51 protein-coding genes, 1 tRNA gene and 1 pseudogene (1 of these 53 running past the window's edge) are annotated in these 56,101 nt (G+C 34.7%); 31 read left to right on the top strand and 22 right to left on the bottom strand.

Annotation, left to right across the window (positions count from 1 at the left end; genetic code table 11):
• Nucleotides 1-48: 48 nt before the first annotated feature.
• Nucleotides 49-588 (bottom strand): hypothetical protein, encoded by a 540-nt coding sequence (locus tag DCO46_RS04320; RefSeq protein WP_116751345.1) that lies wholly within the window; start codon nucleotides 586-588, stop codon nucleotides 49-51.
• An 89-nt stretch (nucleotides 589-677) separates the two neighbouring features.
• Here DCO46_RS04320 and DCO46_RS04315 point away from each other — a divergent pair, with 89 nt between their 5' ends.
• The 5 genes and pseudogenes from DCO46_RS04315 to DCO46_RS04295 all read left to right on the top strand — a co-directional run bounded on the left by DCO46_RS04315 (nucleotide 678) and on the right by DCO46_RS04295 (nucleotide 3,405).
• Nucleotides 678-929, top strand: a complete 252-nt coding sequence (locus DCO46_RS04315; protein ID WP_116751344.1) for a hypothetical protein — start codon at nucleotides 678-680, stop codon at nucleotides 927-929.
• 338 nt (nucleotides 930-1,267) lie between these two features.
• Nucleotides 1,268-1,708, top strand: a complete 441-nt coding sequence (locus tag DCO46_RS04310) for a KTSC domain-containing protein (RefSeq protein ID WP_017495548.1) — start codon at nucleotides 1,268-1,270, stop codon at nucleotides 1,706-1,708.
• Between the two features lie 261 nt (nucleotides 1,709-1,969).
• The gene (locus DCO46_RS04305) at nucleotides 1,970-2,731 is read left to right on the top strand and encodes a DUF4369 domain-containing protein (protein ID WP_116751343.1); all 762 of its coding nucleotides are present in this window, start codon (nucleotides 1,970-1,972) and stop codon (nucleotides 2,729-2,731) included.
• 18 nt (nucleotides 2,732-2,749) lie between these two features.
• A pseudogene (locus tag DCO46_RS23415) lies at nucleotides 2,750-3,136 on the top strand (peroxiredoxin family protein); the annotation flags it as partial.
• Nucleotides 3,137-3,324: 188 nt separating this feature from the next.
• A tRNA-Tyr gene (locus DCO46_RS04295) sits at nucleotides 3,325-3,405 on the top strand.
• 234 nt (nucleotides 3,406-3,639) lie between these two features.
• Here DCO46_RS04295 and DCO46_RS04290 read toward each other — a convergent pair.
• The 5 genes from DCO46_RS04290 to DCO46_RS04270 form a co-directional block, all read right to left on the bottom strand.
• Complete coding sequence (locus DCO46_RS04290) at nucleotides 3,640-3,993, bottom strand: nuclear transport factor 2 family protein (protein ID WP_116751342.1); 354 nt, start codon at nucleotides 3,991-3,993, stop codon at nucleotides 3,640-3,642.
• 64 nt (nucleotides 3,994-4,057) lie between these two features.
• Nucleotides 4,058-4,627 carry a Crp/Fnr family transcriptional regulator gene (locus DCO46_RS04285; protein ID WP_116751341.1) on the bottom strand — a complete coding sequence of 190 codons (570 nt, stop codon included), beginning with the start codon at nucleotides 4,625-4,627 and terminating at the stop codon, nucleotides 4,058-4,060.
• 648 nt (nucleotides 4,628-5,275) lie between these two features.
• The gene (locus tag DCO46_RS04280; RefSeq protein ID WP_124019542.1) at nucleotides 5,276-6,316 is read right to left on the bottom strand and encodes a hypothetical protein; all 1,041 of its coding nucleotides are present in this window, start codon (nucleotides 6,314-6,316) and stop codon (nucleotides 5,276-5,278) included.
• Nucleotides 6,317-6,456: 140 nt separating this feature from the next.
• A complete protein-coding gene (locus tag DCO46_RS04275) occupies nucleotides 6,457-7,332 on the bottom strand; it encodes a class I SAM-dependent methyltransferase (RefSeq protein WP_165828830.1) in 876 nt (291 codons plus the stop codon).
• A gap of 4 nt (nucleotides 7,333-7,336) precedes the next feature.
• Entirely contained in the window at nucleotides 7,337-8,815 is a 1,479-nt protein-coding gene (locus DCO46_RS04270) for an MFS transporter (protein ID WP_116751354.1), read from the bottom strand.
• A gap of 168 nt (nucleotides 8,816-8,983) precedes the next feature.
• Between DCO46_RS04270 and DCO46_RS04265 the strand changes: the two genes are divergently transcribed.
• A complete protein-coding gene (locus tag DCO46_RS04265) occupies nucleotides 8,984-9,325 on the top strand; it encodes a winged helix-turn-helix transcriptional regulator (RefSeq protein WP_116751353.1) in 342 nt (113 codons plus the stop codon).
• Between the two features lie 323 nt (nucleotides 9,326-9,648).
• Here the strand turns inward: DCO46_RS04265 and DCO46_RS04260 are convergent, their stop codons facing one another.
• Nucleotides 9,649-10,629, bottom strand: coding sequence for a helix-turn-helix transcriptional regulator (locus DCO46_RS04260; protein ID WP_116751338.1), 981 nt, complete (start codon nucleotides 10,627-10,629; stop codon nucleotides 9,649-9,651).
• Nucleotides 10,630-10,959: 330 nt separating this feature from the next.
• Here DCO46_RS04260 and DCO46_RS04255 point away from each other — a divergent pair, with 330 nt between their 5' ends.
• The 7 genes from DCO46_RS04255 (at nucleotide 10,960) to DCO46_RS04225 (ending at nucleotide 15,772) form a co-directional block, all read left to right on the top strand.
• On the top strand, nucleotides 10,960-11,925 hold the full coding sequence (locus DCO46_RS04255; RefSeq protein ID WP_116751337.1) for an IPT/TIG domain-containing protein: 966 nt from the start codon (nucleotides 10,960-10,962) through the stop codon (nucleotides 11,923-11,925).
• Between the two features lie 159 nt (nucleotides 11,926-12,084).
• Complete coding sequence (locus DCO46_RS04250; RefSeq protein WP_116751336.1) at nucleotides 12,085-12,693, top strand: DapH/DapD/GlmU-related protein; 609 nt, start codon at nucleotides 12,085-12,087, stop codon at nucleotides 12,691-12,693.
• 16 nt (nucleotides 12,694-12,709) lie between these two features.
• The gene (locus tag DCO46_RS04245) at nucleotides 12,710-13,225 is read left to right on the top strand and encodes a tetratricopeptide repeat protein (RefSeq protein ID WP_116751335.1); all 516 of its coding nucleotides are present in this window, start codon (nucleotides 12,710-12,712) and stop codon (nucleotides 13,223-13,225) included.
• A 119-nt stretch (nucleotides 13,226-13,344) separates the two neighbouring features.
• Nucleotides 13,345-14,196: a sialate O-acetylesterase gene (locus DCO46_RS04240; RefSeq protein WP_116751334.1), complete on the top strand. Its 852-nt coding sequence runs from the start codon at nucleotides 13,345-13,347 to the stop codon at nucleotides 14,194-14,196.
• A gap of 52 nt (nucleotides 14,197-14,248) precedes the next feature.
• Nucleotides 14,249-14,623 carry a cupin domain-containing protein gene (locus DCO46_RS04235; protein ID WP_116751333.1) on the top strand — a complete coding sequence of 125 codons (375 nt, stop codon included), beginning with the start codon at nucleotides 14,249-14,251 and terminating at the stop codon, nucleotides 14,621-14,623.
• Nucleotides 14,624-14,750: 127 nt separating this feature from the next.
• Nucleotides 14,751-15,329 carry a TIGR00730 family Rossman fold protein gene (locus DCO46_RS04230; protein WP_116751332.1) on the top strand — a complete coding sequence of 193 codons (579 nt, stop codon included), beginning with the start codon at nucleotides 14,751-14,753 and terminating at the stop codon, nucleotides 15,327-15,329.
• An 11-nt stretch (nucleotides 15,330-15,340) separates the two neighbouring features.
• Nucleotides 15,341-15,772 (top strand): NUDIX hydrolase, encoded by a 432-nt coding sequence (locus DCO46_RS04225; RefSeq protein ID WP_116751331.1) that lies wholly within the window; start codon nucleotides 15,341-15,343, stop codon nucleotides 15,770-15,772.
• A gap of 230 nt (nucleotides 15,773-16,002) precedes the next feature.
• On the opposite strand, the gene DCO46_RS04220 is transcribed toward DCO46_RS04225, so the two are convergent.
• The gene (locus DCO46_RS04220; RefSeq protein ID WP_116751330.1) at nucleotides 16,003-16,368 is read right to left on the bottom strand and encodes a DoxX family protein; all 366 of its coding nucleotides are present in this window, start codon (nucleotides 16,366-16,368) and stop codon (nucleotides 16,003-16,005) included.
• A 92-nt stretch (nucleotides 16,369-16,460) separates the two neighbouring features.
• On the opposite strand from DCO46_RS04220, the gene DCO46_RS04215 reads away from it, so the two are divergent.
• The gene (locus tag DCO46_RS04215) at nucleotides 16,461-16,805 is read left to right on the top strand and encodes a winged helix-turn-helix transcriptional regulator (RefSeq protein WP_116751329.1); all 345 of its coding nucleotides are present in this window, start codon (nucleotides 16,461-16,463) and stop codon (nucleotides 16,803-16,805) included.
• 352 nt (nucleotides 16,806-17,157) lie between these two features.
• On the opposite strand, the gene DCO46_RS04205 is transcribed toward DCO46_RS04215, so the two are convergent.
• Nucleotides 17,158-17,712, bottom strand: a complete 555-nt coding sequence (locus DCO46_RS04205; protein ID WP_116751327.1) for a hypothetical protein — start codon at nucleotides 17,710-17,712, stop codon at nucleotides 17,158-17,160.
• A gap of 374 nt (nucleotides 17,713-18,086) precedes the next feature.
• Here DCO46_RS04205 and DCO46_RS04200 point away from each other — a divergent pair, with 374 nt between their 5' ends.
• The 13 genes from DCO46_RS04200 to DCO46_RS04140 all read left to right on the top strand — a co-directional run bounded on the left by DCO46_RS04200 (nucleotide 18,087) and on the right by DCO46_RS04140 (nucleotide 40,663).
• Nucleotides 18,087-20,081 carry a GAF domain-containing hybrid sensor histidine kinase/response regulator gene (locus DCO46_RS04200; protein ID WP_116751326.1) on the top strand — a complete coding sequence of 665 codons (1,995 nt, stop codon included), beginning with the start codon at nucleotides 18,087-18,089 and terminating at the stop codon, nucleotides 20,079-20,081.
• 60 nt (nucleotides 20,082-20,141) lie between these two features.
• Nucleotides 20,142-21,125, top strand: a complete 984-nt coding sequence (locus DCO46_RS04195) for an SDR family NAD(P)-dependent oxidoreductase (protein WP_116751325.1) — start codon at nucleotides 20,142-20,144, stop codon at nucleotides 21,123-21,125.
• Between the two features lie 217 nt (nucleotides 21,126-21,342).
• Nucleotides 21,343-21,564, top strand: a complete 222-nt coding sequence (locus DCO46_RS04190) for a hypothetical protein (protein ID WP_116751324.1) — start codon at nucleotides 21,343-21,345, stop codon at nucleotides 21,562-21,564.
• An 89-nt stretch (nucleotides 21,565-21,653) separates the two neighbouring features.
• Complete coding sequence (locus tag DCO46_RS04185) at nucleotides 21,654-21,941, top strand: hypothetical protein (protein ID WP_116751323.1); 288 nt, start codon at nucleotides 21,654-21,656, stop codon at nucleotides 21,939-21,941.
• Nucleotides 21,942-22,253: 312 nt separating this feature from the next.
• Nucleotides 22,254-23,966: an FAD/NAD(P)-binding protein gene (locus DCO46_RS04180; RefSeq protein WP_116751322.1), complete on the top strand. Its 1,713-nt coding sequence runs from the start codon at nucleotides 22,254-22,256 to the stop codon at nucleotides 23,964-23,966.
• 212 nt (nucleotides 23,967-24,178) lie between these two features.
• A complete protein-coding gene (locus DCO46_RS04175) occupies nucleotides 24,179-24,364 on the top strand; it encodes a hypothetical protein (protein ID WP_116751321.1) in 186 nt (61 codons plus the stop codon).
• A gap of 582 nt (nucleotides 24,365-24,946) precedes the next feature.
• The gene (gene bglX, locus DCO46_RS04170) at nucleotides 24,947-27,238 is read left to right on the top strand and encodes a beta-glucosidase BglX (protein ID WP_116751352.1); all 2,292 of its coding nucleotides are present in this window, start codon (nucleotides 24,947-24,949) and stop codon (nucleotides 27,236-27,238) included.
• A 532-nt stretch (nucleotides 27,239-27,770) separates the two neighbouring features.
• Complete coding sequence (locus tag DCO46_RS04165) at nucleotides 27,771-31,922, top strand: two-component regulator propeller domain-containing protein (protein ID WP_116751320.1); 4,152 nt, start codon at nucleotides 27,771-27,773, stop codon at nucleotides 31,920-31,922.
• Nucleotides 31,923-32,405: 483 nt separating this feature from the next.
• A complete protein-coding gene (locus DCO46_RS04160) occupies nucleotides 32,406-35,465 on the top strand; it encodes a SusC/RagA family TonB-linked outer membrane protein (RefSeq protein WP_243416251.1) in 3,060 nt (1,019 codons plus the stop codon).
• A gap of 61 nt (nucleotides 35,466-35,526) precedes the next feature.
• A complete protein-coding gene (locus DCO46_RS04155) occupies nucleotides 35,527-37,050 on the top strand; it encodes a RagB/SusD family nutrient uptake outer membrane protein (protein WP_116751318.1) in 1,524 nt (507 codons plus the stop codon).
• 6 nt (nucleotides 37,051-37,056) lie between these two features.
• Nucleotides 37,057-38,160, top strand: coding sequence for a hypothetical protein (locus DCO46_RS04150; RefSeq protein WP_116751317.1), 1,104 nt, complete (start codon nucleotides 37,057-37,059; stop codon nucleotides 38,158-38,160).
• A 127-nt stretch (nucleotides 38,161-38,287) separates the two neighbouring features.
• Entirely contained in the window at nucleotides 38,288-39,679 is a 1,392-nt protein-coding gene (locus DCO46_RS04145; RefSeq protein WP_116751316.1) for an endo-1,4-beta-xylanase, read from the top strand.
• 57 nt (nucleotides 39,680-39,736) lie between these two features.
• Nucleotides 39,737-40,663, top strand: coding sequence for a family 16 glycosylhydrolase (locus tag DCO46_RS04140; protein WP_116751315.1), 927 nt, complete (start codon nucleotides 39,737-39,739; stop codon nucleotides 40,661-40,663).
• 232 nt (nucleotides 40,664-40,895) lie between these two features.
• On the opposite strand, the gene DCO46_RS04135 is transcribed toward DCO46_RS04140, so the two are convergent.
• The gene (locus DCO46_RS04135) at nucleotides 40,896-41,828 is read right to left on the bottom strand and encodes a helix-turn-helix domain-containing protein (RefSeq protein WP_116751314.1); all 933 of its coding nucleotides are present in this window, start codon (nucleotides 41,826-41,828) and stop codon (nucleotides 40,896-40,898) included.
• Nucleotides 41,829-41,904: 76 nt separating this feature from the next.
• The gene (locus tag DCO46_RS04130) at nucleotides 41,905-42,744 is read right to left on the bottom strand and encodes an SDR family NAD(P)-dependent oxidoreductase (RefSeq protein WP_116751313.1); all 840 of its coding nucleotides are present in this window, start codon (nucleotides 42,742-42,744) and stop codon (nucleotides 41,905-41,907) included.
• Between the two features lie 474 nt (nucleotides 42,745-43,218).
• Here DCO46_RS04130 and DCO46_RS04125 point away from each other — a divergent pair, with 474 nt between their 5' ends.
• Nucleotides 43,219-45,945 carry an alpha-L-rhamnosidase gene (locus DCO46_RS04125; protein WP_116751312.1) on the top strand — a complete coding sequence of 909 codons (2,727 nt, stop codon included), beginning with the start codon at nucleotides 43,219-43,221 and terminating at the stop codon, nucleotides 45,943-45,945.
• 118 nt (nucleotides 45,946-46,063) lie between these two features.
• On the opposite strand, the gene DCO46_RS04120 is transcribed toward DCO46_RS04125, so the two are convergent.
• Nucleotides 46,064-46,723, bottom strand: a complete 660-nt coding sequence (locus DCO46_RS04120) for an NAD(P)-dependent oxidoreductase (protein ID WP_116751311.1) — start codon at nucleotides 46,721-46,723, stop codon at nucleotides 46,064-46,066.
• A gap of 109 nt (nucleotides 46,724-46,832) precedes the next feature.
• Here DCO46_RS04120 and DCO46_RS04115 point away from each other — a divergent pair, with 109 nt between their 5' ends.
• The gene (locus tag DCO46_RS04115) at nucleotides 46,833-47,195 is read left to right on the top strand and encodes a winged helix-turn-helix transcriptional regulator (RefSeq protein WP_116751310.1); all 363 of its coding nucleotides are present in this window, start codon (nucleotides 46,833-46,835) and stop codon (nucleotides 47,193-47,195) included.
• Nucleotides 47,196-47,204: 9 nt separating this feature from the next.
• Here the strand turns inward: DCO46_RS04115 and DCO46_RS04110 are convergent, their stop codons facing one another.
• The 8 genes from DCO46_RS04110 to DCO46_RS04075 form a co-directional block, all read right to left on the bottom strand.
• Nucleotides 47,205-47,903 (bottom strand): DUF1826 domain-containing protein, encoded by a 699-nt coding sequence (locus DCO46_RS04110; RefSeq protein WP_116751309.1) that lies wholly within the window; start codon nucleotides 47,901-47,903, stop codon nucleotides 47,205-47,207.
• A gap of 215 nt (nucleotides 47,904-48,118) precedes the next feature.
• Nucleotides 48,119-49,048 carry a DUF5996 family protein gene (locus tag DCO46_RS04105; RefSeq protein ID WP_116751308.1) on the bottom strand — a complete coding sequence of 310 codons (930 nt, stop codon included), beginning with the start codon at nucleotides 49,046-49,048 and terminating at the stop codon, nucleotides 48,119-48,121.
• Between the two features lie 32 nt (nucleotides 49,049-49,080).
• Nucleotides 49,081-49,980, bottom strand: coding sequence for an alpha/beta hydrolase (locus DCO46_RS04100; RefSeq protein WP_116751307.1), 900 nt, complete (start codon nucleotides 49,978-49,980; stop codon nucleotides 49,081-49,083).
• 88 nt (nucleotides 49,981-50,068) lie between these two features.
• Nucleotides 50,069-51,079, bottom strand: coding sequence for a bestrophin family protein (locus DCO46_RS04095; protein WP_116751306.1), 1,011 nt, complete (start codon nucleotides 51,077-51,079; stop codon nucleotides 50,069-50,071).
• A gap of 85 nt (nucleotides 51,080-51,164) precedes the next feature.
• Nucleotides 51,165-51,521: a YciI family protein gene (locus tag DCO46_RS04090; protein WP_116751305.1), complete on the bottom strand. Its 357-nt coding sequence runs from the start codon at nucleotides 51,519-51,521 to the stop codon at nucleotides 51,165-51,167.
• 37 nt (nucleotides 51,522-51,558) lie between these two features.
• Nucleotides 51,559-51,747 carry a hypothetical protein gene (locus DCO46_RS04085; protein WP_116751304.1) on the bottom strand — a complete coding sequence of 63 codons (189 nt, stop codon included), beginning with the start codon at nucleotides 51,745-51,747 and terminating at the stop codon, nucleotides 51,559-51,561.
• Nucleotides 51,748-51,814: 67 nt separating this feature from the next.
• Nucleotides 51,815-52,696 (bottom strand): pirin family protein, encoded by an 882-nt coding sequence (locus tag DCO46_RS04080; RefSeq protein WP_116751303.1) that lies wholly within the window; start codon nucleotides 52,694-52,696, stop codon nucleotides 51,815-51,817.
• A gap of 198 nt (nucleotides 52,697-52,894) precedes the next feature.
• The gene (locus DCO46_RS04075; RefSeq protein ID WP_116751302.1) at nucleotides 52,895-53,650 is read right to left on the bottom strand and encodes an SDR family oxidoreductase; all 756 of its coding nucleotides are present in this window, start codon (nucleotides 53,648-53,650) and stop codon (nucleotides 52,895-52,897) included.
• A gap of 282 nt (nucleotides 53,651-53,932) precedes the next feature.
• Here DCO46_RS04075 and DCO46_RS23325 point away from each other — a divergent pair, with 282 nt between their 5' ends.
• Nucleotides 53,933-54,043: a helix-turn-helix domain-containing protein gene (locus DCO46_RS23325; protein WP_116751301.1), complete on the top strand. Its 111-nt coding sequence runs from the start codon at nucleotides 53,933-53,935 to the stop codon at nucleotides 54,041-54,043.
• A 2-nt stretch (nucleotides 54,044-54,045) separates the two neighbouring features.
• On the opposite strand, the gene DCO46_RS04065 is transcribed toward DCO46_RS23325, so the two are convergent.
• Nucleotides 54,046-54,384, bottom strand: coding sequence for a nuclear transport factor 2 family protein (locus DCO46_RS04065; RefSeq protein ID WP_116751300.1), 339 nt, complete (start codon nucleotides 54,382-54,384; stop codon nucleotides 54,046-54,048).
• 2 nt (nucleotides 54,385-54,386) lie between these two features.
• A complete protein-coding gene (locus DCO46_RS04060) occupies nucleotides 54,387-54,938 on the bottom strand; it encodes a DNA-3-methyladenine glycosylase I (protein WP_116751299.1) in 552 nt (183 codons plus the stop codon).
• A 487-nt stretch (nucleotides 54,939-55,425) separates the two neighbouring features.
• Between DCO46_RS04060 and DCO46_RS04055 the strand changes: the two genes are divergently transcribed.
• A protein-coding gene (locus DCO46_RS04055; protein ID WP_116751298.1) for a polysaccharide lyase crosses the window boundary here: on the top strand, nucleotides 55,426-56,101 show its 5' portion. The gene runs 92 nt beyond the window's last position; only the first 676 of its 768 coding nucleotides appear in the window; it begins with the start codon at nucleotides 55,426-55,428; the stop codon falls past the right edge of the window.

Genomic DNA, 56,101 nt, shown 5'->3' with positions numbered 1-56,101 from the left:
GCAGCTTGTCGTTATGCTTTTTGATATTCCTTTCATTATTTCTTCCCATTATATTTCTCTTTTAATTTCGTCCAATGTCTTTTCGCTATAAATCAGTTCAGAAATTATCTTCTTTCTCAAAACATCGATATCATCATCAAAATATTTTGCCCAGGAAGTTAATTGCTGCAGGTTTCTGATTTGTTTAATGCGCTTTGTAGTTTCAAAACTGGTTCTTAAAATTGCTTTTCCATCATAAAGCGGATTATTTTTGTGCTGATAATTTACTGTATTTTTAGTATAATCGGCTTCAATATAATATAACTTTTCTTCCGCATTATCCGGATGAAACTCGCTCCAGGCTGCAAAACCAATTTTAGTTTTCGATTCCGTTTCAGGTTCACGCGCTACCAGGCGCCATTTGCTGTTTGCCAGTCTTCCCCAGTGATTCGAAACCCTGTACATTCCTTCTTCTGTATAATAATAGGAACTGCCGGCTTTGCTTTCAAATTGTTTCTTCAAACCTTGTATTTCATTTGGCAGTACTTCATTAAATATACAAAATGTATTTTTAAAAGAATTTGGATGTGGTTTAAAGTTTTTCTGCATCCTGCAAATATAATGAGATTGTCCTGATCTCCCTAAAGGAAACAATATATTGCGTAACTTTGCCGCATTAATATCTAAAAACATAAAACATGTCTAATGATTCACACGGAAAAATGCTGCAAAAAGGAGTTTATACCGGTATTATAGAAAAAGATGAAAACAACAATTATTTTTGTGGCGAATATCTTTTAGATTATAAAATCGCACATTCTAACTTTACTGTGGGAGACTGGATTACGATAAAATCAGTAATAGAAAACCCAAGCGATATTAGTTACGATAAATATCCAAAAAAATCCAAAAACTTTGATAAGGCTAATAATAAGCCTGAGAATAAATAAAATTTAGTTTCAGGTTTTCTTTGTTTGAAGTTTCAGGTTTTGAAATGAGATAAAAAGTTGACCGCCAAGAGCACAAATATTTTACGTAAAGTTCTCAAAGTTAAATCAATACATAACTTTGAGAACTTTTTGTTTTTATGACATTACCTGGTATAAAACTTTTCTTGCCTTTCTATTATTTTTTTTATCCTCTTACTTCTAACATTTTACATATTTTCATAATATTTTTTCCTTCAAAAGTAAAAAGTTAAAAAAAAGTGTACCTTTGCAAAAAATTTGTCGTTTTGAAGCTAAAAATATCCATTTCAAACTAATAGACAAGAAGTTACCTTTTATTTATGAAAAAAATAGTTGAATACCGTAAGTTACTAAATGTAGACAAAACTGCAGAATTAAAAGATTTAAAAACAATTTATCGTAATGCGATGAAAGAATCTCATCCGGATAAATTTCAGGGTGATGATGCTGGTTTAAAAGCTGCAGAAGAGAAAAGTAAAGCTATTATTGAAGCGTATCACTTTTTGGTAAGTATTAATCCTGAAACGATTAAACTTAATCTACCTGAATATACTGAAACGATTAGTACTTGTTCAATTACAGATTATAAATTTGTTGAAGGCCGTTTAATCATTGATTTCTCTAACGGAAGTGTTTACGAATACATCAGTGTTCCTAAAGCTACTTATGTGAAAATGGTAAATGCAGATTCTCCTGGAAGATTTGCAAAAAGACACATTCTTAACTCTTTTACCTGGAGAAAGAAAACAAATCAGGAATAGATTTACCTCGTAAAATATCTATATAAGCATCCTCACAAAAGGGTGCTTTTTTTATGCTTATAAATTAAAATTTTATGCTTATACATTCTATATAATAAAAATATTAAAAGTTTTAAGTTAGATTTCGCAAACAAATACACTGAAAACATGAGAATTAAGCATAAAAAAACTATAACAAAATTTTAGGCAACAAAATTCTTTATAATTTATTTTTTTAGATACTTTTGTTGCACAAATCAATTAACTAATTAATTTTTTATAATGAAAAAAATATTTTTTTTACTAACTGCTTCTGTAGCGATAATTTCATGCAGCAAAGTTAAAGATGGAGAGTACTTAATTACCGGAACTGCAAAAGGTATCGAAAACGGAAAAACTATCGTTCTACAAGGACAGGATCCTGCAACAAAAATGCCACTTGCTCTTGATACTGTAAAAGTTCAGGACGGGAAATTTGAAATAAAAGGAAAAGTAACTGAACCAGCTTTTCACACATTAATTCTACAAGGTGCTAACGGACCTATTCCGTTTATCTTAGAAACTGGAGAAATTACTATCGCTATTGATAAAGACAGTATCCACAAAACTAAAATCTCAGGAACTTACAATAATGATGAGTACACAACATTTAATGCTGAACTTACAAAAACTCAAAAGAGATTAGTAGATTTCCAAAAGAAAAATACTCAGAAAATGCAAACTGCTCAACAAACTCAGGATACTGCAACTATCAACGGTTTAATGAAAGAGTTTATGGCAATCCAGACTGAAGTACAGGCAGATTCTAAAAAGAAATATTTAGCTTACGCTGAAAGCCACCCAAAATCTTATATTTCTGCTTTGATCATTCAGGGAATGTTAGGAGATCCTTCTACAGATGTAAAAAAAGCTGAAGCTTTATACAACTCATTAGATGAGTCTTTAAAAAACACTACTCCTGGAAAAGAAATCAAAACTAAACTAGGTCAGGCAAAAATGCCGTCAGTTGGTGCAACAGCTCCTCCTGTAGGCAGCGCTAAATGAAGAGCAGATTTTTCTGCGCCTAATCCTCAGGGAAAAGTAGTTTCTCTTAAGGAAAGCTTAGGTAAAGTTACTATTGTTGATTTTTGGGCTTCATGGTGCGGACCATGCAGAAAAGAAAATCCAAACGTTGTAGCTATTTACAAAGAACTACATTCAAAAGGATTAAACATCATTGGTGTTTCTTTAGATAAAGAAGAAGGTGCCTGGAAAGAAGCCATTGCAAAAGATGGGTTAACATGGACACACGTTTCGAATTTAAAATACTGGGACGAACCAATTGCAAAGCAATACGGAGTTGAATCTATTCCTGCAACTTTTATTCTTGATGCATCAGGAAAAGTAGTTGCTCAGGACTTAAGAGGACCAGAATTGAAAGCTAAGATCGTAGAATTACTAGCAAAATAATCCTACTTTTTAAAATAAAATAAAAAATCTCCCTAGTGGAGATTTTTTTATTTTATTCAATTCCAATCAATTAAAAAATAACTTAAAAATAACTTAAAATTAAGTTTGATTTTTCTTTGCAAACATGGAAAACGTTACTATATTTGCAACCGCTTAGAACAACAAAGCGCAACAATACAAAGCTTCGAGGGGAGATACTCAAGCGGCCAACGAGGGCAGACTGTAAATCTGCTGTGTGAACTTCGCAGGTTCGAATCCTGCTCTCCCCACTAAAAAGGTAACAGAAACGAAAGTTTTTAAATCTTTTCAAAAACGTAGTAAAACCTGCAAATCTTAGGATTCGCAGGTTTTTTGCTTTTATAATGATTTTCAAATTTTTTAAAACCGCCCAAAATCTCTATGGCAAAATCGTGGCACTTCCAACGACCACATAAGCAGCAATTTCAATTAGGTGCTGTTAGGGGTCATTTATCTTTTTAGATTAGTTTAAACCTAATTATTATTTAATCAAGTTCAATGTCCATTCTTGAAAGTAAATTATCTTTAACTGTAAAAATATGTTTAATTATTCCGTCAAATAAAATTTCTCCTTGTAAATCTTTCACTAATTGATGAAGTTTAACTTCATATTTTTGTTTAGATATTTCAATAATACTAATTGGCTCAACAATTGCATTAATTTCAGTCCATTGTCTCGTCCAATATTCTCTTATTTCTTTATGACCATTTACGTAACCTCCTTCAAAAGCTTTTGGCCACTCTACATTTTCGTGAAATGTTGATAATGCAGTTGAAATGTCTCTTGAATTAAAAGCTAAATATGCTTTTTTAATTAAGTTGTGAATTTGATTTTCCATTTTATTTTTTTTAAGGTTATTTAGCAAAACTAAAATGTAATCAAACTATATTTTGTGATTTACATCACTTTTTTGAATATAACCTGCTTAATGTTTCTCGTGATACCCCAAGATAAGATGCAAGTAATGTTTTAGAAATTTTATTATGTAAGTCTGGTTGATTTTTCAACATCATTTCATATCGCTGTTGAATGTTTGTTGTGAGAAAAGACAATAAGCGTTGTTGTGTTGTTATAAATCCTAACGTTGATTTTTGGTGGAAAAAACTTTGCATTTTAGGGAATTCGCTACATAACTTATTATAGTTTGTCAGCGAAAGGCAAAAAAGATGTGTGTTTTTGACACACTTTAAATACATTGTTGCTTTTGATTTGGTAAAATAAGCTGTAAAATCACTCTCCCAACGATTCTCGGTAACAATAGAAAAAATAAATTCTTTGCCTAAATCATTTACAAATACCAATTTTAAAATTCCATTTACTACAAAATAACAATTTTCAACATAATCTTCTTCTACAAAAACATATTCATTTTTAGCAAATGATTTTTCAGTAAAATGTGATTTAATTATTTCAAATTCATCATCATTAAGATTAACTATGGTTTCAAATTGTTTTCTTAATATTTCGAACATTTTGATCTATATAAAAAAGTTTGTGAGGTTTATTTGTTACGCTTTTTTCTGTTTCTACGGCACAATGATCTCTATTGACCAAATATGTTTTGTATCATCTATGTAAAAGCATAACATAGAATTACTAAAACCAAGATTATGCAATTACAGGATGCATTAATACAACCAAAGATATTCATTGGTTTAAATATTCACAAAAAAAGCTGTACCGTTTCCATTGAAACTGATTTGTTTTCACAGAACGTACTCGATGACTGTTGTTGCCCAGGATTCCTGCTGGCCGTATTTAAATTTTACAGGTCCCTTAAAATTCTTCTTGGTAATGATCTACCTAATATATCACTTTTCTAAAGCTATGAAATATCCGAGATATTTGTTTTAAATATACATAACGTTCCATTTGCAAAACAAAATTAAAGGAGCAAATAAAAATATTTGCTCCTTTAAGTGCTTATAAAAGTCACAAAAAATCATAGATTGGACTTAGGTATCTTTTTAAAATCTTATTCTATGTCATTTGCGTAGGCATATAAAATTTGATGATTGATAACTTAATTTACCCTTCTTAATTAGCACATTATTTAAGGTATAAAAACAAAGGCAAGTTATACTTACTCCATTTAAATTTTAAACAGGGAAGATAGAACTTTAATCACAGAAATAATTAACTGTTTTTTCAAAAGGATTATTATAGTCACTGGTTGTGATCAACGGTACTCCAAATTGTGTTGGCACAGAACTATAAACCTTCGTGGCAAGAGTTCCTTTTTGTACTGTCGGGTATCCTTCTTTATCATAAGTATAAGAATAATCAATACTTGTTTCTGCCTGAAGATTACTTAGATCTGAGTTGATTCTAACATCTTTTAACATATTCTTATTGGCACTTGTTTCCAGGAAGTAAAAAATTTGATCGCTATTTTCTCTAGGAAGATATTGAAGCTCTCTACTCCCTGCAACATTTGCGATAAAGCACAATCCTGAAAGCCCTTCAAAAAATGGTTTTATTTTTGTTTCTTTATCCTGATAATAGGTATAGATAAATTCAAGATTGTGATATTTATCTGTATTTGGGAGGTACAAGTTTGATATGTTTTTTTTAAATAAATTTCCGTTGGCATATTCGTAAGTGGTTGTTACCACATTATCCTTACCACTATTATCAGTATGACTTGTTATTTTTATTAATAGGCCTTTTGTATCATATTCTGCAGTAGTGTAAGTTGTTATTACTCCTTCTGGATTATACTCTGATTGTTTAATTAATACTCCATTTACATTATAGTCCAATAAATAATACTTCTCCAGTTTGTCTCCGATAGTTTTTGAAATTTTACTCGGTTTTCCTTGTGCAGAATAATCAATGGTATAGGTTGTTTTTATTGGATCTTCCAAAGGTGCTTTTATGTTTTTGATCTTGGTAAGCAACTTTACAGGTTTATTTTGTGAATTGTATACAAAATCGAAAACTGTAGTTCCGATAACTAAATGCAAAGGATAATCTTTACAGGATGTTTCATTTACAACATCCTGATCAGAACTATCCTTACTGTCATTGCTACAAGAAGAAGAAAATATTGTCAATAATAGTACAGAAACAAAAAAGGCAAAGAAGCGAAGATTTATAATTTTCTTTTTTTTAATTGCAGGTGATGATTTAGCAGTAAGGATTTCATTGTTTTTTTTCATGTGTTTTTTTTTTAAAATTAGTATTAAATTGTTGTTGTTTTTTAACAAAACAAACCTACTATGAATTAGAGTTAAGTAGTGTTAAGTTTGGTTAAATAATGTTAAGCGTTATAAGGGTAAATTAAATTAGCACTTTTTAACTAAAGCGGTTTTCTGCATACTGTTACAATAAAATCAAAAGAACCTTTTTTAGATGTGCCGGCATATTCAGAAATTTCGAACGTATCTTCAATACCATATTGTCCAAACTCATTATTTATAGACTCTTGATCATAAAAGAAAACCTGCACTCCCCGAGTATTTTCAAAAGTGTCCGGCGCAATCTGCTTTCCATTACCATAATTGGACGCTTTTTTAGATATTACCGAAAAATACAAATATCCTCCTGGCTTTAGATGATTATAACAAACATTGAGCATTTCACTGCGCTGTACTGCATTGAGCAGATAAAGAAGCCCATGACAAAAAATTGCGTCATAGCAAACAGAATTAAAAGGTATTTCGGTTACAGATCCTTGAATAATTTCTACTTCTCCTTTGTAATTCTGCTTTGCAATACTAATAGCCTCTTCTGATATTTCAATACCTGTAACATTCATCCCGTTATCTGTAAAAATCTGTGCATTCCGTCCATATCCAAATCCCGGAATAAGTACTTTTTTAACGTTATTGGCAATAAACAATTCATTTGCCAATACGGCAGCCTGAGCCGGTTCAAAGCCCCAAACTGCTTGATTGGACCTGAAACAATTATCCCATTGTTCCTGCATCTCTTTTGAAGAGTTATTTTTCGAAGGACACAGCTTATCAGGAATAATTTTACAGGAAATTCCTAACTGTACTAATATCTCAATAATCTTTATACTATCAACAAACTCTGCTTCCACTCTTATTATACGATCATTGTCATCAAGGTCGAAATTAATTAAAGAGCCGACAAATTCTTTTCTTAATTTCTCAATTACAGAATTCGCGAGTTTTTGATCTGTTATATTAGTTTTAAAAATTTCAATCATAATTTTATTTGATTTTAATGTGCAAAGTATCATGTTCAGTCTTCATATCTCCTTTTTTAGGTCCGCGAACCATTACATAAAAAAACAAAAATGCCATAATAACCGAACCTATCCACATAGACTGCTGCCAGCCATAGACAAAAGCCGAACGTGCAGCTTCTATAAGTGTCTGAGATTTCGGTCCAGCATTGGCAGCCACTGTTAATGCTGTATACAAACCCTCACTAGCGCTATTAGCAATATCTACAGGAAACACATAGAGTTGTGGTTCAATAGCGGCACTATATCCGGCTGTGACTACAGATCCGAGTAATGCTACTCCAATAGCTGTTCCGAGTTCTCTTGTAATGTCATTTAATGCCGATGCTACACCCTGCCTTTCTAATGGAAGTGACGAAGTAATTGCTTCTGTTGAAGGAGTCATAGTAAGCCCCATACCAAATCCTATCACTAAAAGTCCTGGCAGAATAGACAAGTATCCGCCTTCGACTGAAACCAAAGCTGCCATAAGTCCAGCCCCAAAACTGCCTAAAGCAATCCCTACTGCCATAGTAAACCTGGTTCCAATCTTCAAGGATATACGAGGAGCAATTCCAGAAGCTGTCATCATAAGTAAAGCCATGGGCATCATCGCGAGTGTTGCACGAAGTCCTGACCATCCTAACACACCTTGGAAATACGGAAACAATACAATAAAAATTCCCGCCTGAACACCAAAAAGCGTTAAAAGTGTAATAGATCCGCTTGAGAGACTTTGCTTTCTAAATAAACGAATATCAAGTAGCGGTAAAGGATGACGCATTTCCCAAAAAACAAACCCTACGAGAGATGTGAATCCGACAAAGAGCATAATTAACAGCAATGGTTCACTCCAACCCTTAGAAGGAACTTCATGAAGAGCATAGATAAAACTAAAAATACTTATTACAGAAAGCAGGGCCCCTGTAATATCATAACGATGATTGTATTTCTCTTTAGAATTAGGCAGATAAAAACTGGTTAATATAATAGAAACAACACCTAAAACTACGGGCAGTAAAAATAATAATCTCCAACTGGCAAAATCTACCAATAGTGCTGATAAATACATTCCCAGAATGCCGCCGCCGCCGGCAACACCCGTCCAGATTCCGATTGCATTTGAACGTTCCTCAACTGGAAATCCAGAGGTAATTACTGCAAGGGTTACAGGCATTATTAAAGCCGCACCCACACCACTTAAAAATCGGGCTAGAATCATCATCTCTACAGATACTGCTAATCCAGATATAACGCTTGCAACAATAAAAATTGTAAGACCGGCAAGAAGTGCAGGTTTACGACCCTTGCGATCTCCCAGTGCTCCTAGAGGGAGAAGCAAAGCCGCAAGGGCTAAAGTATAAATATTTATCATCCATAATACTGTATTTTGTGAAGTATTAAAATCTACAGCAAGTTTTGACTGAGCAACATTCAAACCGCTTACTGAGGCTATAACTGCCATCAGAGACAGACAAATTGTAATTAAAATAATTTTTCGTTGTTTTCTTTCAATTGATATCATTACATTTCTTTTTTACAGCTCAAAATTACCTACATTTACTTTCCAAAAGACAGTACTTCCCTTTTGGAAAGTGCTTTCCAAAGGGGAAGTGAACTAAAATATAATTGTATGATACCACAGGAAAAAGATTGTTCAAAAGCTATGCTTTCCATAAAGGATGCCCTCGAAGCAGTGAGCGGAAACTGGAAACTGCTTATCCTTTATTCTCTTTGTTCAGGTCCAAAACGTTTCAATGAGTTAAAGAAAGAAGTAATTTCTATTACAGATAAAACTCTTGCAAGAGAATTAAAAAATCTTCAAACCGATAAGCTTATCAGACGCCAAGTCCATGATAATACGTCTGTGTTGATTGAGTATGAAATAACTGATCATGGAAGATCGCTGAACAAAGTATTATACGAATTGTGGAGCTGGGGTCTTTCACATCGCAAAGAGGTAATTGGCCGATGATAGCCTTTCAAACAATTACCTTCAAATACCTGATAATGAGAAGTCATTTTGCCAATGTTCACAAAATTGTCACATAAACTGATGGTTCGATATATCCATACTTCATTTAAAAACATTTCAATGTTTGAAATCCTAAACCTGTTTATGTGTTCATGAAGCTTAATTAAAACAGATTAAACTAAATACTTTATTTTTAATGTTTGTGAAAAGTATTTAAAATGTTGAAATTTTACAATACAATATTCCATTAAAAACAATCATTTTAGTATTTAGAGGTTAAACATATTAAGAATTCGATTAAGGCATCTAAGGACTCTTGTAAGCTATTTCCTTGTGGTAGCATATTTTTTAGGCTTTACTCCAATATGTCTTTCAAACATTCGGGTAAAATGGCTCATGTTAGAAAAACCCATACGGTATCCTACTTCAGATACAGATATATGTTCTTCCCTTATCATATCTGCTGCCTGGCGCATTCTGTAAGATTGATAATAATTGTAAATACTGTTTCCAAAAACCTGTTTAAACAGAACCTGTAACTTTGATTTACTCATACCCGAAAATAAAACGATATCTTCAAGCTTGGGTGGTTCATCTATGTTTTCAAGTATCTTGTTCCGTACACGATAGATAGTCTTTATATCAACATTATTTATTGCCCCAATAGAAATTTGGTCCCGTTTTAATAGTTCCACCAAAAGCAGATACATCAACTGTTCTGCTTTTGACCTGAAATAAAGTCTATGGAGCGGTTCTATAATATTTGCATTAACAATCTCAGCAGCAAGATCTTGAATCTGCGGCGAGATAATTTCTTCAAATAAAAAAGACTCTGATCCTGCTACAAGGGTTTGTATCAAATAATTATTTCCGCTGTCGTTGATGAGTTCTTTCAAATAATCTGAATAGACCGCAATAACTATAGAGGTGTTTTTAACGTGGGCCGGAATTATAATCTCTGCGCCCAGCCCTACACTGCTGATCATGGCAGAGGGCAAACTTCCTGTAGCCGTTAAAAGTCCGGAAGGGTCCCTTAGGCTATCGTACTTGCTTTTAAAAATATTATGAAAGGCGATAAGAATAAGGTTTTTATCATTTTCTAAATTATTACGTGTTAATTTCCACTCCAACTTAAATTCAAAATTACGAATGAAGATGTGCATTTTATGGTTGATTTTTATACGACGAATATATCCCGTACCAATATGGGGTGGAATATGTAAAACATCATTTTGAAGCTCAACATCAATTGATCTGGCAAGGAGATTAATAAGTGCTCCTTCTTCATTATTGCTAAAATCCATTATTTAAAATATCATTAATTCAACAAACATAACTATAATATCAACGTGATTTAAATTTGCCCAATAAATTCATAAATGGTCCGTATGACCATAATTAGCAACGAATTAAAAGCCTACAACGATTACCATTTACGACTATTAAATAACCATATCCTGATATTTTTTTTCTAAGTGATGCTCTAATTTTGGCACCGATAATCATTTATTTCCGGAAAATTGATTGATTAAGAAATTATCTAAATAAAGAAACTTAGGATCATTAAAAGTTAATTCATAGTAAAAATTAACTCATTTTATTCGGTTTACACAAATCTACTTAAAATACAATTTATGAAAAATAAAATTGCCTTTGCTGCATTAATTATGTTTGCAATATCTATTATAGGATGTAGTGATGATAATACCTCCTCTCCTCCACCTCCTGACCTGGTTACACCGCAGCCTCCTGAAGTAGTTGACCCTTTACCGGGAACTCCCGGGACAGGAACTCCTGCTCCCTCTACATTTACCGGATTTTATCCCAAAAATGCATTTTTAGGGGATACTATTACCATTACAGGAACTAACATTGAGGCAAACCGTGCCAATCTTCAGTTAAAATTTGGCAATGTAGAAACTACAATTGTAAGCGCTACTCCAACAACTGCGAAAGTCATTGTACCTAATGACCTTAACGAAGCTGAAGTTAAAATTGTCTATACTTCAGGAAATACTTCAATTACTTCTTCTGATAGTTTTCATTTAAATGCACCGGTTATCAACTCGATTTCATATACCAAAGGCTTTGCAGGACAGTTTATAAATATCTACGGTAAAGGGTTTAGAAATTCATTTCATATTGACCAGATCTCGTTTAACGGTATTGTAATACAGGCCAGCCTGACCAATGTTGGAAACAAAGAACTTTTCCTTTCTGTACCAAAAGATACTCCTAAAGGCAGTTATCCTATCTCAGTCACAATCGCAGGAATGACGGTTAAAGCACCAAGCTTATTCGAGGTAGTAGTGCCTACTATAACTTCTATGACCCCTACAGCAGGGAGCAAGGATACAACCATAACAATTAAAGGAACAAACCTGAAAGATATTTACGGAATTGGGATTTCAACCTTGGTAAGTTTTAAGGATGCAGAAACCAATCAGGGAAGTACTGCCGGAATGGTAATATCAAGTGAAGAAAACGAAATAAAGGTAAAAGCTCCTAAATTACAAAGTGGTCATACCTATAAAGTAACTGTATTAGTTGTAAAAGGTGCTGTAACTGCCAATGAAGTTTTTAAATATACAGAAAATTAGCACTATAAAATAGATGACAATCATTTCCTGAATTATATAAAGACTACTTGGGATTTAGACCCTTAGTAGTCTTTATGTATTTTAAAAAATATATCTACTAAATATCAGGCCAAAAAAAGTAAAACATTAATTGCATCAGGTATTAAAATTAACAGGAGTATGATAACAATTAAAAAGTTTGTTGAAAATATTAATTATTATTTTCCTGATCACTCCCATAATAGTCCATGGGAACTGGTGGAACAACTTGGCGGTATACTTTTGAAAGTTATTGCAGGACTTTCATATGAATATCATATTGAAGGTAATATTGCCATACATAAAAAAGCGGTCGTAGAAAAAAATGTTTCTTTTAAAGGAATTATCATTATTTCTGAAAATTGTTTTGTGGGCGCGAATTCTTATTTACGCGGCCCAATACTACTAGGTAAAAATGTAACAATAGGTCCGGGCGCTGAAATAAAACAGTCTTTCATTAGTGATAACTCCATTGTTGCACATTTCAACTACATCGGAAACAGTATTATCGGCCAGAATATCAATTTTGAAGCAGGATCGATTTGTGCCAATCATTATAATGAAAGAGAAAACAAACAAATTTCAGTAAAATATAAAGATGTGGTATACCTAACCAATTCTGAGAAATTTGGATCATTAATAGGTGACCACAGTAAAATTGGCGCTAATGCCGTTTTATCTCCAGGAACTATTTTGGTTAAAAATACAATCGTTAAAAGGCTGGAACTTATTCAGCAACTAAAGGAATAAACAAATAAGATTCACAATGAAAACAATACTTTATCTTCTGGTTATTTTAGCAGGGCAAATTTTATATGCCCAAAATAGTGAAAATACTTCTGCTAAAAATACAAGCTCAATTGTAAATAATGAATTAAAAATAAAAAGGAAAAATGCCGGTAATGCTGCCAAAGCAAATGATTTAATGACGGCAATCAATATTTACAAAGAAATTATTGTTTCAGGAAATGGGACTGCAATGGACTATAATAGCCTTGCATGGAATTATCTTTTAACAAAACAATATTCAAAGGCAATGGAGTCTCTGAATATTGCAAATAGTCTGAATGACAAGGACCTATATATAAAAGGAAATTTTGCTCACGCTTATTTACTAATGGGAGAAGTTGAAAAAGCTAAAGAAATTTACATAAAATACAAGGGACGACAAATTGATGAATCCATGAGCTGGGCACAAATGATAGACATAGATTTTCAGGAATTTAAATTGAAAGGTATAAATTCTGTATACTTTGAAACGATACTGGACTCGCTGAAATAATAATTATGGCAAACAATATTTATTAATATTGTACCGAAACAATAATATTAATTAATTCATAATCAAATACAGAACATAAATAATCACCTTTTTGATTGAAAATTGTAAAATACAGAAAAATGCTATATTCTTTCCTAATGATTGGTCAGTCGAATATGGCGGGCCGAGGATATTTAAACAATGTTAAGCAAATTTATAACGATAACATCAAAACACTCGTTAACGGTCGTTGGCAAACAATGTTTGAACCAATAAATTTTGACAGACCAACATCCGGTATAGGATTGGCTGCTTCTTTTGCAGCATCGTGGTGTCTTAAAAATAACGATAAGCAGATAGGATTTATTCCATGTGCGGACGGTGGTACAAGTCTTGATGATTGGGCTGTTGACGGAATACTTTTTGAAAATGCTTTATATCATGCCAAAATCGCCCAAAAGTCAAGTGTATTAACCGGGATTTTATGGCATCAAGGGGAAAATGACAGCTTTAACAATCGGTCTGATGTTTACTATGATAAACTTAGTCTTATAATTGATGCTTTCAGACAAAAATTAAACTTACTGGATATACCTTTAATCGCAGGCGGATTGGGAGATTATCTGAGTAGTGGCAGATATGGTCAATATTTTACAGAATATAACCTCGTTAACCAAGCCTTGCGAAAAATTGCCAAGGAAAAACATAATTGCTTTTTTGTTACAGCAGACGGACTTACCGCAAATGCAGACGGCCTTCATTTCGATGCAGTTTCGCAGCGTAAATTTGGCCTCCGTTATTTCGAGGCATTTGATCGTAAAAAGAGCGTTTTAAGTCCTCTTCACGGTGAGAGTGAAAAAGTGACGATTCTTGAGAACAGACCTCTTACAAAGACAGAAAATATAGCACTCTTAGAAATTAACTTTGGAGCCGGAAAATTATCAAGTATCGAGTTTGAGCATCAGTTGGCATTAATAAATAGCCCATCGTGATCCAAATTAAAGTTCATTCAAAGTAAAAATTAACCCATTAAATTAAAAAACTATGCAAGAAATTAAATCTATCAATATAATGGAAAAATTTTCATTATTTGAAAAGCAATGGACTCCACATATTATAGGAGAATTGAACGGACAATATGTAAAACTATGCAAACTTAAAGATGACTTTGTATGGCACAGCCATGACAATGAAGATGAACTTTTTATGGTGTTTAAAGGAACATTATTAATGGACTTTAGAGACGGAAAAACTGTAGAAGTCAAAGAGGGAGAAATTTTAATTGTTCCAAAGGGTGTTGAGCATAGGCCACATACAAACGGGGAAATTGTATTTAACCTTCTTTTTGAACCAAAAGCAACATTACACACTGGGAATATTGAAAATGAAAAGACTGTCAAAGAATTGGAATGGATTTAATTCTTCAATTTATAAGTTAGAGAAACAACTTTACCTTATTGTAAAATACTGATGTCTTTCTATTCAAATAATTCAGATTCAATCATTTTTGTTTTTTTGTAGAAAAACATATTTAAATTAAATATAAATGAAAGCAATAACAGTATTTTGCGGATCAAGTTTCGGAAGTTTAAAAATATATGAAGATCAAGCGTACTTACTTGGGCAAAAATTAGCACAAAGAAACATAAAATTAATTTATGGAGGTGCAAATGTAGGCCTCATGGGAGCTGTTGCAAATGGTGCAGTTAAAAACAGAGGTACAGTTATTGGAGTTTTACCAAATTTCTTAAAAGAAAAAGAAATTGCTCATGAGCACTTGAATGAATTAATAATAGTAGAAACTATGCATGAACGAAAAACCAAAATGAATGAACTATCCGACGGAGTTATTACTATGCCGGGAGGTTTTGGTACATTAGAAGAATTTTTCGAAATGCTTACTTGGGCACAACTTGGTTTACACAAAAAACCATTAGCTATTTTAAATATCGACGGGTTTTATGATGACCTTTTACATTTAGTTCAGAATATGGTCGATAACGGTTTTTTAAAAGAGGTGAACCAACAAATGATTATCGTAAGCGACAATATAGATGAGCTGCTAAACAGGATGGTATTGTACAAATCGCCATTTGAAGAGAAATGGGTCACTAAAAAACCATAATATAAATCCCTATGAAACACAGTACATCAGTAACTTTACCAACTGTTGGATTGTTGCTTATTAATAATAATAAACTGCTTTTAGCATTCAGCAAAAATAAAAATGCCTGGTATCTTCCGGGAGGCAAAATTGATTTTGGTGAAACACCAATGCAATCTTTGATCAGAGAAATAAGAGAAGAATTAAATATCACACTTGAGCCATCTCTAATCACATATTATTGTCATATTCAAGTACCCGCTTTTAAAGAAGAAGGTAATATAATAATGGAACAGGACTGCTATCTGTATAAGCTTGACCAGGAGATTACTCCAAATAATGAAATTGAAGCGGTAAAATACTTTGATTTAAAAACTTATTTAAAAGAACCGGAACAAGTTGTAGGTGTATTAAAAGTTTTTAATAAACTTAATAATGACAAACTATTATTTAATTCACAGTGATAATTACAACACTCTTTTAGAGTTGTTTGCACATTTTACAATACAAGCATAAAATATAACTTACAAGTTGTTAGCTTTTAGCTATCATTACTATGTTCAATTCTTCGAAAAAACATAATTAAAACTAAGAAAACCATTTATATAATTAAATGGTTTTCTTAGTTTTTACAACCAGCCGGATTGAATTAAATATTTAATGTTTCCAATAATGTTTAATCTTAAAGGTCTCTTTATACAAAAAGCCTTTGTCTAAGCTCAGGAAAACGTATAAATGCAGTTATCCAAATTAGCACCTGTACCGATACCGCTAGAATTACTGGCTGCTGGTGCGTTAAGTGGGTGGCTATAGCTCCACCTAAATATGCCGCCAATAATAAAGTACCTATTACGCCGGTACGAGGAATAATAAAAAGTAGTAACGATGCAATTTCAATGATTCCGATAATTAGATAAGTTTTACCATCAATTCCTATGGCGGCAGCCTGAGTCAGAGTTTCTTCACTCTGCATAAATTTTAAAGAGGCACTTAGCCCAAATAGTAATGCAATAATAATTGTTAATACCCAACCTGCAATCTTAATCGTTTTCTGTGTCATAATTCATGTTTTATTTTTCACAAATCTATTACGAAATACTATACATTTGTTATCTGTTACAAAAAGAATAGTACTTACAAAAAGAATAGTATATGGAGGCACAAGAGGGAAGTTGCTTTAAATCTAAATTAGCTATACGTGACACACTTGATGTAGTGGGAGGAAAATGGAAGCTTGTCTTAATTTCAATATTGGTTAACGGCAAGAAAGGCTTTAACGAACTGACACGCGATGCAGGCATTTCTCCACGCATTTTATCAAAAGAATTACAAGAGCTGGAAATGAACGGACTAGTCACACGTCAGGTTATGCATACTAAGCCAATAACAGTTCAATACGAATTAACAGAATATAGTAAAACTTTATATGAGGTGTTATTTGCAATGGAGAAATGGGGATTGCAACACAGAGAGAAAGTTACTTCAAATAGTTTATAATTAAATTTAAAGTTATTAATTCCAGTTTTTACTAAAAATTACTGCCGGTCTTGTATTTCAAAAGCAGAACATTTTCTTCATTAAGGATAAATTAAACAAAACGCAGTAAATAAGCGGGTTTAAGGCTTCAGGTTCGAATCCTGCTCTCCCCACTAAAAAGGTAACAGAAACGAAAGTTTTCAATCTTTTCAAAAACGTAGTAAAACCTGCAAATCTAGGATTCGCAGGTTTTTTTCTTTTATAATGATTTTGCATTTTTATTTTAAACCCGAACAAAATTTCTGTGGCAAAATCAACACCTAAGAAATTTAGGTTTAAAACTTTATATAAGAAATCTCTCTAAGAAATGTAACTATTTTATATTTTGCAGAAACCGTTCACAAATCTCTAATATCTCGTTTGGAGTTTCTTTAAATTTAGTTAAACTGATAGTGTAATATTTTGGACTAAATTTTTCAAAATTAAAAACTACTTTGTCTTTATTTTTAATTTGAATTAAGAGGTTGTACTTCATGAAAGTTGAATAACCTCCCCCTTCTGCTGACTCCCGGCATTCGTAAGCATCAATTTGAAAAGCGTCTATTTCAGCCCAAAAAACTTCCTGATGCGGTCTAATACTAAAACTCCCGGCCCAATGCATGATATCTATAATATTTCTTCCAAAATGTAATGTAATTCCGGACTTACTTAATACTATCTTCTGCCTTACATCCCATATATAACCTGATATTACTACTGATGGAAAGAATAAAGTCACCACAATAAAAAAAATAATAAACACCAGTCCTTCGTCGGCCAATATCAGCCATTTAATAAGGAAAAATAATGGAACAACAGCAAATATTGCTACGAGAATTACATCAGTTGTAATTGACTTTTTCTTCTCCATTATAATGATAGTTTCCATCGATTTAAAATTATTTTAAAATATGTGATAAATATTTTCGGCAGGTTGTTTTAATTCAACATTATAAACCATAGTGAAAATACGAAAAATAAATATGCAATTGATCTCCCTTCAATATCCTTTCTTAATTAAAATGGAATTGATTCTTTTTTGCCATGAAAAGAATCGTTGCACTTTTGACCTGCTGGGATTCCTTTTTACATCAAAGAAAATAAGGTGGTAACTTCTATAAATATTTAAAGTATTTCGATCTTGAAAGACTTTAAGTATAAAACTTTGTAATTGCGGGTATCTTAAAATTATATAATCAGTTATCAATATAGTATAAACTAATCTATATCGGTTTTTGTAATTTACTTTCTAAATTTCTGGTTATGGAATCAATTGATATACCTGTTGCCCAAAATGAATCCGAACGTCTTGATGCTTTAAAGCGCTATAACATATTAGAGACGCTCCCTGATCATGCATTTGACGATGCAACAGCGCTTGTTTCCTATATCTGCGGGGTTCCTATAGCCTATATTTCTTTTATTGGCCAGAACAAACAGCTCTTCAAATCAGAAATTGGCCTTGGCGCTTCCCAAATGCCCCGGCAAATCACCTTCTCGCGCTATACTATTATGGATTCGAGACTGGTAGAAATCTCCGACACGCTGCTCAATGAGCGGTTCAGGGATGATCCCGATGTCACGGGAGGCCTTAAAATCAGATTCTATGCCGGTGTACCGCTGACTACCCCAGACGGATACAATATTGGGGTTTTGTGTGCTGCCGACCATATACCACGAAAACTCAACGACAGCCAACGAACCGCCCTTTTGATTGTTGCCCGCCATATTATCAACACACTGGAGCTTGGAACCAAAAACAGCGAGCTGGCCGGTCAGAAAAAAATAGCTGAACGTGCTGTGGCGGCCAAAGATCTTTTTCTGGCCAACATGAGTCATGAAATCAGAACACCCCTTAATGCCATTATAGGTTTTACCGAACTCTTGGCCGGAACCAGACTAGATGAACAGCAGCTTGGTTTTGTAAAAGATGTACAGACTGCCGGGGACAATCTGCTTTTGATTATCAATGATATATTGGATCTTTCCAAAATTGAATCCGGTGGAATCACCCTCGAACTGCAGCCGTTTGATTTAAAAAAAGCACTTCGTCATGTCTATGATCTTCTTAAAGTAAAAGTGGCACAGGGAGTCGAATTCAATCTTTATCTGGATGCGGAACTCCCTTCAATGGTATCGGGAGACCAGGGAAGACTTAATCAGATATTGATGAACCTGGCAGGAAATGCGCTAAAATTTACCCAGGAAGGCGAAGTGACCATAGCCGTAAAAAAAATAGGTCAGACCGATGAAGAGTATCTGATCCGTTTCTCGGTGAAGGACACCGGCATCGGTATACCCCAGGAGCATCTGGGTACTATTTTCGAACGCTTTACACAGGCCGAAGAAAGCACTACCAGAAAGTTTGGAGGTACGGGACTTGGACTCAGCATTGTAAAACAGCTTGTCGAGCTGCATAATTCCGATATTCAGGTTAAAAGCCGCGAAGGCCGGGGATCAGAATTCTTCTTTATTGCAGCTTATAAGAAAACATTTGACGAAACTAAAAAGCCTAAAATATTACCGGTCAATGATCTGGGCAGTCTCAAAATACTCCTTTGCGAAGACAACCGTTTAAATCAGAAACTGGCGCAGAACGTGATAGAAGGATTTGGTTTTACACTTGATATTGCAGAAAACGGCGATCAGGGCATAGAAATGATGTCACAAAACAAGTATGATTTGATACTGATGGACCTGCAAATGCCTATCCGGGATGGCTATCAGACCACCAAATATATCCGGGAGCAACACAACAGTTCCATTCCTATTATAGCCATGACGGCGCACTCGCTTGCCGGTGAACAGGACCGGTGTTATGATGCCGGCATGGATGGATACGTTCCCAAACCTTTTAAGCAATACGAGCTTCTGGAAACCATTAAAGCCGTCCTTAAAAAAGAACCCCGGCTGACCAGACGACCCAAAGCAGATTTATCCCGTATTGAGGAAACAGACCGAATAAAACCGGGATGGAAAGAAGAAGTGATATCTCAATTTATAGAAAAAGCGCCACTGGAACTCAAAGAATTTGAAAATGCCATTAAACGGGCTGATTTTCAAACTGTACTCCATACGGCAGAGCAGCTTCAAATCTGGATGCACCTTTTTCTCCTTGAAAATCTCAGTATGCATTTATCCAATATTGAGCATGAGGCGATCAAAGAAAAATTCACCACCGAAACATCCAACAGTCTGGAAATTCTGGGCTGTAGTCTTTCGGAAATAATCAAAGACCTTCAGTCCGAAAAGAGCTAGATATCATTTCTAATACCTTTTCAGGAACATTATTAATATCCCATTAAAATAACTGACATTATGAAAGATAACAAGATACATAAAGACAACCTTAAAGGAAAAACGGTAGTTATAACAGGAGCTAGCAGCGGCGTTGGCCGGGCAGCCGTAGAGGCTTTTGCACAGCAGGGCTGTACTATCGTTGCAGTAGCAAGAGGTCAAAAAGGCATTGATGAAGTAGTGGCTTACTGTAGGGCAATAAACGTTCAGGCCATTGGGATTTCTGCCGATGTATCGGTAGCCGAGCAAGTAGAAAAGGTAGCGCAACAAGCCCTGGCCATGACAGGAAAAATTGATGTGTGGGTAAATAATGCCGGAGTGATGGCCAGTGGTAAATTTGAAGAAATTCCAATGGAGATTCACCAGCAGGTCATTAGAACCAATTTATTTGGATACATGCATGGGGCATATAATGCCATTAAGATCTTCAAGAAGCAAAACCATGGCATCCTGATTAACAATGTGTCAATTGGTGGATTTATGCCTGCCCCCTACAGTGCTGTATACTCTGCCACCAAACACGGAATCCGGGGAATGATGGAATGCCTGCAGGGCGAAATATCAAACCGCAAACATATCCATGTCTGCAATCTGTATCCTCAGTTGCAAAATTCCACCGGCAATCTGCATTCGGCCAAATACTCCGGCTTTGATATGAAAATCCCGTTTATTGCCTCTGATCCGCTCGAGACCGCTGCCACAATGATTGAACTGGCCTTACATCCAAAAAAAGATTTGTTTCCGGATTTCAGGGCTGCAGCAATTACCAATACGTACCGATTATTTCCCAAACTGGTAATTAATGGTGCATCTGCGGCTGTGCGAATGAAAATGAAAGGGAATCAGGCTAAGGAGGATAACCCTGGAAATGTGTTGACAAACTCCAAAGAACCCTTAAGAATTCACGGTAAAATACCCTCCAAAACATCAAATCACCTTGGCTTGGCGATACTGGCAGGACTAGGTATTGGTACAGCCCTGATGTTGATTACAAAAAAATCCTGATAATTTCTGTCAGGTATTGACAGTAATTCTCTTTATTACAAAAAAACCAGAAAGCCCATACTTATATATATAAGTTTTTTGCGCTCGCAGAAACTTATGTATATAAGTTTTTTTTCCACAACAAGATGCAAATTCAATAACGTGGAATTATAATTATGTAAAATTATCCTCTTCAAAAAAAATATCTTTAAAATTATTAATTTAAACCCTATATATTATGATTACTGATAATTACTCTTATGCACCGGAAGGGTTTCCGGCAGATGCTTCTTATGAAGATCAACTCCTGCTGAATTACGACCAGTACCTTCAGGGAAAACGCTCTGCCGCACTAAAAGCCCACAAACGTTACACCCGTAAGCTGGTTGATCTCAAAGAAGATCTTGTATCGGAATATGATGAAAATGACTGGGAAGAAGAACAGGAACATGTGGAATAAACCGATGCTTAAAACAGGGTAAAAAGAATCCACTCTTTAACAAAATCTATGACGAATTAATTTTCGTATATAAGTTAAAGCAGTTATTCATGGAAACATTACCACCCTTTTTTATAAAAGTTCTACAGGTTCTTGCCAGCAGATATGGCAGTAGCTGTACCTTAGAAGAGCTCACAAGCCTTCTGACTCCGGTTTTTAATTCTTCTAAATCATTCCAAGACAATTTCTTTAATGAAAAGGAAAACCAGGCAAAAGTCCTGGATGCTCTTATACGTTTGAATGACGGGGGATATATTTTTTTAAATTCAAACTCAGATATAAGTTTAATAAGCATAAAGGGCTTAATTAAATTGGACAATAAAACCATTTGTAATTAGCTTAACTCTAAAAGAGAAAGTAGAAATTTATTTTCACTGCTTATTATTATGAGTCAGCTTATAAAGTCATGCAGATATTTTCTGATGATAATATGAGATTATGGTTATCCCAAAATAACCATTGGTCTTCAAAATTTTATGTCGTTTTTAAATTTGATAAGGCATAAGCATTTTTATTTGTCCTTCTTCCACTCCATTTTTACAAAAGTCGATTTCTCACTTCTGTGTCTTTATTTAAATTCTACAATAAAATACTAAAATAGTATAAATAGATTTTTTTCAAAAAAATTAAATTCGATCAAAATTATTTAAATGGACAAAGAAAAAATAAAAGTAGCAATTTTGGGCGGCGGACCAAGCGGGCTTTTCCTATATAAAAGACTGGTTGAATTTGGAAGTACTGAACTGGAGGTCACAATATATGAACGAAAGAGCATGCTTGGCGCGGGAATGCCATATAGTGACGAAGGTGCCAATGATGAGCACGTAACAAATGTTTCTGATAACGAAATACCCGAGATTGTAAATTCTATTGAAGACTGGCTTCGTTCTGCTCCTGTTGATTTATTGCAAAGATTTAATATTAATCCAGCGAAATTTAATGAGTATAAAGTGCTGCCAAGAATTTTGTTCGGCTATTACCTTTCTTCTCAATTTGAAATGCTTCAGGAGATTGCCACTGTTAAGGGAATTACAACCAACATTCATTATGATACCAATGTTATTGATATAATATACAGCAAAGACAATAAAACAGTTTGTGTTGAAACTGACAAAGAGAAAAGAGAATTTAACTATGCCATTATCTGCACTGGACATAATTGGCCGTTAAGACATGAAGGCAGTGTAAAAGGATATTACGACACACCTTACCCGCCTTCAAAACTTGCCTTAAAACTAAATCATCCGGTTGCTATTAAAGGATCTTCATTAACTGCAATTGATGCCGTTCGAACCTTAGCGCGTCACAATGGAAAATTTATTAAAAATGAAGATGGCAGTTTGTACTATGAAACAGCTGAAGACAGCCCTGATTTTAAAATGATTTTGCATTCAAGAAGCGGAATGCTTCCTGCAGTTCGATTTCATTTACAGGATTCTCATTTAACAAACGATTCTTTACTTTCCCGAGAACAAATTGACCAGCATCGAAAAAACAATAATGGCTTTCTATCGCTTGATTTTGTCTTTAAAAATAATTTTACCAGAATTTTCCATTCAAAAGACCCTGAATTCTATGATCGTATAAAAGATCTCTCAATTGAGCAATTTGTACAGGAAATGATGGAACTCAGAGAACGTCTTGACCCTTTCCAACTTTTAAAAGCAGAATATATTCAAGCTGAAAAATCAATAAAAAGACAGGAATCAATATATTGGAAAGAGATGCTGGCCGTACTCAGCTTTGCCATGAATCACCCTGCAAAATATTTATCTGCGGAAGATATGCAGCGTTTGCAAAAAGTGCTGATGCCTTTGATCTCGATTGTAATTGCATTTGTGCCTCAGAAATCCTGCAGTGAAATGCTCGCTCTGCATCAGGCGGGGGTTTTGGATATTACGGCAGTAAATCAGGATAGTATGGTAGAACCTCAGAAAGAAGGCGGCATACTTTACAAATATCTAGATGAAAATCAAAATCAAAAATCTGAACCTTACAATACTTTTATCGATTGTATTGGACAGCCACATCTATCATATGAAGACTTCCCCTTCAAAACGTTGTTAACTCATAAAGATGTGAGTCCGGCCAGGTTAAAATTTAAATCAAATCAAACAGCAGCTGAAGAGTTTGAAAAGGGAAACACTCTTGTAGAAAAAGATCTGTATGGAGATTACTCATTAAAAGTTTCCGGAATTGCCATCAATGATAATTTTCAAATAATTGATCAGTATGGGGCTTACAACGAAAATATATACATTATGGCGGTACCTTATATTGGAGGTTTTAATCCCGACTATTCCGGATTGGATTTTTGTGAAGCGGCTTCCCTTCTTATAGTTGAAAATATCTACAAAAATTAATGTAATTGATTTAGATTGCAGGACTGTTTATTATAATTAAAAATTAGGATTTCTTTATATTTCTCCAAATAGTTTTACCCTTTAAATTCTTTCTAATCGTTGGCAAACTAGTAAATTATATAAACTCTCGACAAAATTCTGTAAGTCAAAAAGCTTTTTCAATATTTACTTTTGAAGAAAGAAAAATGTTTATAAAATCTTAAACCGTAAATATGAAATCAGTCCAATTCGCTGCCTTACTAACTAAATATTCAGTTAACCCATTCCTTATGACCTCCAAAACTAATTTTAAGAATACAGAATCTGAAACTATGATTGATTTGGTGGATCTATATAATAAAAATGCTGATGAACCTGATTTTGACTGCGAATTTTTACACAATATTGTTCAGGACTAACAGAATTCGAAACTAAGCAGCTACAGAATGGAATGGTTACTTTAAAACTTATTTTTCTTCAATTCCTTATCAGCTAACTTAACAGATTTCAAAAATATTTATCTGAATTTATCTCCATTTTTACCGCAAAAAACTTAATACAATTTTTTTTGTCATAAATGATATAGATTTGTGTTCTCCTTCATCATAGTCGACATAAGCACAAATGCCATTGGAATCCAATTGGCGTTTTTTTTTAAATACTTGATAAATTCTTTAGCTTACTTAGACATCTCCAAAAACTTCGTCTTTTGTTAATATCAGTCTTGTAAAAGAACTCTTATACGATTTTTTTTAAACCAGAATATTAAGCCGAAATCTATTTGCTTGATTGGTAGCAAAGATTCTTTATGCATCATTTGTCATACATAATGCTTCAAATGTACTACTATCGTTACTATTCTAAAACTACATTTACAATCCTGAAATTCTACACAATGGATGCATCTAAATGTAAGCTATACTATTTGTAGTAATTCGAAAAAAGATAATGCTTTATATCTGACTTTAATAACTTCTATAATAAAACTAAAAACCACAATGATGAAAAAACAAATTAAAAAGTATACCTTTTTACTGCTAATCGTTTTTGGAAACGGATATGCTCAGACAAAAAAGTATATGGATCCAAAAAAACCAATTGAAGACCGGATTTCTCTTTTAATGAAAGAAATGACATTAGAAGAAAAAGTGGGACAAATGAATCAGTACAATGGTTTTTGGGATGTGACGGGACCGGCTCCAAAAGGCGGAAGCGCTGAATTAAAATACGAGCATTTGCGAAAAGGCCTTGTTGGATCAATGCTTACTGTTCGCGGTGTTAAGGAAGTTCGTGCGGTCCAGAAAATTGCCGTTGAAGAAACCCGTTTGGGAATTCCGCTAATTATTGGTTTTGATGTAATTCATGGTTATAAGACGTTAAGCCCGATTCCGCTGGCAGAAGCGGCAAGCTGGGACCTGGAAGCTATTAAAAAATCGGCAGTAATTGCGGCAGACGAGGCTTCGGCATCCGGTATTAACTGGACTTTTGCCCCAAATGTCGATATTACAAATGATGCACGCTGGGGCCGCGTTATGGAAGGTGCCGGTGAAGATCCTTATTTGGGAAGTAAAGTGGGCTATGCAAGAATAAAAGGTTTTCAGGGAGAAACGGTTGCAGATTTAGCTAAAGTAAATACTATTGCAGCTTGTGCAAAACACTTTGCAGCATACGGTTTTGTGGAAGCAGGATTAGAATATAATATGGTATACATTAGTATGTCTAAATTATACAATTCGGTTTTGCCTCCTTTTGAAGCCACGTTACAAGCAGGAGTTCGCACGTTTATGAATTCATTTAATACATTAAATGGCGTTCCGGCAACAGGAAATGCATTTTTACAAAGAGATATTCTAAAAGGAAAATGGAAGTTTGATGGTTTTGTGGTTTCGGATTATGCTTCTATTCGCGAAATGATCGCACACGGCTATGCGAAAGACGAAGCCGATGCAACTGCAAAAGCAGTCATTGCAGGTTCTGATATGGATATGGAATCGTATTTGTATGTCGCAAAATTAGTTGATTTGGTAAAATCAGGAAAAGTAAAAGAAGCTTTGGTAGATGATGCCGTTCGCAGAATTTTGCGTGTGAAATTTGAATTGGGTTTATTTGATGATCCGTATCGATATTGTGATGAAAAACGCGAAAAAGAAGTTGTTGGAAGCAAAGCTAATAATGATGGTGTTTTGGACATGGCGAAGAAATCTATTGTTTTATTGAAGAACGAGAAGAACTTGCTTCCGCTGAAAAAATCCGGACAAAAAATTGCTTTAATCGGTGCTTTGGCAAATGATAAAAACAGTCCGTTGGGAAGCTGGAGAATTGCAGCCGATGACAATAGCGCGGTGTCAGTTCTGGAAGGAATGCAGCAATACAAAGACAATCAGCTGACTTTTGAAAAAGGTGCCGATTTGCTTTTGCAAAAAGCTACTTTCCTGACAGAAACAGTTTTCAATACAACAGACAAAAGTGGTTTTGAAGCGGCAAAAACAGCTGCGAAAAATGCTGATGTTGTCGTGATGGTTTTAGGTGAATATGGTTTTCAAAGTGGAGAAGCAAGAAGCAGAACTGATCTGAATTTACCAGGAATACAGCAGGAATTATTAGAAGAAATCTACAAGGTAAATCCTAATGTCGTTTTGGTTTTAAATAATGGCCGTCCGTTGAGTATTCCGTGGGCTGCCCAAAATATTCCGGCAATTGTAGAAGCCTGGCATTTGGGAACTCAGGCCGGAAATGCCGTTGCACAGGTTTTATATGGAGATTACAATCCGAGTGGTAAATTACCAATTTCCTTTCCAAGAAATGTTGGACAAGTACCGATATATTACAACAAATACAGTACGGGAAGGCCGATTGATAGTGACAAAAATGTATTCTGGTCACATTATATGGATGTGGAGAAAACGCCTCAGTTTCCGTTTGGATTTGGTTTGAGTTATACTACTTTCGATTATAAAAATCTTAAATTAAATAAAACTGTTTTTTCAAAAGGAGAAAAAATTCAGGTGAGCGTTGACGTTACCAACACAGGAAATTTTGACGGAAAAGAAGTGGTTCAATTGTATATAAACGATCCTGTTGCGAGTATAGTGAGACCTGTCAAAGAATTAAAAGGTTTTGAGCTTGTTTCCTTAAAAAAGGGAGAAACTAAAACCATTCAATTTACATTGACAGATGCGGCACTTGGTTTTTATGATAACGAGGGCAAATTTTTAGTAGAACCTGGTTTGTTTAATATCATGGCTGGATGGAATTCCAATGAAGGTCTTACCAGCAAATTTGAACTAAAATAATTAGAAAAATCCGTTTTTATCAGCGTTTTTTGCTTTAGTGAAATCAGTAAAATCAGCGTCTAATTTTGACGCGGATAAAACAGATTTACTTCGTAAAAACGCGGATAAAGACAGATTTGATTTGAAATAATTTTATTTTTTAAAAACTTAACAGTTTAATCAAGAAAGCAATTAGAAAAATCTGTTTTTTATCAGCGTTTTCGCTTTAGCGAATCAGTAAAATCAGCGTCTAATTTTGACTGGGATAAAACAGATTTACTTCGTAAAAACGCAGATAAAATGGATTTGATTTGAAATAATTTATTTTTTTAAAAGCTTAACTCAATGACATTGCCCGAAGTGTCGGGATTTATTCTTAAGTAAACAACCTAATAACCTGAGTACGATTAATTAATAATCGGGCTCAGGTTTTTGGCAATATGATAAAATTTACGCTTAAAAAGTATATTTCATATTTAGTTTTATTAATATTGTTTATTACACTTAAAATAAAAGGGAATTGATAGCGGGAACTGATCTATAATACTATTAAATGAAAAATATTAAATATATTCTTGTATGCTTCTTTATAGGTCTAAATTGCCTGTTTTCTCAAGATAAATTTGACAACTACCAGTTTAGAAGTATACAGGAAACTACTTCCAAAAGAGCCATTTCTTCAATTATTCAGGATAAAAATGGTTTTATCTGGATTGGTACAAACGGTACAGGTTTGTATCGATATGATGGTGTAAATTATTTTGGATATGAATACAATAAAAAACCCGGTTCAGTAAACAGTAATTTTATTTATGCAACCTTTATTGATTCTGATAACAACTTATGGGTTGGTACAGATGATGGTTTGTGTTTGTACAACAGGGATTTGGATAATTTTACCAAAATCAACATTGAGGATGTAATCAGAAAAGGTTATGATGAACCCATTACCGTAAAAACAATTATTCAGGATAACAACGGCAACCTAATCCTGGGTACTTATGGTTTTGGATTATTCAAACTCAATATAAAGACTTTAAAAACTTCCCTGATTCCGTCAAAGGTGTTGGATAAATTTAATTTTCTAATAAAATCTTCGGTAAAAAATAAGCACGGAATTATTTATTTAGGAACAAGTTATGGTCTTTTGGAACTTGATTTAAACGGAAAACTCAGGCAGGTTTATAAAGACAAATTTAAAAGAGAACCTTTATTAGATGATATCGAAAATCTTGCTATAGACAAATTTGGATATGTATGGCTTGGAACGACTGAAAACGGTCTGATAAAAATTAAACCGGAAACAGATAATTACCAGTTTGAAAAGTATTCTATTACCAAAAACAAGATCCTGTCGATTATAGAAAGCAGTCAGGATTATATCATTTGCGGTACCGAAAATGACGGCTTATTGGTTGTAAATTATAAAGGGCAGGTACTTCAAAAATATTTGCACAGTAAATACAATGACTTTAGTTTAAAATCGAATTCCGTCTGGTCCTTATATGAAGATAAAGAGAAGCGTCTCTGGTTAGGATATTTTAATAAAGGACTTGGCGTATTTGACAAACCCAACAACAAATTTAATTCACTTGAATCACAAGTAAACAATGATAATTCCCTACAAACCAGCTATGTCACATCCGTTATAAAAGACAAAAAAGGAAATCTGTTAATCAGTAATGAAGGCGGAGGTCTCGATATTTATAACCTTACCAATAAAAGCTACATTCATGTAAACAAAAACAATCAAAGCTACTATTCCGGTTTGGATGCTGCCGATGTTCAAACCATATTTATAGACAGTAAACAAAATATCTGGATAGGAAGCTGGGATCGCGGAATCTACTTTTTGAAAAATGGCACTACCCGATTCCTAAACTATAATACAGCAAATACTGCAGGATTAAAATCGAATCGGATTTTTAGTTTTTCAGAAGACTCAAAGGGCCGAATCTGGATTGGAACTTTTATAAAAGGACTGCATTATTTTGATAATAAGAACAATACATTTGTTCATTGTGATTCGAAATCGTTTGTAGAAAATGCTTTAGACAACGCTTTTATCCGTAAAGTTTTTGTAGACTCTGAGAATGTTTTGTGGGTAGGAACAATTTTAGGATTATATCAGGTAAGCTTAAAAGACGACTCTGATTTTAAAGTGACCAACATGCGAGATGCCATGTTCAGGGACAAAACGAAGTATAATAGTATTCAGACTATCTTATCAATCTATGAATCTAATGATAAAACAATATGGATAGGAACGGATGGTGAAGGGTTATTTAACTATAATAAAAAAAACAAAACATTTTCAAACTACAATAACTTTCCGGGTTTTAAAGAAAAATCTGTTCGTGCCATAATTGCTGATAACAATGGTTCTTTATGGATAAGCGGTGGATCAGGATTAACAAAACTCGATTTTAAAAACAAAAAAAGTACCCATTTTACGAAAGATGATGGCCTTGTTGATAATGATTTTAACAATAATGCTGTCTTTAAGGATGGAAATGGAGAGCTGTATTTCGGAAGCTACGAGGGAGTCAATTATTTTAATCCTAACGAGATTAAAAAAACAGAGAAAGCGCCAAAATTGTATTTCAGCGATTTTAAATTGTTCAATAAATCGGTAAAACCGAATGAAGATGCTTCGCCGTTAACGAAAGTAATTTCTCAGACTAAAGAAATTATTCTCAACTATACGCAATCTGTTTTTACGATTGAATATGTCGGAATCAACTATAATTATTCTAAGAAAAACCAATATGCCTATTACCTGCAAGGCTTTGAAAAAGACTGGAATTATGTGGGAAATAACAGAACCGCAACTTATACCAATCTTGCGCCGGGTGATTATGTTTTTAAAGTAAAATCGGCAAATGCAGATGGTTCGTGGAGCAATGATCCATTAGAATTAAAAATAAAAGTACTGCCGCCGTGGTGGAAAACCTTCTGGGCCTATTTATTATACACTTCCATTTTAGTATTCCTGATTATATACCTCAATAAAATTTATCAAAATCGTTTTAAGGCAAGACAAGCGATAATTTTAGAAAAAGAGAAAAATATTCAGTCAGAGAAATTAAACAATAAGAAGTTACAATTTTTCACGAACATTTCGCACGAATTCAGAACGCCATTAACTCTGATTATTAACCCTTTGGAAGATATTTTAAGAAGTAAAAATGTATCTCCTGAAATACATAACAAATTAAAAATTGTACACAAAAGTTCAGACAGGCTTTCGAGACTAATCAATGAGTTAATGGATTTTAATAAATTGGAGTTTAACAAAATTTTCCTTCAGGCCAAAAAAATTGAAGTCGTAGCATTTACACAGGGAATTATAGGTTATTTTGATGAAGAAGCTGCTGCCCGAAATATTACTATTAATTTTGAATCTGTATTTGACGAGCTTGAAGACTGGCTCGATCCTAAAATGCTGGAAAAAATACTCTTTAATATTATTTCAAATGCATTTAAATTTACTCCTGATAATGGTTCTATCACCATTTCTATAGCTAAATCAGATACTGATAATTTGCTGATAGTTAATGGCAATAGCGTTCCTTCTTTTTCAATAACAATTACAGACACCGGATCAGGAATTCACAAAAAAGATCTGAAAAGAATATTTGACAGATTTTATCAGGTGAATAATGTAAATAAGGATTATTACGGCAGTACAGGAATTGGCTTAGAGGTTGTAAAAGAGTTTGTTGAGCTTCATAAAGGACGAATTGATGTTGAAAGCCAGGTAGGAGAAGGCACAAAATTTACGGTAACATTTCCTTTAGGCAAATCTTTGTATAAGAAAAGTGAGATAGTTGATGCGGTTTTTAAAACCCAAAAAACTAAAACTCAATTTATGTCTGAATCTGTTAATCATTCATCTGATAATGATGATGAAACGAATGAATTCGTAGAAAATGACGTGGTTGAAACTGCAAAACCATATACTGTTTTAATTGTTGAGGACAATCCTGAATTAAGAAATTATCTCAAACATGAATTAAGCAAATTATATAAGGTTATTGCAGCCGAAAATGGTCAGAAAGGTTATGAACTTGCTGTTCAGAAATTACCTGATTTAATTATTACAGACGTTATTATGCCTGTAATGGACGGATTACAATTGTGTAAAAACATAAAAGGCGATTTAAAAACAAGCCACATTCCTTTATTAATGCTTTCGGCAAAAGCGATGGTCAAAGACCGATTAGAAGGTATAGATTCCGGTGCTGACATGTATCTCAGTAAACCATTTGAGTTAGACATCTTAAAATCGAGTCTGGCGCAGCTTATTACGAGCAGGCAAATCATGTTTAAGAAATTTTACAGCGGAATCACAAAGGATGGCAAAGAAAAAACAACTTCGCTTGATAATGATTTCATTCAAAAGATCCTGCATTTTATTAACGAAAACATCAGCGAACCTGAATTAACTGTAGAATTGTTGTCTTCAAAAATTTTCCTGAGCAGAAGTCAGCTGTACCGAAAGATAAAAACATTAACAGGTGTTTCGGTTAATGAATTTATTAGAAATGTACGATTAGAAAAAGCAAAACAACTGATCGAAAAAGGGAATAATAATATTAATGAAATTAGCTATAAAGTGGGATTTACTTCTCCCTCCTATTTCTCCAAATGTTATAAAATTAAATACGGGAATCTGCCCACACAAGAAAAAAGAACAAAGTAATAAGGGTTAGAAATTCCTGCTAACTACAATCAAAAAAGAGCTTCGATCTTAAAAATCGGAGCTCTTTTTTTGTAAGTCAATTTTTTCAAAAATCATCCTTACTAATTTGAAATAAAAATTGACATATCTAAAATATTATTTTGTTTTTTTAGACAAACAATACTTTTTAAGCAATTTTTCTGGTAATACTTCAGTATCTGTTTTAATACCTCAATTATCTCTTTTTAGTAATAATAGGGCTTTCACTCCCTTTTTTGCATCATTTGTTGCACAATATGCTTCATCTGTTCTACAATAGCACCCCTCTAGATTTTACTTTCGTTAAGAAATATTTAAGAAATTTTTTTCTTCTCATGACTGCAACCATGAGCATGTAAAAAGACCCTTCTGTTAAATATTTTTCAATAAAAAACTAACTAACTTAATCGACCAATTTTTATGCAGAAAAAAACATTAAAAAAACTATTATGCTTAATAGTATGTATGTGGGGAAATTTTTTCTTTGCTCAAACTGTTAAAGGAAAAGTAACATCAGGAGGACTCGGCTTACCCGGTGTTGGTGTAATAGTACAGGGAACAAAAAATGCAACAACCACCGATTTTGACGGAGGTTTTGTCTTAAACAATGTAGATCCAAAAAGTACATTGATTTTTAGTTATATAGGATACAAAAGTGTGTCTTTGCCAGCAGACACAAAATCAGTGATGAAAGTCAACATGGTTAATGACCTTGAAAAATTAAATGAAGTAGTGGTTATCGGTTACGGAACTTCAAAGAGGAAAGATGTAAATGGTGCAATTTCTTCCATCAAAGCTTCGGAAATTCAGGACAAGCCCTTTACTTCTATCGATCAGGCTCTTGTGGGTAAAGCCGCTGGTGTAAACGTTACTCAGAATTCAGGTACACCGGGAGGAGGAATCTCAGTTCAAATTCGTGGAATTACCTCAATTAACGGAAATGAACCTTTATATGTAATTGACGGAACTCCGGTTTTTGCGGATAAAAACAACGATTCATTTTCTTTTAGTGCTTTAGGCGGAGGAAACGGACAAACTAAAAACTCGGCTTTATCCGGATTGAATATTTCAGATATCGAAAGTATTGATATTCTGAAAGATGCTTCATCAACAGCAATATACGGAGCAAATGGTGCAAATGGTGTCGTTTTGATTACAACCAAAAAGGGAAAAAAAGGAAAATCGACTTTTTCATATGAAACGTACTTAGGAACGCAGCAAGTGACCAATTCGGTTGATGTTTTAAACTTACCTCAATATGCTGCTTATCAGGCAAAAATTTTCAAACTAAATGGCGAGCCAGTTCCCTATCAGTATCAAAAACCTGATTTATTAGGTAACGGAACAAACTGGCAGGATGAGCTTTTTAGAACTGCTACCATGTACAACCATCAAATCGCATTTTCCGGTGAAAAAGACGGAACGAGATATTATACTTCTTTGAATTATTTTGATCAGGAAGGAATTGTTCTAAATTCAGATTTCAACAGAATGTCTTTGCGATTAAATGTGGATTCAAGTGTAAAATCATGGTTGAAAATTGGTAATAATATGTCAATTAGTAAGTCATCCCAACAAGTAGTCAGAAACGACGACAGAGGTGGTTTAGTAATGAATACGTTAAGACAATCTCCGGAATTACCTGTCAGATATGCTGATGGTTCTTTTGCCGGTCCGACAAGTGGTTTAGGATCTTCGGCAAACGAAACAACCAATCCAATTGCATTATCAGAATACAATAACGCAAAAACGGACCGATATAAAATCAATGGAAATCTATTTGCTGATTTCACCCTTACTAAAGGTTTGGTTTTTAGATCTGAATTGGGATATGATTTAAATTTTGCAAAAAGCAGTTCTTTTGCACCTGCCTATACTTTAGGAAATGTATCGGAACTTTTAAACAAATCATTCAAACAGCAGGATCAAAGTTTTTATTGGAGTTTAAAAAATTATCTGACTTATAATAAAACTTTAAACGAGAAACACAATTTTACCTTTTTACTAGGTCAGGAAGCACAAGAAAGTCAATACGAATATTTAAGCGGTTACAGATCGGGTGATTTCCTAAGTAAAGATTTTACAAACTTAAATATAGGTGATATAGATACTGCAGTTAACGGAAATGGTTCCGGCAGATGGTCTATGACCTCTTATATTTCGAGATTAAATTATAGCTTTTCTGATCGTTACTCTTTTTCGGCATCTTTAAGAGCAGATGCTTCTTCAAACTTTGGGCCTAATAATAAATGGGGGTACTTCCCGTCATTTGCTGCAGGCTGGACCGTTAGTAACGAAAAGTTTTTTGAGCCTTTATCTTCTACGGTGAATTATTTAAAATTTAGAGCCGGTTACGGTTCGGTTGGAAATCAAAATATTCCGGCAAACAGATATCAAACAATTCTTTCATTGACTGCATCTCCATTTGGAGGCGTATCTCCAACGATTGATAATTTGGGTAATCCGGATATTAAATGGGAATCACTTAAATCTTTTAATGTTGGTTTTGAATTGGGAATGCTTAGTAACAGAGTAAAATTAGACTTTGATTATTATATCAAACATTCTTCAAATTTCCTGACCAAACAAATCAATGATGAGTCGAATCAAAGCGCACTTAATTATTATTTGAATACGGGTGAAATTGAAACTAAAGGAATCGAACTTACCCTGAATACCAGAAACATTATTACTGAAAATTTTACATGGGACAGCACGGTTATTTTTTCAAAATACAATAATGAACTAACTAGTTTTCAAGGTGCAGGTAAATCTTTATTAGGAAAAGTACAATTTGACCTGTATAACGTAACCAGAACTACAGAAGGAGAACCTGTTGGACAGTTCTATGGATATGTTACGGACGGATTATTTAAAAATGCTGCAGAATTAGCCGCAGGACCAACTCAGGAAACAGGAACAGGAATTGGAGATATTCGTTTTAAAGATCTTAATGGAGACGGAAAAATTGATGCTAAAGATCAAAAAGCTATAGGAAGCGCAATTCCGGATTTTACCTATTCCTTCACCAATAACTTTAAGTATAAAAACGTTAGTTTATCTGTTGTTTTAACCGGAAGCCAGGGCAATGAAATCTACAATTTTACGCGTCATTATACTGATGGTATTTATCCAGGATTTGGAGATCGATTTGCAAACCTGACTACAAGGGCTATAAATGCTTTTGAACCGGGAGTAAACGAAAACACAAATGAACCAAGAATTACCCTTAATGATCCAAATGGTAATGGCAGAATCTCGAATAGATTTGTCGAAGATGGTTCTTATCTAAGAATTCAGAATGTTTCTTTGAGCTACGATTTACCAAGCAAAATATTCAAAAATTCTATTATAACTAAAGTTAGATTGTATGTCAATGTCCAAAACTTATATACCTGGACAAAATACTCCGGTTTTGATCCTGCTTTAGGAAATCTAGATCAAAATATAACACTTAGCGGTATTGATCTGGGACGATATCCAGTGCCAAGAACGACTTCTATGGGTTTAAATTTAGAATTCTAAAATTGATAAAAAACGCAATTAACTTAATGACTCATAGTCGTTAAAATAAAAAATAATAGTCATGAAAAAACTTTTTAAACTTTTTATGATGGCAATGCTAATACCATTACTGTCTTTGTTTTCCTGTTCTGATGATTTTTTGGATGCACCATCTGAAAATCAGTTAACGCCGGGCGATTTACCGGAAGGAGTTACCGCTTTTGACGGAATTGCTGAGAGTTTGTATTTTAAACCCTGGTTCACTTTTAATGATAAATTCCTAATTGCCGTTGGCGACATGTACGCCGGTAACGCTTTTACATTTGATGGTGCTTATTCACAATTTAAAGATGCTCAGGTAACCTCACAAAACCCAATCCTGACAGAAGGATATACATCTTTATTTTCGGTTATCGATCAATCGAATAATTTAATGAGTTTAGTCGAAGACAGAAAAAGTGAACTTCCGGAAGCATCTTATAAAAATGCTATTGCAATATCAAGATTCATGAGAGCAAATGCTTATTTCTATCTGGTGAGAAGTTTTGGAGCTGTACCTATAGTTAATAAAGCAGGTTCTGCAGCACAGCCAAAGAGAAATCTTGTTTCGGATATTTATAAATTCATCAAACAGGATTTGGAATATGCAGTCGAAAATTTACCTGAAAGAGGAACAAAAAAAGGGTATGTTACCAAATATGTCGCTATGGGTATTTTGGCAAAAGTACATTTAACGTTAAACGAATATGGAGAATGTGCCGCTTTAACCCAGAAGATTATTGGAAACCAATATACTTTGATTCAGGATTACGGAAACTTATTTAGCAGTCCGGAGAATAACAATAGTGCAGAAAGTATGTTTGCCCTGCAATGGAAAGCAGTGGCTACAGAATGGGGAACTCAAAACACCAATCAGGCTTATATCGTTCCGGGAAGTACAGGAATTACAGGCGGTGGTGACGGATGGGGAGTTTACCTTCCTTCTATCTCTTTACAAAATGGATTTGAGCCAAAAGATACGCGAAAAAAGAGCACCATCATGACGGACGGTGATTTTTACCCTGAATTATTAAAAAAACAAGGAGGGTTTCTGTATAAAAAAATATACTCTTCTACAGCGGCTAATTTCAGAAAATACATTGTAGGTTCTGCAGCTGAAAGAAACGATGTGTTTTTTATGAGAACGTCACAAAACACCATCGTATTAAGATATTCTGATGTTTTATTAATGAATTCCGAAGCAATTTTAGCAGGAGCCGGTTCAACAACTTCTGCAGCAGCTTTAAGCTCTTTCAACGAAGTAAGAGCAAGAGCCGGATTACCAGCTAAAACGGTATTAACAAGAGACGAACTTTTTAATGAAAGAAGAATTGAATTTGCACTTGAAGGACAGTATTTCTTCGATTTAAAACGTCGTGGTCTGGCCGAAGCAACAGCAATTATTTCACAGCAGGAAGTAGGTTTTTATTCTGATGATGCAAGAACAGATTTGATTTCGAGAAAGATAACTCCCGGAAGCAACTACTTTGAACTGCCATTGCCACAATCTGCTATTGATACCAATCCATCATTATTAGAGCCTCCGGTTCCGTTTAACTTTAACTAACTTATTATGATCAATAAAATAAAATATAGAATTCTAATTCTTTTCGCGCTGGCTTTATTTACAGCTTGCGATAATGATGATGCGGTTACTGCAAACGTAGAGGCTATGGTTGCTGAACCCGGCGATTTACTGAATCAGGCTTTTCCATTAAATAAAGTCAGAGTTGAAGGTGAAGGTCTAAAGGGATTAACGAAAATAACACTGGACAACAAAATCAACATCAGTTTCAATCCAAATTATAATTCAGATAAAGCGTTTATTTTCACTATTCCTTTTGATGAAAAACTAGGAAGCAGATTTGGTGTACAGCCAATTACGTTTACAACAGCATCCGGAACAGTAACTAAAAATATCGAAATTTTACAGCCTGTTCCAACCATTACTAAAACAATTCCGGCAATAGCAACTCCGGGATTTCCATTGGAGATTGAAGGAACCTGGTTTTATAATATTTCATCGGTAACCTTAGGAGGAAAAGCAGTAAGTTATACGCTGAAATCATCTTCTTCCATTATCATTGGCTTACCTTCAGATGCAGTTTCAGGATCAGAGTTGGCAGTTACTACCCCGGGAGGTACAGCAAAAAAAACAATCGATTTTGCCACAATCGTTCTTGTGTCTGACTTTGACGGTAACGGCGTAAGAAAAGATTGGTTCTCGTATGGTGATGTTGCTTCTTTTGATCCAAATACTGCCGGTGGACCAACTGGTAATTATGCAACATTTACCTGGTCTGGTTCGACTTCGAATGGTTACAACGGAAGCAGCGCCGGAGGAGGAAGCAGTTTCTTAAACGCAACTAATGCAGATGCTAAAAAAGCTTATATAGATATTGATATAAGTGCGAATGTTACAGGCGCGCAGTTTGCCATTCAGTTAAATACTATTGATGGTAAAAACTTTGCCTATAATTTTAAAGTCACCGATGTAAACTGGACGACCAAAACAATTTCAATAGCCGATTTTAAAGACGATTATGGCTATGGGGCAAATACAGCAATTACATTGGATGTTTCTAAAATAAATGAAATCAAAATTGGCGTTATTCAAAATGATACTCCTAATCCAAGTGTAATAAAATATGATAATATTAAAATTCGCTACCAATAACTGATTGGTTTTGGATTTAAACTTAAAAAAGAGGCTGTGACCAAAAACAGCCTCTTTTACAAAAAAACAGAAACTACAAATAAGAATATTCACCATCATAAAAGGATATTCTATAATAAAAAACAGTATGAAAATTAAATTTTTAATAATGCTGACTGGTATGGTCTTTTTTTTGAATTCTTGTTCAAAAGAAGACAATATAGCAGCTAACAACTTAGAAACGCCTGTTGCAAACGCACCAAAAGACGTAAACGACGCTGGTTTTAGAGCAAAATGGAATTATGTTTCCCATGCAAAAAGTTATCTTTTGGATGTTTCAACAACTGAAACTTTTTCCACTTTTGTCCCAAATTACAATGCAAAAGAAGTTATTGATTTAAACGAAGTTGTATTAGGTTTAACCGGAGGAACACAATATTATTACCGGGTTAGAGCAAAAAATGAAACAGAGACTTCGGGTTATTCAAATGTTATTAGTGTTGTAACAACAGGTTCCAGCAACATTCCTGAAGATCCTACATTCTTAAAAGTAAAAGCAAATAAACTGGCACATCCATTTTTTGTAGGTATGGCAATAAAAGCTTCGCAATTAACCAACGGAAGTCCTTATGATGTTATTTTAAGAAATGAATTTAGCAGTATTTCTGCCGAATACGAAATGAAAATGGATCAAATTTCTACCGCAAGCGGTGTTTACAACTGGACTGTGGCTGACAAAATTGTCGCTTACGGAAACTCCAATGGCATCAATGTTCACGGTCATGCTTTAGTATGGCATAATTCTGTACCGCAATGGTTAAAAGATTTTTCCGGTACTGATGCCGAATTTGCAGCAGAAGTAAAAAAATACATTACAGATGTGGTTACCCATTATGCAGGAAAAGTAAAATCCTGGGATGTAGTTAACGAAGCTGTAGATGATAATGGCGGAAATATGAGGAATACTATTTTTCTGCAACGAATGGGTCCGGACTATGTGAAAAATTGTTTTCAATGGGCACAAAATGCAGCAATCGCAGCTGGAGACAACTCTTTATTATTATTTTATAATGACTATGCAACTTCAACTAATATTCCAAAACAAGATAAAGTTTTTAGCATTGTCGATGATTTAAAAGCGAGCAATCTTATTGATGGTATTGGTTTTCAAATGCATAATAATTATTTAAGCCCAACAAAAGCCCAAATCGAAACCGACCTGAACAAAGCTGTAGCAAAAGGTCTGAAAATTCATGTTTCGGAATTGGACATACAAGTCAATCAGTCTAATGACATCTCAACTTTTACAAATGAAAGAAGACTGGCTCAAAAAGAAAAGTACAAAGAGATCGTTAAAATATATAATGCACTTCCGGCAGCAAATAAATATGCCTTAACCGTTTGGGGAATGAAAGACAATGAATCCTGGATTCCGTTTAGTACGGAACTTAACCACCCGGGAAATGACTGGCCTTTACTGTACGATTCAAATTTTGCAATTAAAAGCTCTCATACTGGCTTTCTGGAAGGCTTAGATTAATTTTTTTTAAAACTATAATACTTTACTTCAACTATTAATAAACCAAAAAATTAAATTATGAAAAAATTAAATTTGTTAGCATTAACAGTGACATGTGTATTAAGTTTAGGGTTTGCATCCTGCGCAGAAGACGCAAGTCCGACTGCAAAAGACCCATCAGCAAGTGCAGGTACAAAAAACAGTACAAGCAAAGTAGCCGGCGCTCCATGGGTCAAACAATTTGAAGATACATTTGATGTAGGTTCAAATTTGTCACAATGGACAAAGGAACAACGAGCAGATTATAATTCATGGTATTGTGACTATTACAGTTCAGTACCTACAACACAGTGGAGAGATGGAAAACAATGTCTGGAAATTAAGACTACAAAATTGAGCACGTACAAATATCAATCCGGGTTCATCTCTTCTAATTATCAATATAAGCCTGAAAACAATACAGAGTATATGCTTTCTGCCAATATTAAATTAATCGCGATGGATGGAGGAACTTACAAGTCTTTCACTGAAACATACGGTGCCTGGCCTGCCTTCTGGTCTGTGCAACAAAACGGCTGGCCAACCAAAGGAGAAACAGATATCATGGAAGGTTATTCTTTTGCCCCAAATGCAAGTCGTTTTACTTCAAATCTTTTTTATGGAACTTCTTCCGGAGCAAATTTATTAGGAAACTCTGCCGAAAGAAACTATCCGGGTAATTTTGATATTAATGGAAATGGCGGATGGCATCTATATGAATCTTTTTGGAAAATGAAAAACAATGTTGTAACAGTAACTATAAAAGTTGATAATGTAACAGTTGCAACGTATACCAACGGTAGTGCAGGCAATCTTAACTTAAATAATTTTGGACCACACTCGATTATATTTAATCTGAATGTTGGATCAAAAGATTCTAATTTTATTGACCCTAATAAAATCAATCTATTTTCAACTGTAATGATGTGGGTAGATGATGTAACAGTCTACAAAAGACCAATATAATTTATACTAAAGTTGGTTTTTAATTTAAACCCGCACTCCCCCATTAAAAAAATGAAACCTGCAAATCGAAAGATTCGCAGGTTTTTTCATTTAAGTCAATTTTCAGTCTCTGTAAAAAATGTTTTAAAATCTTGTGGTAAAATCTTGCTACCCGGATATTTAAAAAAACAGAAATATAGTATTTGTAAGTGTTGTGGAATTTGGCTTTGAATATTAAAAGTCCTATACTTTTTTAATTAAACCTTGCCCTAAATTTTAAAGGTGTCTCGTTTGTCTTGTTTCTAAACAATTTACTAAAACTCTGAAGATGCTCAAAGCCCAATTCATAAGCAATTTCCGAAACGGATAAATCAGTATTGGAAAGTTTTTCTTTCGCTTTTTCGATCAATTTGTCATGAATATGCTGTTGCGCATTTTGTCCTGTCAAAGTTCGCAGCATATCACTGAGATAACCAGAAGTTATAGCCAAACTATCCGCCAGATTTTGCACTGTTGGAATTCCCTGATTCAATTTTTTTTCATCATCAAAATGGTCATTCAATAACTGCTCAAATTTCTGCAGCAAAGTATTGTTTATAGTTTTACGGGTAATAAACTGACGCTTATAAAATCGCTGTGCATAATTCAATAATAACTCAATTTGGGCTAAAACTACATCCTGGCTCAGTTCATCTATTCTGTTTGTTAGTTCCTCTTCGATGTTTCTTAAAAGGCTTAAAATAATTTCTTTTTCCTTTTCAGACAAATGCAGTGCTTCGTTAACCGAATAAGAAAAGAATTCATATTTCCTGATTTTTGCAGCCAAAGGAGAATTCAGCAAAAAGTCAGGATGTATCAAAATTGCTGCTTCCCTTCCACTGCATCCGGGTTCTCTTGATTCGTTTTCATTTTGAGCCAAAATCTGATTAGGCGCTGCAAAAAAAAGACCTCCTTCATTATAATCAAAATGGGTTTGCCCATAACGAAGCAAACCTCCTATATTGGGGCGGAAGGCTATTTTGTAATAACTTAAAATATGGCTTTCCGATGGCGGAACAAAAGCCAGCGTTGAATCTATACCATTCAGAACTGTAATCAAAGGATGCTGCGGAGGCGGTCCACCAAAAGCTTTTAAGCCTTCTGCAAGGGATGCGAACTTACGTGGAGTACTATTTTTTTTCGCCATGATATTATTTTTGATATTACAAATTAAGAAAATAAAAAAGCAACAGAATCTATCTGTTGCTCAAATTTAACTTTATTTAGCTTTGTGCCGCTATTGCTACATCCTGCCATTCTTCCCAGACTTTGATACGATCTGAATAAGTCTGGCGGATTTCGTTCAGGTTATTACTACCTAAAAACATTCTCAATGGCGGCTGTTCGCTATCAACTAACTGCAGAATAGCTTTAGCTGTAGCATCCGGATTTCCTCTTTCCAGCTTGCTCATGTTTTCGAAAACCATGCTTCTTAATGGTTCATATTGAGGAAAATTTTCTGAAAACTTGAGTGAATTTTCGCTTCCAAATTCTGTTGCGTAAGCTCCCGGCTCAATAATGGTAACATTGATACCAAAAGATTTAACTTCAATAGCTAAACTTTCATAGATGGCTTCAAATGCCCATTTAGAAGAGCAGTAATATCCAATTAAAGGAACTACATAATGTCCTAAACTGCTTGAAGTTCCTAAAATATGTCCAAAACCCTGTTGACGCAAGATCGGCAGCACTGCCTGGATAACAGAAACCGGGCCTAATACATTTGTTTCGTACATAGCACGAATTTCATCAGCTTTGGCTTCTTCAACTGTTCCTACCAATGAATAACCTGCGTTGTTGATCACAATATCCAGTCTTCCGAAATACTCATGTGCCGTTTTTACGGCATTCTCAACCTGCTCAGGCTGCGTAACATCTAAAGGCAGAATTAAAACATTGTCACCGTATTTATCTTTGAAATCTGAAATGCTGTCAACATTTCGTGCAGTAGCGGCTACTTTATCACCTCGTTCTAATGCAGCTTCTGTCCATACTCTTCCAAAACCTCTTGAACTACCCGTTATAAACCATATTTTTGGTTCGTTTGTGTTTACATTCGTCATAATAAATTATTTGCTTGAATTAATATGACAAAATTCACAAATCCCTGTTTCAAAATTTTAGTCGTAATGTGGAATTTTGTAACCTAAACGAGGATTAAATTGATATTTCTTTTAACCTAAAAAAGTAAACACTGTAAAACCTGTATGCTTAAGCATTCGCATTATTATTACAGCTTTTGTTGGAACAGTAAAAAAAGAAATATTATTAAAATGACGAAATTCTTTTAAAAGGCTAAACTAAGTCTCCATCGCCAGTTTTCAGTATAAATAAATCGATTTTGAGATGATTCGTTGAAAAATAACACAATATGTACATACAGGTAAAGGCTATCTTATTTTATTTTGTATAAAGATGAAACAAGTAATTCCGGTTAAATAAAGCGATTCTTGAAAAACTGAAAAATCATAAGCAATTTTTAAAGTGCATTTCAAATTGGCTTTATCTAATTTTTAAAATAATTAAAATCAATCTATATGATTAAAAAAATAATATTTCTTTGCCTTTTTCTACAAATAGTTACGGTAAAAGCACAGACACAGGTAACCAGTTTTACTACAGAAGGTCTTACAAATCCATTGGGTATTGACAATCCAAAGCCGCATTTTAGCTGGCAATTAGTATCCAGACAACGTAACACAATGCAACTCGCATATGAAATAAAGGTTGCAGAAAGTGAAACTGGATTTAATAAGAATGTATTATGGACAACTGGCAAAGTTGTATCCGGCGAATCCCTGCATATCCCTTATGGCGGCAAGTCCTTAGAATCAGGAAAACGATATTATTGGCAGGTACGAGTGTGGGATAACAAAGGCAAAACAACAACCTGGAGCAGTACTTCTTACTGGCAGATGGGCTTATTGAAAGAAGACGACTGGGTGGCGCAGTGGATATCACCAGGCTATGAAGAAGACAGTGAGCGGGCTTCTCCACTCTTAAGAAAAGAGTTTATTGTGGGTAAGAAAGTAAAATCAGCAACAGCTTATATTACGGCACACGGGCTTTATGAAGCACAAATAAATGGAAAAAAAGTTGGGGATAAATACTTTACTCCGGGCTGGACAAGTTATAAAAAGCGTCTTCAATATCAGGTATATGATGTTAGTAATATGTTTAAAACCGGTAATAATGCCATAGCGGTAATGCTTGGTAATGGATGGTACCGTGGTTATTTTTCGTTTGGAAATACCAAGAACATTTACGGCACCGACATAAGTCTTCTTTTTCAGTTAAATATTACCTATACAGATGGCAGTACCGAAACAATAAGCTCAGACGGCAGCTGGAAATCGTCAACAGGTGCTGTACGCAGTTCCAATATATATGCGGGCGAGACTATAGATGCACGCCTTGAAAAAACTGGCTGGGCAATGCCGGGGTTTAATGATCAGGACTGGACTGGAGTTATAAAACAGTCTTTTCCTAAAAATACATTAATAGGTACTTACAATGAACCTGTTACCAAACACGAAAAATTTATTCCTAAAAAGATTTTCACTACTCCTAAAGGAGAACAGATATTAGACTTTGGTCAAAATCTTGTAGGCTGGGTAACCGTTAAAGTTAAAGGTACTGCAGGACAAAAAGTGACGTTGTCCCATGCTGAAGTATTAGATAAGGATGGTAATTTTTATACAGAAAACCTGCGGTCTGCAAAGGCACAGGATACTTATATTTTAAAAGGAGGAGAACAGGAAATTTTTGAGCCACATTTTACATGGCACGGCTTTCGTTATGTAAAAATCGAAGGATATCCGGGTGAACTTAAACCGGAAGATTTTGAAGCTTGTGCATTGTATTCTGATATGGAAAAAACAGGAAACTTCACTACCAGCAATGAACTTATCAATCAATTGCAGCACAATATCGAATGGGGTCTTAAAGGTAATTTTATTGATGTACCAACTGACTGCCCACAGCGTGATGAACGTCTTGGCTGGACTGGAGATGCCCAGGTATTTTTTCGCACTGCCTCTTTCTTAAGAGGTACTAATAATTTTTTTGTCAAGTGGCTGAAGGATCTGGAAGCAGACCAATTTCCTGATGGAAGTGTAACACACGTTGTGCCAAACGTCCTGGCTGATTTTGAAAGAGGCAGCACCGGCTGGGGTGATGCTGCAACAATAATTCCCTGGGATATGTATGTCGCTTATGGAGACAAGCGTATACTTGAAACGCAGTATCAAAGCATGAAGGGCTGGGTAAATTATATGAAGTCGCAAAGCAAAAATAATCTTTGGAATCAGGGCAGACATTTTGGCGACTGGTTGTTCTATAATGTTCAGGATGATCTTTTTGGAGATTCTGCTATTACAAACAAGTATCTTATCGCGCAATGTTTTTATGCCCATTCTGTACAGTTACTTATCAATACAGCAGAAGTACTGGGCAAAACTAATGATATAACAGAATATAAAGCATTGCTTCAAGAAATAAAAGATGCCTTTTTAAATGAATACACAACTGCTAATGGCGGTAACGTATCTGATACTCAAACTTCCTATGTGCTGGCACTGCATTTTGATATGTTGCCTGAAAATCTTCGCCAACAGGCAGCTGACAGGCTTGCAGCTAATATTCGAAGATATAACACTCATCTAACAACAGGTTTTTTAGGCACACCCTATTTGTGCCATGTACTAAGCCGGTTTAATTATACGGATTTAGCATACGAATTGTTGTTGCAAAAAACATATCCTTCCTGGCTCTACCCTGTTACACAAGGCGCAACAACTATTTGGGAACGCTGGGACGGGATTAAACCGGATGGCAGCTTTGAGAATGCCGATATGAATTCTTTCAACCATTATGCGTACGGTGCTATAGGTGACTGGATGTACAGAATTGTAGGCGGGCTTGATGTGGAAGGCGACGGCGCAGGATATAAAAAAATAAGCATTAACCCACATATAGGAGGCGACTTTAGCCATGTTTCTGCTGATTACAAAACGCCTTATGGCAAACTTTCTTCACACTGGAAAATAAATGGCCACATATTAAATTTAAAAACAGAGATACCATCAAATACTACAGCTTTAATCCATATTCCTGCGACTTCATTAGAAGGTATAACAGAAAGTGGAAAACCTTTATCCGCAATTAAAGAAATTGAGATTGTAAGTCTGAAAGACAGCAATATTGTAGTTAAGGTTGGTTCAGGAACATATGATTTTAGTGTTCCATATCCTGGAAAAAAATAATAAATCGTCTAAAAAGAATGGAAAATTAATGAGTACAAGTATTCCTTTCTCACTCAAAGTAGAAGCGACATAATAATGTCGCTTCTTAATTTCCAGACATCGCGTTTTTATGCTGAATTTATTTTTTTTCTGAAAGAATTGGAGCTTTATAAACAAATTCATTGCTCTGCACAGAATCAATGATGAATTTTGCAACGGTATTTCGACTGATTTTAAAAGGAGAAGGTGTATTGTTATAAGTAACGGCCCAATCCTTTATCTCTGTTTTGTCATTTAAAGCTACAGGTCTTACAATTATCCAATCTAAACCTGAATTCATCAGAAGGCGCTCCTGTGCATTATGATCTGCAAAAACGAATTTAAAATTTGAAATTTTAATCATTAGTTTCATATACCAGGGAGCATATTTATAAGAACTCCCTGCTCCGATAGAAGACAACGATATAATTTTTTTAATATGCTGTTCTTTCATCGAAATTATTGAGTTACTAATCGCTTTTTCAAGAGTATTACGGGTCTGAACTTTTTTTAGAGAAAGAACTTCACTTTCGGCAAATGCACTGAGCGTACTGATAACGACTTTGCAATCCTGTATGGCCGATCTCACATCCTCAGGATCCTCAGGTGAGCCTTTTATAATTTTCAGTCTGTCAGATTTTAAATTTATTTTATCCGGATTTCTTGCCAGCGCCGTTACCTCATAACCTTGCTCCAATGCATATTTCAAAACCAATTTTCCTGTCCTGCCTGTTGCTCCGTAAAGAAGAATTCTTTCCATTTTTTTTAAGTTTAATATATATTCAACAAACTTAATTATATTTACTAACCGGTAGTAAGTACTATACTTTTAGTTAGCGCTTACTGTTTGGTTAGTAAAAGATTTAAATATGAAAACAGACCCAAAAGATAAAGTACAAATGGATCAGGACTGCAGCAAAAATGATCTGATGGCGGTAAAGGATGCCTTGGAGGTTTTAAGTGGCCGTTGGAAACTTCAGATTTTAATTTGCTTGTTAGATGGAAGCAAAAGATTTAAAGAAATCTCAAAGGAGGTTGTCGGAATCAGTGACAAAATGCTTTCCAAGGAACTCAAGGATCTGGAAACCAACCAACTTGTTAAGCGCACTGTTCATGAGACCTTCCCTCCTATGGTTGAATACACAGCAACGGAACATACTTCAAGCCTTTATAGTGTAATAGCTGCTTTAAAAAATTGGGGATATCTGCATAGAGAGAAAATTATAGGATAATCAATTTTCTTAACAAATCAACAACAACCGATATTCCCCTTCATTTTCTACAGGTGCTCTATGAATACAGGGCAGCACTTGCTGTTTTGGATGATCTACGGCCAGCCGCCAAAGATGTCCCAACCCCAAATTAACAGGCTTTGCATTCGCTTGTACCTGATAGTGCAAATCAAAATAATTTTCCTTCAAAAAATCATCAAATTCTTCCGATGGCCCATCAAACAATTCTTTTAGCTTTGTTCGGATTTCCGGAATCAGAATTTTTTGTTCTGCCTGCGAATTAGAAACAATATCACTTGCCGCTCCATGATAGGTACATAAAAAAGTATCGGTTGCAATAGGCGAACGATCAACATGAAACGAATACACATCAGTCGATATGAAATCAAATTCATCATCACGTTCATAACATTTCAGTAAATTAAGAGAAGGTGAAGCTCCAAAATCAGCTAATAATTGTAAATCATTTAAGATTATCTCCCTTGCTATATTCCCCTTTTCTGATAGTTGGAGTGCGATTAGATCTTCAGGATAAACTTCCGTAATATTTTCTTTTAAAGATAACCGGTCTATAATCTCTTTAAAATCACCATCCAAATCTCTGTACCAGCATAGTGCATTCATTTCTCCCTTGAAATCGGTATGTACAAGCTCAGAGAAAGTAGATACTATCCCAATTTGGCTGCTGTCAGAAAATCTATTGTTCATCGTGTAATATTAAGAAGCTAATTCATGCATGACAAAAATATGTAATAGTAGTCAGTTGCGGTATTTTTATCACTATAAACTTTTGGAGATGCTATCTTTTTTTGCCACAAAAAGTTAAGGTGGTTTTTCCTGAGTTAAAGTTAGAAAAGTTCGTTGCTTTCTAATAGTATTCAGGGAAAAACCACCAGGTATTTAAAATTAATTTAGCTATCGTATTAAAGTATTGCCTTTTTAAAATTCCTGTTCTCTTCCCATAAATCAGTTTCCCAGTTGGCAAGCTGGGTTCCTAATGTATAAGTGCTTCTTAAAAACTCCAATAACATGGCTTCCGGATTTTCAGCATTTTGAACTGCAGTATAAGGAAGAATAAATTGTCCTAAAGTTTCATTATAAAATGCTTCTTCGGGCATCACTTTTATATTTTTATATCCAGACGGTTCAGGATATAAATAACAATAAAAAGCAGCTTCAGGATAAATTTCTGTACCGGTCCAGAAACCAAAATCACTCACTTCATGGCTAAACGCATCCTGCAGTACCCAATCTGGTAATCCTGGAATTTTTCCGGGATGTTTTGGTGCTTTTTGACCAGAGAAAAAAGCCAGTGATAAATCAAATCCGCCCCAAAAAAAGTGTATTGGGCTGGATTTACCTATAAAATCTCTTCTAAAAACCATAAAAACATCTTGTATGGAAGACAATGCTTCATGAAATTTTTCAGCCTGAGAATTGTCATATGTTTTATGAACCGTGTCAAGCTCAAACGGAATTGGGTTTTCGATTTCAGAAGGTGTTGTCATAATTTCAATTTTTATTTCAAGCTCATTTAACTTTTCAAAAATGAGTTTATAAAAATCCGCCACATTCAAATGGTGCAAATCAAAATTTTTAATTTCTCCTAAACTGGTGACGATTCGCAATTGGTGAGACAACAAATCAAGATCAATCTGAAAATCTTTATTAGCGTAAGGAATATTCTGTGTACTTAATCCTGTTGGCGTAATATGAAGTGTACTGTTCCAGGAATGGTTTGCCCAGGGCAATGTTGCTAATTTAATTTTTCCGAGAATCTGTGTCCACAACTGTAGTGTTTCGTACGTTGGTTTGCCTTTTTCATAAGAAAGTATTGGCCATGATTTTTTCATAATATATTATTTAAATGGTTTGCATTAAATTCTTATTTAGAAAGAGCAATAACCGCTTTGGTCAGCAATCCGTCTTCCGTCATAAATTCCCTGAGAATACTAAAATGATCTGCTCCGGAAACAATCAGTGAACTGCCTTTATTTCCTGCTTTTTGCCAGGCTTCCAGATAGTTTGAAGATTGTGTTCTAAAAGCCGCTGTTTCCTTTTCTCCCCAGGCAATAATTAATGGAATTTCGCTGGAAACAATTAATCGAATCGGGCTTGAAGAAAGAATTTGCTCTGAGGTAATGCGAACTGCAGGTTGTACAAAAGTGTGCGAAACCGGATCCAAATCAAAAAGACCGCTTACGGCCAAAATCCCTTTAACAGTATTTTGAGGTAATCCATAATCTGACCAGTTTGTTGTGGCCGACATGGCTGCCAGATGTCCTCCGGCTGAATGTCCTGCAACAAATATCCGTTCCGGATTTCCGTTAAATCCTGAAATATTTTGACTTGTCCACGCTATAGAGGATCTTATTTGCCTTACCATTTCGGGGATACTCACTTTTGGAGCGAGATCATAATTGACAATTACAATAGTAAAATTAGCTTTAGCAGCACCCAATGCTACAAAATCATAATCATCGCCGAGACCAATTTTCCAATAACCGCCATGAATAAAAATTAAAACCGGTGCATCAGCGTCTTTAGCAGGATAAACGGTTAGTCTTTCCATTAAAGTTGCACCATACGCTATTACGGTTCTTTCTTTAAGAATTTTGCGTGCTCCTGCGCTACTGCTGACAAATTCGTTAATATATTCCGGAAAACTGGGTACGGCTTTTTCAACATCATATTCGGTATCAAGCTGTTCCTGTGTTGAAAATTGGCCATAAAAATGGCTGACCGGAAAGTTATTTTCCAGTGAAGAGTGGTTATACTTTTCCATGATTTTAAGAGATTAAATAGTTTGTGCGCTGATGAAGCTTTTGTAAAAGATGTTTTTATTTTTATATGAAGTTTTGAAATTGAAATTCTTATAAAATTATATCGTGTTGTGGCTGAGGAAAATCAGGCAGATTATCTTCTGCTAAAATTTCCCGAAGATCAATTTCTATGGTTTTACAGATTTTAGAAATTGGCACGTCATTGGCATTTCCTTCAAAAGGATTTTCGGTGCTTTCTCCAACTTGCCCTAACGAAGTGTACATCCATGAAATAATAACGCTAAACGGAATTACAAACCAAACCATATTCCCGTGCATGATGCCACTGATACTATCGTTTAATTTATCAAATTCCTTTAACAGCCCGAAAGGCAAAAGCACACAAAACAACTGAACCAGTAAGGTATTTATAATGGCATATTGTCTTGGATATGGCGAATCTTTCAATTGTTCGCTTCTGCTTTGCTGAGTAAAAAAATCTTTGATTGTTCTCTGAAAATCAACAAACTGAAGCACTACAATTTCCTGATTATCATAAAGTTCTTTTAGTGTTTTACTTTGCATTGCCATAATTTGCGTGGCTTTGTTTCTGGCTTTTAGAATTTGTTCTAATTCTATTGGAGAAAGAAATTTAGATAATTCTTCTTTCAGGGTAATTTCGTTTTCCGGTATGATATAATAATATTGCTGATATTCTGAATTATGTTTTTTTGTGCTTGTTTCCCAAACACGGTACGATCGCATCTCGTAACGCAACGCAGTTAGCCATGCTATATGACGATAAATGAGTAATTTTGTTTTTTCAGGATTACTAACAAAATCACGGCTCATAATACCCCAGGATCGGCTTGTGCTCAAAATTTGTGTCCAGATTTGCTGTGCTTCAAGTGTTCTGTTGTAGGTTTGTGTATTTTTAAACCCCACTATAAAGGCTGTCGCAGTTCCTAATAAAGCAACAACTGTCCAGGAAATTCCGAGCCATTTAAGTTCCAAATATTCATGTAAAACCGTTGGTATTATACTCATTATCAATAATAAGTAAATGCTTTTTCTTGTCCAGACAATAAATTCTAAAAGCTTGTATGATTTACCTGTGTACATTTTATGCTACTTTAAAACTGATTTACAAATAGATTTAATTGAAAAATAAGCATGTATGTCTTTTTATACATGCTTATTTCAGGCTTTAGGCTACAGGAACTGACATACGAACTTCTACAATTGCCCCGTATTGGATAATTGGACAAGCTTCTGCAATTTTTACTGCTTCATCATAATTATTAGATCTGATAAGAAATAAACCTCCTATAGATTCTTTTCCGTGTCCATAAGGACCAGAAGTAATATGATTTCCCATTTTGGTATGTTTAATCACTCTTCCGTCTACGTCCCAACGTTTTGGCGGCGCAACTAATTTATCCTGCGCTGCAATTCCTGCAATCCATTCCTGATAAGGTTTAATGGCTTCTTTCATTTGTTCCGGAGTTGGTACTGGGTTTTCGCTTGTCAGATCTCTGTGGATCACTACTAAAAATTCTTGCATAATAATTATATTTAAGATTTATAAAATTGTTTTGTGTTTAAAATATCGAAGCATAATCTTCGTCTTCTTCTTCAAAAGGCTGTTCTTTCATATGAAGTGTTTCGTCCAGCAATTCGCTTCCGTCGGTTGAATCATGGTGATGAAAAATTTCTTCACTATCCATTTCGTTATTGTAAGCTGTCGGTTTTGACAGGCCCAGTAGCTTTAAAAAATTGATAATTTTCATGGCTTCCTTTTTTATTGTTAATAGTTATTGATTTTCAGTAACAGGCTGTTTCATGAAATAATTGGTCTTATATAACCGGATGGATTATTTTTCTGGTCTCGCCTTCCATTTCAATAAAACCCATTTTTCCATTTTTATAATTTTCAGCTGCATTTAGTAAAGCAGCTTCAGAATCCATCACCATGGCACCTTTAGAAAATAATTGTTCATGTAACGGTTTACCCGAAATCAGTAAGAATTGACAATTTGTAATGGCAGTAAACTTTAACGGCTCATCAAAATCAGATTCTGCCATTGCGATTACCATTCCTTCTTCGAGTTCTATTGTGGTTTGATTCGTCATAAAATCAAAATAACCTTCAATTACAAAAACGGTTCCTGACCATCGTGCCGGAAGCTGGTGCGAAAATTCTTTTCCTGTTTCCAGAAAAATGTGCAGCATGGTGAGTTCCTCCGGAGTTTTAATTTTATTTACTACAGATCCTGTTTCACCACAAACTACTCTTACACGAACACCTTCTTCTTGTATTTCAGGAATCTGGGATTTGTCGATAAAAACACTTTTCGGGTCTTCTTGTTTTTTGTTGGCGGGGATATTTACGAACAATTGTAAGCCTTCAACAGTCGCTCCGTCGGGAACAGGAAATTCTGAATGTACAACACCTTTTCCGGCGTATGTCCAAAGCAAGCTTCCAGGAGTAATTACGATATTGTTTCCACGGGAATCTACACTATGATAAGGAGCGGAATCTTCAAAAACATAACTGATAGCCGACATTCCGGCGTGAGGATGTGGCCCGAAAATATCATGTTTTAATTCAAAATGATCAAATCCAATAATAGGATCCATAAGTCCGTCAAAATCTTTTGCTCTTGCTTTTCTTGCAAAAAATTGTTCGTCTCCCTGTACGTCGGGCGTGATTACTGTTGATAATACTAACTTGTTCATACTATTTTATTTAAAGGTTAAAATTGCACCGCTGCCCATTGATTTGCCGTGTTGTTGATCAGATTTTCGCAAATGCGCTGACGTAGGACTTTTAATGTACACGAACGGGTGGAAAGTGCACGCCCATTACAACCGCCTCGACAAACTGCCTACCCGTCATCTTCGTTTCAACGGGCATCGAAGCTATTTATATTTTGATTATGCTCTTTGCGGACGGTTAGGAAGCCATTCTTCAAAAGTGATCGTTCCTAATTTTGCAGTTTCTGCAGGAACCAGAGTAAGTTCTTTTAGAGGCGCTCCAAAGTATAAAGCACTTTCGTCTGAAATAACTTTAAGCGGATCGTTCGTTTTGGTCAAATACGTTTGTAAAAGTTCTGAAAGTTTAAAACGTTCCGGTCCTCCGATTTCAACAATTCCGTTTGCCGGATTTCCGAGTGCAAGATCCACTACCATAGAAGCAACATCTTCTGAAGCAATCGGTTGAATTTTTGCCGGAGAAATGGTTACACTTCCGCCTTCGTGTGCAGAAGCTACAATTCCGCCAAGGAATTCCATAAATTGTGTAGAGTGAATAATCGTAAAAGGAACCCCCGCTTTTCTGATTAAATTTTCCTGAGCTTGTTTGGCCCTGAAATAACCGCTTTCCTGTAAACGATCTGTTCCCACTACAGAAAGTGCGATATGATGTTTTACGCCTGCATTAATTTCTGCTGCTAATAAATTTCTCCCCGAAGTTTCAAAAAACTCTAAAACTTCTTTGTCTGCAAATGATGGTGAGTTGGCTAAATCAATTACGATATCGGTATTTGTTACCGCTTCTGCAAGTCCTTCACCAGTAATGGTATTAATACCTGTAGATGGTGCAGCTGATATTACAGTGTGTCCCTGATCACGTAATTTGTTTACTACTTTTGTTCCGATTAATCCTGTTCCGCCAATTACTAAAATTTTCATGATGTGTGTTTTTTAAATTGTTATAAATGATTTTCATTTTCATTTAGTAATAGCCAATTTGCGTGCCATTCAAATAAACAACTGATTACCAGTATCTTACACACGTAAGCATGTTTAAAATTTCCCTTTATAAAGGGAAATCATTTTAAGTTTCACTTTATATAGTGAAAACCTGAGATAAAACATTGACTTACTATTTGCAAAAACTGCATATAAAAAAATACCTGCTCCTTTTTACGGGTAACAGGCATTTATATTTTGAAGAATACGGAATAGAATATTATGGAAATTGCATGGTCTCTTGGGTTTGAGGATCTTTCCCATTTCATTAAATTTTTCAGGAAAAATGTCGATGTCACTCCAAACGCTTTCAGAAAGAATCTTGCTGTTTGATTTTAGTGAATTAAATCTGCTTTTAAATAGGAGATTTTATTGTCTTTAAGAATAATTTCAAAAGTTCCTCCAATTTCTCCTTCAGGAAAATCGCCTGTAAATTTCACCTCTAAATACACTTCATGCTCGTCTGAAATATCCAGGGTAATGATTTCTGTATAAGTATTATAACCAATAAAATAGCTATTAAAATAGTCTTTAATTCCTTCATGTCCCAAAAACTTTCTGCCAACAGACGGGTCGTCTAAAACGGCATCAAACAAATAGAAATTCAGGTATTTTGTAGTATCAAAAGTATTACCGGCTTCAATCCAGTCCTTGATAAAAGTTTTTATATTCATGCTTATCTTCTTTGTAACCACATTGGGTTGGTTTCTAAAATTTGCTGGTGAATTTTACAATTTTGAGAATGTGCTCCTTTAAGGTAACCAATGCTCATTAGAAATTCATTTACAATTTCACCTCCTGTAAACCTGAAAGTTTTCCTGAATAACTTTACCCATTCTTCTTTTGTTTTGGGATGATGGTGTTCAAGCCATTTTTCAAAACTGCCAAATTCATCCTGCAATTGAAGTATCGTTTTGGCATTTTCAATCGCAGCATTTACTTTAAGCTTATTGCGGATAATTCCGGGATCATTTAATAATCGCTCACGATCTGTCTGGGTATAATCTGCTATTATTTTAATGTTGAAATTATCGTAAGCTTTACGAAAACTTGCTTCCTTTTTTAAGATAGTTTCCCAGCTCAAACCCGCCTGATTAATTTCCATAATCAGACGTCCGAATAATTCGTTATCATCGTGAATAGGAAAACCATAGTGATAATCATGATAATTTTGATGCAGTGTGCGGCTGGGTTCTTTCATCATCGGGATGTAATTGCAATAACTCATGTTTTTTATTTTTCAATTAATACTAATGCAAAAGTGGGTAAGATTACCCAAATTCAATTCGCCAAAATGCCATAAATTGTAGCCTTTTTTGGCGATAAATACATTCTCCACATAATGCCTGAAACCGACTTTTAGTTCCTGTGGCTTATCCGTTAATTTTTATAAGTGAGTTTTAAAATGTAAGCAAAATACATAAACCACATTTTTTTGTACCTAAAAACGTACTTTTTTACCCCCTCTACGAATTCTTATTAATCAACTTTGCATTGTCAATTACCAATTGTCTGAGAAGACAGCTGTTATTTTTAAGAACAGCAATTCTAAGTACAGAACAATTATGAACTATACGTAAATAAAAAAATCCATTTTACGTATCTATTGATTCCGGTTTTGAGAACCTTAAAAAACCTCATTATCAGCGTCAAATGCTAATCACTATCTATTTTTTACTAACCATTAATTATTTACTAACCTTAAATTTTTAAAAATGAAAAAAATCTTAAAATTAACCAGTTTGCTACTTATTACAGCATTGGTGTTTAGTTCCTGTGACAAGGAACAAGAAGTAAGTGTGCCACAAAGCACTAACAAAGAAGCACCACAAATCGCTAACAAAAATGCTTCCTTAGCCGTTGCCGCATTAGGTAGTGCCGGAGCCAGAACAATTACATTAAAGACAAACACACTATCGTGTCCGGGCGGTTTATGTACGTCATATGGCGTTTGGTCAACGGGTGTTTATACCGTATGGTTCCAGATGAAATTCAATTCCGGATTTTACTGGAGCAGAGGCGGTAAATGCGGATATGGTATACTAATTGGCGATCAGAATACCGGTGGCGATCCGGGATGGGACGGGAATGGCGGTAGCGCCAGATTTATGTGGTATTGTCCAAATGGATCAAACAGTGCCAAAGGAAGCGGAGCTTATCTGCAACCTTACGTTTATTATAAAGATCAGCCGGGACAATATGGTAATGATTTTGGAAAAAAGTATTACATTCAGGAAGGAGTTACATATAACTGCCAGATATCTGTTAAGTTAAATACGGGATCCAATACTAACGGATACGTTAAGTATTATGTAAACGGTACGGAGATACTGAATCAGACAATTCGTTGGGTGACTAATGATTCTAAGCGAAATGTTAATGCCGTTAGCC

The sequence above is a fragment of the Flavobacterium sp. HTF genome, assembly GCF_003105115.1.
Lineage (GTDB): Bacteria > Bacteroidota > Bacteroidia > Flavobacteriales > Flavobacteriaceae > Flavobacterium.
Note: the sequence above shows the minus strand (reverse complement) of the source record. Positions and strands in the feature narration are given on the sequence as shown.

Excerpts from the sequence above, each read along its gene's own strand:
- DCO46_RS04320 (WP_116751345.1), bottom strand. The coding sequence starts at position 588 with ATGCAGAAAAACTTTAAACCACATCCAAATTCTTTTAAAAATACATTT.
- DCO46_RS04315 (WP_116751344.1), top strand. The coding sequence starts at position 678 with ATGTCTAATGATTCACACGGAAAAATGCTGCAAAAAGGAGTTTATACC.
- DCO46_RS04310 (WP_017495548.1), top strand. The coding sequence starts at position 1,268 with ATGAAAAAAATAGTTGAATACCGTAAGTTACTAAATGTAGACAAAACT.
- DCO46_RS04305 (WP_116751343.1), top strand. The coding sequence starts at position 1,970 with ATGAAAAAAATATTTTTTTTACTAACTGCTTCTGTAGCGATAATTTCA.
- DCO46_RS04290 (WP_116751342.1), bottom strand. The coding sequence starts at position 3,993 with ATGGAAAATCAAATTCACAACTTAATTAAAAAAGCATATTTAGCTTTT.
- DCO46_RS04285 (WP_116751341.1), bottom strand. The coding sequence starts at position 4,627 with ATGTTCGAAATATTAAGAAAACAATTTGAAACCATAGTTAATCTTAAT.
- DCO46_RS04280 (WP_124019542.1), bottom strand. The coding sequence starts at position 6,316 with ATGAAAAAAAACAATGAAATCCTTACTGCTAAATCATCACCTGCAATT.
- DCO46_RS04275 (WP_165828830.1), bottom strand. The coding sequence starts at position 7,332 with ATGATTGAAATTTTTAAAACTAATATAACAGATCAAAAACTCGCGAAT.
- DCO46_RS04270 (WP_116751354.1), bottom strand. The coding sequence starts at position 8,815 with ATGGCAGTTATAGCCTCAGTAAGCGGTTTGAATGTTGCTCAGTCAAAA.
- DCO46_RS04265 (WP_116751353.1), top strand. The coding sequence starts at position 8,984 with ATGATACCACAGGAAAAAGATTGTTCAAAAGCTATGCTTTCCATAAAG.
- DCO46_RS04260 (WP_116751338.1), bottom strand. The coding sequence starts at position 10,629 with ATGGATTTTAGCAATAATGAAGAAGGAGCACTTATTAATCTCCTTGCC.
- DCO46_RS04255 (WP_116751337.1), top strand. The coding sequence starts at position 10,960 with ATGAAAAATAAAATTGCCTTTGCTGCATTAATTATGTTTGCAATATCT.
- DCO46_RS04250 (WP_116751336.1), top strand. The coding sequence starts at position 12,085 with ATGATAACAATTAAAAAGTTTGTTGAAAATATTAATTATTATTTTCCT.
- DCO46_RS04245 (WP_116751335.1), top strand. The coding sequence starts at position 12,710 with ATGAAAACAATACTTTATCTTCTGGTTATTTTAGCAGGGCAAATTTTA.
- DCO46_RS04240 (WP_116751334.1), top strand. The coding sequence starts at position 13,345 with ATGCTATATTCTTTCCTAATGATTGGTCAGTCGAATATGGCGGGCCGA.
- DCO46_RS04235 (WP_116751333.1), top strand. The coding sequence starts at position 14,249 with ATGCAAGAAATTAAATCTATCAATATAATGGAAAAATTTTCATTATTT.
- DCO46_RS04230 (WP_116751332.1), top strand. The coding sequence starts at position 14,751 with ATGAAAGCAATAACAGTATTTTGCGGATCAAGTTTCGGAAGTTTAAAA.
- DCO46_RS04225 (WP_116751331.1), top strand. The coding sequence starts at position 15,341 with ATGAAACACAGTACATCAGTAACTTTACCAACTGTTGGATTGTTGCTT.
- DCO46_RS04220 (WP_116751330.1), bottom strand. The coding sequence starts at position 16,368 with ATGACACAGAAAACGATTAAGATTGCAGGTTGGGTATTAACAATTATT.
- DCO46_RS04215 (WP_116751329.1), top strand. The coding sequence starts at position 16,461 with ATGGAGGCACAAGAGGGAAGTTGCTTTAAATCTAAATTAGCTATACGT.
- DCO46_RS04205 (WP_116751327.1), bottom strand. The coding sequence starts at position 17,712 with ATGGAAACTATCATTATAATGGAGAAGAAAAAGTCAATTACAACTGAT.
- DCO46_RS04200 (WP_116751326.1), top strand. The coding sequence starts at position 18,087 with ATGGAATCAATTGATATACCTGTTGCCCAAAATGAATCCGAACGTCTT.
- DCO46_RS04195 (WP_116751325.1), top strand. The coding sequence starts at position 20,142 with ATGAAAGATAACAAGATACATAAAGACAACCTTAAAGGAAAAACGGTA.
- DCO46_RS04190 (WP_116751324.1), top strand. The coding sequence starts at position 21,343 with ATGATTACTGATAATTACTCTTATGCACCGGAAGGGTTTCCGGCAGAT.
- DCO46_RS04185 (WP_116751323.1), top strand. The coding sequence starts at position 21,654 with ATGGAAACATTACCACCCTTTTTTATAAAAGTTCTACAGGTTCTTGCC.
- DCO46_RS04180 (WP_116751322.1), top strand. The coding sequence starts at position 22,254 with ATGGACAAAGAAAAAATAAAAGTAGCAATTTTGGGCGGCGGACCAAGC.
- DCO46_RS04175 (WP_116751321.1), top strand. The coding sequence starts at position 24,179 with ATGAAATCAGTCCAATTCGCTGCCTTACTAACTAAATATTCAGTTAAC.
- bglX (WP_116751352.1), top strand. The coding sequence starts at position 24,947 with ATGAAAAAACAAATTAAAAAGTATACCTTTTTACTGCTAATCGTTTTT.
- DCO46_RS04165 (WP_116751320.1), top strand. The coding sequence starts at position 27,771 with ATGAAAAATATTAAATATATTCTTGTATGCTTCTTTATAGGTCTAAAT.
- DCO46_RS04160 (WP_243416251.1), top strand. The coding sequence starts at position 32,406 with ATGTGGGGAAATTTTTTCTTTGCTCAAACTGTTAAAGGAAAAGTAACA.
- DCO46_RS04155 (WP_116751318.1), top strand. The coding sequence starts at position 35,527 with ATGAAAAAACTTTTTAAACTTTTTATGATGGCAATGCTAATACCATTA.
- DCO46_RS04150 (WP_116751317.1), top strand. The coding sequence starts at position 37,057 with ATGATCAATAAAATAAAATATAGAATTCTAATTCTTTTCGCGCTGGCT.
- DCO46_RS04145 (WP_116751316.1), top strand. The coding sequence starts at position 38,288 with ATGAAAATTAAATTTTTAATAATGCTGACTGGTATGGTCTTTTTTTTG.
- DCO46_RS04140 (WP_116751315.1), top strand. The coding sequence starts at position 39,737 with ATGAAAAAATTAAATTTGTTAGCATTAACAGTGACATGTGTATTAAGT.
- DCO46_RS04135 (WP_116751314.1), bottom strand. The coding sequence starts at position 41,828 with ATGGCGAAAAAAAATAGTACTCCACGTAAGTTCGCATCCCTTGCAGAA.
- DCO46_RS04130 (WP_116751313.1), bottom strand. The coding sequence starts at position 42,744 with ATGACGAATGTAAACACAAACGAACCAAAAATATGGTTTATAACGGGT.
- DCO46_RS04125 (WP_116751312.1), top strand. The coding sequence starts at position 43,219 with ATGATTAAAAAAATAATATTTCTTTGCCTTTTTCTACAAATAGTTACG.
- DCO46_RS04120 (WP_116751311.1), bottom strand. The coding sequence starts at position 46,723 with ATGGAAAGAATTCTTCTTTACGGAGCAACAGGCAGGACAGGAAAATTG.
- DCO46_RS04115 (WP_116751310.1), top strand. The coding sequence starts at position 46,833 with ATGAAAACAGACCCAAAAGATAAAGTACAAATGGATCAGGACTGCAGC.
- DCO46_RS04110 (WP_116751309.1), bottom strand. The coding sequence starts at position 47,903 with ATGAACAATAGATTTTCTGACAGCAGCCAAATTGGGATAGTATCTACT.
- DCO46_RS04105 (WP_116751308.1), bottom strand. The coding sequence starts at position 49,048 with ATGAAAAAATCATGGCCAATACTTTCTTATGAAAAAGGCAAACCAACG.
- DCO46_RS04100 (WP_116751307.1), bottom strand. The coding sequence starts at position 49,980 with ATGGAAAAGTATAACCACTCTTCACTGGAAAATAACTTTCCGGTCAGC.
- DCO46_RS04095 (WP_116751306.1), bottom strand. The coding sequence starts at position 51,079 with ATGTACACAGGTAAATCATACAAGCTTTTAGAATTTATTGTCTGGACA.
- DCO46_RS04090 (WP_116751305.1), bottom strand. The coding sequence starts at position 51,521 with ATGCAAGAATTTTTAGTAGTGATCCACAGAGATCTGACAAGCGAAAAC.
- DCO46_RS04085 (WP_116751304.1), bottom strand. The coding sequence starts at position 51,747 with ATGAAAATTATCAATTTTTTAAAGCTACTGGGCCTGTCAAAACCGACA.
- DCO46_RS04080 (WP_116751303.1), bottom strand. The coding sequence starts at position 52,696 with ATGAACAAGTTAGTATTATCAACAGTAATCACGCCCGACGTACAGGGA.
- DCO46_RS04075 (WP_116751302.1), bottom strand. The coding sequence starts at position 53,650 with ATGAAAATTTTAGTAATTGGCGGAACAGGATTAATCGGAACAAAAGTA.
- DCO46_RS23325 (WP_116751301.1), top strand. The coding sequence starts at position 53,933 with ATGGAAATTGCATGGTCTCTTGGGTTTGAGGATCTTTCCCATTTCATT.
- DCO46_RS04065 (WP_116751300.1), bottom strand. The coding sequence starts at position 54,384 with ATGAATATAAAAACTTTTATCAAGGACTGGATTGAAGCCGGTAATACT.
- DCO46_RS04060 (WP_116751299.1), bottom strand. The coding sequence starts at position 54,938 with ATGAGTTATTGCAATTACATCCCGATGATGAAAGAACCCAGCCGCACA.